The 45,622-nt window shown below is 55.6% G+C and carries 31 protein-coding genes; 16 read left to right on the top strand and 15 right to left on the bottom strand.

The window, feature by feature from the left end; all coding sequences use genetic code 11:
- From ABJK56_RS08495 to ABJK56_RS08470, 6 genes are all read left to right on the top strand, one after another.
- On the top strand, positions 1-2,010 hold a 2,010-nt coding region (locus ABJK56_RS08495; RefSeq protein WP_347244236.1), incomplete at its 5' end, for a PAS domain S-box protein.
- A gap of 76 nt (positions 2,011-2,086) precedes the next feature.
- Positions 2,087-3,316, top strand: a complete 1,230-nt coding sequence (locus ABJK56_RS08490; protein WP_347244235.1) for an HD domain-containing phosphohydrolase — start codon at positions 2,087-2,089, stop codon at positions 3,314-3,316.
- Between the two features lie 3 nt (positions 3,317-3,319).
- Complete coding sequence (locus ABJK56_RS08485; RefSeq protein WP_347244234.1) at positions 3,320-4,573, top strand: HDOD domain-containing protein; 1,254 nt, start codon at positions 3,320-3,322, stop codon at positions 4,571-4,573.
- A gap of 16 nt (positions 4,574-4,589) precedes the next feature.
- On the top strand, positions 4,590-5,774 hold the full coding sequence (locus ABJK56_RS08480; RefSeq protein WP_347244233.1) for an HD domain-containing phosphohydrolase: 1,185 nt from the start codon (positions 4,590-4,592) through the stop codon (positions 5,772-5,774).
- 223 nt (positions 5,775-5,997) lie between these two features.
- The gene (locus ABJK56_RS08475) at positions 5,998-6,993 is read left to right on the top strand and encodes a protein kinase (RefSeq protein WP_347244232.1); all 996 of its coding nucleotides are present in this window, start codon (positions 5,998-6,000) and stop codon (positions 6,991-6,993) included.
- An 18-nt stretch (positions 6,994-7,011) separates the two neighbouring features.
- Complete coding sequence (locus tag ABJK56_RS08470) at positions 7,012-8,106, top strand: SUMF1/EgtB/PvdO family nonheme iron enzyme (RefSeq protein ID WP_347244231.1); 1,095 nt, start codon at positions 7,012-7,014, stop codon at positions 8,104-8,106.
- 84 nt (positions 8,107-8,190) lie between these two features.
- On the opposite strand, the gene ABJK56_RS08465 is transcribed toward ABJK56_RS08470, so the two are convergent.
- Positions 8,191-8,445 carry a hypothetical protein gene (locus ABJK56_RS08465; RefSeq protein WP_347244230.1) on the bottom strand — a complete coding sequence of 85 codons (255 nt, stop codon included), beginning with the start codon at positions 8,443-8,445 and terminating at the stop codon, positions 8,191-8,193.
- Between the two features lie 592 nt (positions 8,446-9,037).
- Here ABJK56_RS08465 and ABJK56_RS08460 point away from each other — a divergent pair.
- Positions 9,038-9,193, top strand: a complete 156-nt coding sequence (locus tag ABJK56_RS08460) for a hypothetical protein (protein ID WP_347244229.1) — start codon at positions 9,038-9,040, stop codon at positions 9,191-9,193.
- Between the two features lie 63 nt (positions 9,194-9,256).
- Here the strand turns inward: ABJK56_RS08460 and ilvB are convergent, their stop codons facing one another.
- Positions 9,257-11,050: a biosynthetic-type acetolactate synthase large subunit gene (gene ilvB / locus ABJK56_RS08455; protein ID WP_347244228.1), complete on the bottom strand. Its 1,794-nt coding sequence runs from the start codon at positions 11,048-11,050 to the stop codon at positions 9,257-9,259.
- A gap of 303 nt (positions 11,051-11,353) precedes the next feature.
- Positions 11,354-12,061, bottom strand: coding sequence for a PTS sugar transporter subunit IIA (locus ABJK56_RS08450; RefSeq protein WP_347244227.1), 708 nt, complete (start codon positions 12,059-12,061; stop codon positions 11,354-11,356).
- A 401-nt stretch (positions 12,062-12,462) separates the two neighbouring features.
- Here ABJK56_RS08450 and ABJK56_RS08445 point away from each other — a divergent pair, with 401 nt between their 5' ends.
- Positions 12,463-13,650 (top strand): Gfo/Idh/MocA family oxidoreductase, encoded by a 1,188-nt coding sequence (locus ABJK56_RS08445; RefSeq protein WP_347244226.1) that lies wholly within the window; start codon positions 12,463-12,465, stop codon positions 13,648-13,650.
- Positions 13,651-13,833: 183 nt separating this feature from the next.
- Here ABJK56_RS08445 and ABJK56_RS08440 read toward each other — a convergent pair whose 3' ends face one another.
- Positions 13,834-14,520 (bottom strand): zinc metallopeptidase, encoded by a 687-nt coding sequence (locus ABJK56_RS08440; RefSeq protein WP_347244237.1) that lies wholly within the window; start codon positions 14,518-14,520, stop codon positions 13,834-13,836.
- Positions 14,521-14,929: 409 nt separating this feature from the next.
- On the opposite strand from ABJK56_RS08440, the gene ABJK56_RS08435 reads away from it, so the two are divergent.
- Positions 14,930-16,195, top strand: coding sequence for a Gfo/Idh/MocA family oxidoreductase (locus tag ABJK56_RS08435; protein WP_347244225.1), 1,266 nt, complete (start codon positions 14,930-14,932; stop codon positions 16,193-16,195).
- Positions 16,196-16,412: 217 nt separating this feature from the next.
- Here the strand turns inward: ABJK56_RS08435 and ABJK56_RS08430 are convergent, their stop codons facing one another.
- Positions 16,413-20,339 carry a hypothetical protein gene (locus ABJK56_RS08430; protein ID WP_347244224.1) on the bottom strand — a complete coding sequence of 1,309 codons (3,927 nt, stop codon included), beginning with the start codon at positions 20,337-20,339 and terminating at the stop codon, positions 16,413-16,415.
- Between the two features lie 226 nt (positions 20,340-20,565).
- Here ABJK56_RS08430 and ABJK56_RS08425 point away from each other — a divergent pair, with 226 nt between their 5' ends.
- Positions 20,566-22,266, top strand: coding sequence for a hypothetical protein (locus ABJK56_RS08425; RefSeq protein ID WP_347244223.1), 1,701 nt, complete (start codon positions 20,566-20,568; stop codon positions 22,264-22,266).
- Positions 22,267-22,526: 260 nt separating this feature from the next.
- Here ABJK56_RS08425 and ABJK56_RS08420 read toward each other — a convergent pair whose 3' ends face one another.
- Together ABJK56_RS08420 and ABJK56_RS08415 are read right to left on the bottom strand one after the other, a co-directional pair.
- Positions 22,527-23,111 carry a thioredoxin family protein gene (locus tag ABJK56_RS08420; RefSeq protein WP_347244222.1) on the bottom strand — a complete coding sequence of 195 codons (585 nt, stop codon included), beginning with the start codon at positions 23,109-23,111 and terminating at the stop codon, positions 22,527-22,529.
- A gap of 202 nt (positions 23,112-23,313) precedes the next feature.
- On the bottom strand, positions 23,314-23,856 hold the full coding sequence (locus ABJK56_RS08415) for a hypothetical protein (RefSeq protein WP_347244221.1): 543 nt from the start codon (positions 23,854-23,856) through the stop codon (positions 23,314-23,316).
- Between the two features lie 218 nt (positions 23,857-24,074).
- Here ABJK56_RS08415 and ABJK56_RS08410 point away from each other — a divergent pair, with 218 nt between their 5' ends.
- Entirely contained in the window at positions 24,075-25,049 is a 975-nt protein-coding gene (locus ABJK56_RS08410) for a hypothetical protein (RefSeq protein WP_347244220.1), read from the top strand.
- An 80-nt stretch (positions 25,050-25,129) separates the two neighbouring features.
- Here the strand turns inward: ABJK56_RS08410 and hpnH are convergent, their stop codons facing one another.
- The 3 genes from hpnH to ABJK56_RS08395 all read right to left on the bottom strand — a co-directional run bounded on the left by hpnH (position 25,130) and on the right by ABJK56_RS08395 (position 30,084).
- Complete coding sequence (gene hpnH, locus ABJK56_RS08405) at positions 25,130-26,269, bottom strand: adenosyl-hopene transferase HpnH (protein ID WP_347244219.1); 1,140 nt, start codon at positions 26,267-26,269, stop codon at positions 25,130-25,132.
- A gap of 27 nt (positions 26,270-26,296) precedes the next feature.
- Positions 26,297-28,495: a terpene cyclase/mutase family protein gene (locus ABJK56_RS08400; RefSeq protein WP_347244218.1), complete on the bottom strand. Its 2,199-nt coding sequence runs from the start codon at positions 28,493-28,495 to the stop codon at positions 26,297-26,299.
- Positions 28,496-28,776: 281 nt separating this feature from the next.
- On the bottom strand, positions 28,777-30,084 hold the full coding sequence (locus tag ABJK56_RS08395) for a Gfo/Idh/MocA family oxidoreductase (RefSeq protein ID WP_347244217.1): 1,308 nt from the start codon (positions 30,082-30,084) through the stop codon (positions 28,777-28,779).
- A gap of 388 nt (positions 30,085-30,472) precedes the next feature.
- Between ABJK56_RS08395 and ABJK56_RS08390 the strand changes: the two genes are divergently transcribed.
- A complete protein-coding gene (locus tag ABJK56_RS08390; protein ID WP_347244216.1) occupies positions 30,473-31,498 on the top strand; it encodes an HDOD domain-containing protein in 1,026 nt (341 codons plus the stop codon).
- Positions 31,499-32,240: 742 nt separating this feature from the next.
- On the opposite strand, the gene ABJK56_RS08385 is transcribed toward ABJK56_RS08390, so the two are convergent.
- On the bottom strand, positions 32,241-32,414 hold the full coding sequence (locus ABJK56_RS08385) for a hypothetical protein (RefSeq protein WP_347244215.1): 174 nt from the start codon (positions 32,412-32,414) through the stop codon (positions 32,241-32,243).
- Positions 32,415-32,633: 219 nt separating this feature from the next.
- On the opposite strand from ABJK56_RS08385, the gene ABJK56_RS08380 reads away from it, so the two are divergent.
- On the top strand, positions 32,634-34,082 hold the full coding sequence (locus tag ABJK56_RS08380; RefSeq protein WP_347244214.1) for a tetratricopeptide repeat protein: 1,449 nt from the start codon (positions 32,634-32,636) through the stop codon (positions 34,080-34,082).
- Complete coding sequence (locus ABJK56_RS08375) at positions 34,036-35,805, top strand: CRTAC1 family protein (protein ID WP_347244213.1); 1,770 nt, start codon at positions 34,036-34,038, stop codon at positions 35,803-35,805. The genes ABJK56_RS08380 and ABJK56_RS08375 overlap by 47 nt, the downstream gene beginning before the upstream one ends.
- Positions 35,806-35,938: 133 nt before the next feature.
- Here ABJK56_RS08375 and ABJK56_RS08370 read toward each other — a convergent pair whose 3' ends face one another.
- The 3 genes from ABJK56_RS08370 to ABJK56_RS08360 form a co-directional block, all read right to left on the bottom strand.
- A complete protein-coding gene (locus tag ABJK56_RS08370) occupies positions 35,939-37,960 on the bottom strand; it encodes a DUF4340 domain-containing protein (protein ID WP_347244212.1) in 2,022 nt (673 codons plus the stop codon).
- A gap of 146 nt (positions 37,961-38,106) precedes the next feature.
- Entirely contained in the window at positions 38,107-41,448 is a 3,342-nt protein-coding gene (locus tag ABJK56_RS08365; RefSeq protein WP_347244211.1) for a Gldg family protein, read from the bottom strand.
- Between the two features lie 172 nt (positions 41,449-41,620).
- Positions 41,621-42,370: an ABC transporter ATP-binding protein gene (locus ABJK56_RS08360; RefSeq protein ID WP_347244210.1), complete on the bottom strand. Its 750-nt coding sequence runs from the start codon at positions 42,368-42,370 to the stop codon at positions 41,621-41,623.
- Positions 42,371-43,069: 699 nt separating this feature from the next.
- Here ABJK56_RS08360 and ABJK56_RS08355 point away from each other — a divergent pair.
- On the top strand, positions 43,070-44,188 hold the full coding sequence (locus ABJK56_RS08355) for an isocitrate/isopropylmalate dehydrogenase family protein (protein WP_347244209.1): 1,119 nt from the start codon (positions 43,070-43,072) through the stop codon (positions 44,186-44,188).
- A gap of 372 nt (positions 44,189-44,560) precedes the next feature.
- A complete protein-coding gene (locus ABJK56_RS08350) occupies positions 44,561-44,905 on the top strand; it encodes a hypothetical protein (RefSeq protein ID WP_347244208.1) in 345 nt (114 codons plus the stop codon).
- A 97-nt stretch (positions 44,906-45,002) separates the two neighbouring features.
- On the opposite strand, the gene ABJK56_RS08345 is transcribed toward ABJK56_RS08350, so the two are convergent.
- The gene (locus tag ABJK56_RS08345; RefSeq protein WP_347244207.1) at positions 45,003-45,419 is read right to left on the bottom strand and encodes a hypothetical protein; all 417 of its coding nucleotides are present in this window, start codon (positions 45,417-45,419) and stop codon (positions 45,003-45,005) included.
- Positions 45,420-45,622 lie beyond the last annotated feature (203 nt).

The raw sequence follows: 45,622 nt of genomic DNA, 5'->3' as shown, positions 1-45,622 counted from the left end.
GTGACTCCCATAGTCGGTGCGCATCGTCTGGCAGTTTCCAACGAGCCATCATGGTTCCTTCTCGTCTGGCCGCTCCGAGGGACCTTGCCCCCTCAAATTCTGGCTGCGGTAATCGAGAACCATTGGTTGGACGGGAACAGGCAAGATAGCTGGCGGAGTCTGTACGACGACGAATCGGCTGTACCACCTGCAGAGCTTTTTGCCATGCTGCTTTTGGAGTTGGAATGGCAGCAGAAGGAGAAACTTCTCCAGGCCGAGAGGCATGTGGAGCAGCTCCTTAACGAACGGATCTCATTGAAGACGTCCCACGCCGAGGCTGTGGCGAGTGTGGTGGCTGAACGTGAGCAACGGCTCCGGGAGCAGGAGGAGCACTATCATCAAATTCAAACCATCATGCGTAAGGCGGCTGACGCCATCGTGACGCTTAACGATACGGGAACGATTCAGTCGGTCAACGAAGCCGCGGAAGAAATCTTCGGTTTTTGTGAAAGTGAGCTTATCGGTCGACCAATGGATGTACTGTTGGGACCGGACCGGGGTGCGGCGTCCTCTTTAGAGGTTTTGTGCCAGGCCCTGAAGAATGAACGCCAGGTGCGCGAGGTTCAGGGACAGCGGAAGGATGGGACGACTATCGATCTCGAGCTTTCGGTCAGCGAGGTGTGCCTCGGGCAGGAACGTCGCTACATCGTGATTTTCCGTGACGTCACGATTCGCAAGCGACTGGAGGAGCAACAGCGTCGACTCCATCTGATGAATCAGATGATTCTCAACGCGGCGGGAGACGGCATCGTGGGGGTCGATCAGGAGGGACGCATCACGTTTGTCAATCCGGCTGCGTCCCGCATGCTTGGTTGGCAATCCGAGGAGCTTCTGGGGCGTTCATTTGGCGAAACCGTGCATCAGCCTGTTGCGCAAGGTGGAAACCACGGGAGGAGAGAATTCTCCCCGATCAAGGGCTCAGCTTACTCGGCGACGCCCGCCCTCATGCAAACCGTATTCCGACGGAAAGATGGAAGCACATTCCCCGTGGAGTGCAGCAGCCAGCCCATCCGGGAAGGAGAGCGGATTACCGGCCAGGTCATCACGTTTCGCGATATTTCCGAACGGCAGATGCTGGAGGCCAAGCTGCGCCAGGCTCAAAAAATGGAGTCGATCGGCCAGTTGGCAGCCGGTATTGCACACGAGATCAATACCCCTACCCAATACATTGGGGACAATATTTGTTTTGTCCTCGAAGCATACAAGGAGCTGAGCCCCTTGTTTCAGGCCTGTCTCGAAATTCGCAGGCAGTTGCTCAGTGAAGAGGCGATCCAGGACGAACACTTGGCGGCCCTCTACGACGCGCTCCGCGAAGTTGACCTGGATTATCTGTATGAGGATGTTCCGCGCGCTCTCAATGAAGCAATGGAAGGCGTGCGGGGTGTGGCCAAAATCGTGCGATCAATGAAAGAGTTTTCGCATCCCGCGGCAGAGGCCAAGCAGGTGGTGGATTTTAACCGATGTGTCGAGAGTACGGTTACTGTGTGTCGAAACGAATGGAAGTATGTGGCCGACGTCGAACTCGATTTGGACCCGCAACTTCCACCTGTGTATTGTTCGCCGGGCGAAATGAATCAGGTGTTACTCAATTTGATTGTGAATGCAGCCCATGCTATCGGAGAGAAATTGGGCGGAGCTACAAATGAACGGGGAAAAATTACGATTTCGACGCGCTGCCATGGGGATTGGCTGGAAATCCGCGTCAGTGATACGGGCACCGGTATTCCAGAGGCCATTCGCGATCGGATCTTCGATCCGTTTTTTACGACCAAACCAGTGGGTAAGGGAACGGGACAGGGCCTTGCCATCACGCACTCGATTGTAGTGGAAAAGCACCACGGAACAATCGATGTTGAAACCACCCCCGGGGAAGGAACGACCTTTATCGTACGCATTCCCATTCACGATCAGGAGGATAAAAAGCCAGGCTCCAATTCACCAGGCGCGTTTCTCGATTTGGTGACCAGGTGATAAAGGCTGGAAACCGGTGGGCATGCCTGCCTGGGATTGTCCGTAGGTGATTCTCGCGAACCGGAGTGAACAGGCCATGAATTTTTTGAGATCCGTGCTTCTGGAAAACAGAAAGAGACGGATTCTCCTGCTGGATGACGAGCCGGCCGTGGTCCGTTCCCTCGCCCGGGTGATCACCCAGTTTCGCAGTGACTGGGAAGTCGAGGCTGCCACCGATCCGGAAGAGGCATGGCGCCGCTTGCAGCGGGAGCGGTTTGACGTGCTGGTGACAGATGTGCGAATGCCCAAAGTGACAGGTTTGACGCTTCTGGAACGGATGCAGATGGATCCGCGCACGGCATGTATTCCGGTGGTGGTCGTAACAGGGTGGGGGGACCATGAGATCAAACTGCGTGCCCTCGAATTGGGCGCTATTGACCTGCTGGAAAAACCTGTGGAACCGCGCTATCTGGTTGCCCGATTGCAGCAGGTCCTGCGGTGGAAGGAGGGACAGGACATTCTTGCCGCGCTTAACGTGCGTTTGCGTCGCATTCTGGACCGGCACCTGCGCGAGCTGACTTCTGCACGGATGGAAACCATCTTCCGGCTGTTGATGGTCATTCAGCACCGCAATGTGGATTTGGCTCAGCACAGCGTACGAGTGGCTGTCTATTCCAAAGTGCTCGCACAATTGCTGAAGCTGGAGGAAGGTGAGTGTCATGAGATCTTCTGGGCGGGAATGCTTCACGACGTGGGGAAGGTGGCTCTGCCCGACGCTTTACTGGTGCGCGCGGGTATGTTCAGCCCTGGGGAGACGATTCTTTGGCAAAAGCACTGCCAGTATGGAGAACAGATTCTGCGCGGGCGGGCACCCTGGTCGAGCATGCTACCGACCAGAGAAGACGGCGATGCGGGAATATCATCGATTGTCAAGACAGCTGCCCAGGTTGCCATTAGTCACCATGAGCGATGGGACGGCACGGGGTACCCATATGGGCTGGAAGGCGAGGCCATACCGTTGCCAGGCCGCATCGTGGCCATTGCCGATGCCTTCGACCATGCAACTCACCCGCTGGCCTGGGCGCAGCCGTCTCCTCTTATCGTACTGCCAACGTCCGAAGTGGCCGACCGGACGTTTGATCCGCGAGTGCTTGAGGTGTTCCGTTCCCACGAGGATGTCTTTCGGAAGCTCACTGATCAATTGCGGAGGATGCTCCCCAGCGATGAAAGGTGGCCGGTGAATCCGGATGGTCAGTTATTCGGGGAATGGGAGAGCGCTGCCGGACTCAATTCGGACAAGTCGGGTGCGGAGTGTTTGTTGGAGTAAGCGATGAAGCGGATCATTTTCGTGGACGACGACACGAGAGTGCTGGAAGGTCTCCGGCGGCTGATGCGGGGATTTCGTTCTCAGTGGCAGATGGAATTTTATGACAATCCCCTCACGGCTCTTGAGCAGATCGAAAAGCAGCCACCAGACGTCGTTGTCAGCGACATTCGGATGCCTGTTATGGACGGTGCCGAGCTTTTGACACAGGTTCAGCAGCGGGCGCCGGCCACCATCCGAATAGCCCTGAGTGGCCAATGCGATCGGGCAGCGGTGATGCGGGCCATTAAACCTACTCATCAGTTCCTAGCCAAACCATGCGAGCCGGAGATACTACGTAAAACTCTCACCCGGCTGAGCGAACTACGTGATCGTGTCATCAACGAGGAGGTTCGCGCAGAGATTTCGCGAATAGCAGCACTTCCGGTGATACCGGAAACGCTGGACCATTTGCGGCGTGTTCTCACGCAGGACGATGTGGGTATCGGGGCCGTGGCCAGGCTGATGGCAACAGACGTCGGTATGTGCGCCAAGGTGATGCAGCTCGTCAGTTCCAACTTTTTCGGGACGCAGCGCAGCGCGTGTTTGCCGGAGGAATCAATACGAGCACTCGGGATGGATGTTATCCGGCCGCTGGTCTTATCACAGGACGTGTTCACGCCCATCCCGCTCGAAGAGGACCTCAGTCATTTAGGTAGGTTTTACAATCGGCTCTGCCGCACCGTGGCCCGGGCGGCACAGCGAATTGCCGAGATAGAAAATGCAGGCGAACCCTTTTGCACGTACAGTTATCTCGGGGGGCTTTTTGTCAAAGTCGGTGTGATCATCTATGCCGCGCTGGATATCACAAAATATCAGCAAATCTTCAGACTGGCTGTGGAGGGGCACGGATCGCTCAGGCAACTGGAAACTCAGGTATATGGAGTCGCTCGGACCCAGGCGGGCGCGTATCTTTTCGCTCTCTGGGGACTCCCAGAAGTCGTTGTGGACGCGGTGATGTATGCGGATCGGCCCTCTGCATCGCCGGTGGTGGGATTTACCCCCACTACAGCAGTTCATGTAGCCGAGTCAACGGTTCAACGCCTGGTGGGACTCATTGGCGGAGGTGAACCGTTCCTGGATCGAGAATATCTTCGCACAATCGGCCTGGAGGACCGTTTGAATAAGTGGGAAAAAGAAGTGGAGCGGGTAGTGCATGAAACATTACGGCAAGAGGACCGCGAGGCAAGTGTGAAAGAACCGGTTTTTCGGGTGACATAAACAGAGCGAAAAACATATGAGTGATAAAATCCTGTTTGTCGATGACGACGCTCATATCCTTCAGGCGTTCCAGAGAACGCTTCGCCGGAAATTCAATTTGGAGACGGCCCTGGGGCCCGAGGAGGGACTCCGCTGTGTCAAGGAAAAGGGGCCGTTTGCCGTGGTCGTGTCGGATATGCGGATGCCCAACATGAACGGGGTGGAGTTTCTGCGACAAGTCCGCGAGATCAATCCCGATACGGTGAGGATGATTCTGACGGGCAACGCCGATCAACAGACGGCCATCGACGCAGTAAACGAGGGATACATTTTCCGGTTTCTGACCAAACCGTGTCCACCGGAAGTCTTGGGTCGTGCTCTGGAAGCGGGACTGGAACAGTATCGTCTCATCACGGCCGAGCGCGAGCTTCTTTCGAAGACCCTGGCTGGCTGTATCCGCGTGCTCACGGACATTCTGAGCCTAGTAGCCCCCGAAGCCTTCGGGCGGGCCCTCCGCGTGCGCGAGATTGTGGCGCGTCTGTGCCGGGAGCTTAATGTCCGCGATTCCTGGCAGGTCGAGATTGCGGCAATGCTCGCACCGATCGGATGTATTGCTATGCCGGACGAGATTGTGCAGAAAGTTTTTCGGGGCGAGGCCCTCAAAGAGCACGAACAGTTGACCTATCAGACGCATCCCAGGATTGCTTATGACTTGCTGAGCAAGATCCCCCGGCTTGAACAGGTGGCTCTCATCGTCGCTTATCAGGAAAAGCTTTTCGACGGCCGTGGATTTCCAGCCGATCTCGTCTCTGAGGATGCGATCCCACTGGGATCCCGGATACTGAAACTGGCCATGGATTGGGACGACCTCCTTCAGGCGGGGATTTCTCCCGAGATGGCGCTGGCCGAAATCATGGATCGTCACGGCTGGTACGATCCCGCAGTTGTGGCGGCGCTGCGGCGCACGCTCAACCTCAATCGCGTGTGTGTGGTGCGAGAGATGAAAGTTTCCGATTTGGTGGATGGCCTAATCCTGGCTGATAATGTGTACTCCGTCAATGGAACGCTACTTTGTAGCAAAGGCCAGGAAATCACCCCGGCGATTCGCTTCCGCCTGCGCAATTACGCGGTGAATGTGGGTATTGCCCGCCCGATTCGCGTCTTCGTTCCTGCGGTTAACGGGCCGGAAAGTCTTGAGAGCCAGTTGACGTCCAACGGGTGACCTCCGCTTTTGGTTTCGCTTTGTCATTCGTTGTCTCGTCATCAGTTCCGCAAAAAGCAGATCAGTTGACGATTAACCTCTGTACGGGCAGTTCGCAGTTTGATTCCGCCGCCATTTGAGCAGTTTTCCCGATGCTCCTTTAAACCAGTTCTGGAGTGTATCATTGACGGTGGTCTATCCCTCGCACTGAAGACTGAATTAACACGGTTGGCGGGGCGCCATCATGATCATTCGCTGTCCGTATTGTTCGGGCACGCTGGAAGTGGGCGATGACAAACTACCCGACAACTTGGTTTGTCCCCATTGCGGTCGACACAATCCTTTTGAATCACCTACTCTATCCGTTCACCCGAAAGATCTCATCGCTCTTGGTCATTTTCAGCTCCTAGAGCATATTGGGACTGGAAGGTTTGGGGAAGTCTTCAAAGCGCGGGATATCAGGTTGAATCGCATCGTGGCCCTCAAAATCCCCCGCACAGAGATGATGGACGAGGGTACGAAGCGATGGTTTTTACGAGAAGCCCGGGCGGCAGCGAAACTTCGCCATCCCAACATCGTGACTATTCACGAAGTGGGACTCGCTGATGGTCGAATCTATATTGCAAGCGATTTTATTGAAGGGTGCACGCTAGCGAACTATTTAGCAACAACTCGCCCCGCCCTGTGTGAAATTGTAGATATTTGCATCCAGGTGGGTGAGGCCCTGGTTTATGTCCATCAGGCGGGCGTGATCCATCGCGACTTGAAACCAGGAAATATTCTCCTCGATGCCGGGAAGCGGGCCTATGTGACCGATTTCGGCTTGGCGAAAGAACTGGCCACTGAGTCGACCCTAACTGCCGAAGGGCTTGTCCTGGGTACACCATCTTACATGTCACCCGAACAGGCCAAAGGAGGAGCATGCCACGCCGACGCCCGGAGTGACGTCTTTTCGCTGGGTGTGATTCTCTACGAGATGTTGGTGGGCAAGTTACCGTTTGCTGCGGGCAGCGTCCATGGCTTGTTGGACCAAATCCGGTATGTAGATCCTACTCCACCCCGCCGACTTAACAAGCGAATCCCCAGAGATTTGGAGACAATCTGCATGAAGGCTCTGGCTAAAGAGCCAGTGGCCCGCTACCAAAGTGCGACGGAGTTTGTAGAGGATCTTCGACGGTTTCGCGCGGGATTGCCCATTCGTGCAAGACGGGTGGGCTGGATGGGGCGGACGGCACGTTGAGTTGAAAGAAATCGCGCTTTGGCAATCACACTGTGCGGGATTGTTTTTTTGACGCTGCTTGTGGCCACACTTCTAGGAGTGCAACTGTATCGGAACTGGTCGCAATTCCGCCAGGTTGTTCTCGATACCGTTCCCTCGGGGGCGAATGTCGTTTTTATTCCCGTTGATCAGGACATAGGCGAACCGGTTCCCGAGAAGGCCACGGCCCCGAAGAAAAGCCCAGTCCAGCAACGTCTTCTCTTTGGAGACTACCGTGTGGTGGGCTATCTGCCTGATGGTCGATTTCACGAGGTTTATCGCCACGTGCCGCGTGACCAGAAAGAACTCCCCTCCATTTATCCTCATCGTTCCTGGCAATGGAATGGAAATCAAGTGACCTTGGCCCCAGTCAGAATCCCAAATCACTTCGTCGCGCGTGATATGGCACTCGTTCCTGGTGGCGAGGTGACCATCGTTCCACTGAAGGTGCCCTCAACTTCGGAGAATATTTTCCCCACGCCAGATCGCGAATTTGTACCCAGTTTTTTCTTGGATACGAACGAAGTTTCGTGTAAAGCATTTCGCGGTGACAAAGGTGAGTTGCCTGATTTTAAGGGCTGCCTCTCGGAAGAGCCCAATGACGATAATCCAGTTACGTGCATATCTCTCGATCAAGCGGTGGCATATGCCGAGGCTCGTGGCAAGCGATTACCCACGGAAGCGGAGTTTCAGCTTGCTGCCGCCTATTTGGAACGTGAACGACCCAGGAGTACTGCAAAGAAAGTGAATGTCACGTTCAGTTCGCTCACAGAAGATTCTGGTGAGGTTGTCCTTGTGGACCCCCAGCACCCGATCAAGGGCCTCCTGTCGAACGTGGCGGAATGGACGGTTACGACAGCCTTCTTGCCCGATTTGAGAGAGTCGCCAGGAAGAACCATGCGCGGCCGGGTGGTTTGGGGAGCGACCCTTTCGATCCTCGAACGCAGGCCGGATACAAGCGAGACCGGCAGTTGGGGTATCACTCGGCTGGTTCTTCACGAGGGGAGCAAGAAACCCGGCCTCGGATTCCGGTGTGCGCGAAGCGTTAAACCTAGGATCGCCCCGGAAGATTTTGTACGTTCTGTCAAACCGTAAGATCCTTGGGCGGTCGCTCGACTTCACCAGTAAAAGGTGCTTTTCCCCTGTTTTTCCGGATTGGTCCTTGGATCCGGCTGTGTTTCACAAATCGTCGGCTTTTGCAGGTGTGCACTCGATGGGATCTGCAAGAAGCACGATGTAACATGTATCGTCGTAGTTTACGATCACCACGGACGTGGAGGCGGTTTCGGGATCCGGGCTGACGCACTGAATTTTATCGGGGGGAATATCTTGGATGGGCCCCTCTGGTTTCGCAGTAACCTGGGCACCGTGTCCGATCATGGTTTCGCCCTTCAGGTTTTCCGGCAGTCCGTTGGCTGCAGCGACAATGCGCACTTTCTGCAATTTCGCGATGATAGTCTTTCCTTTGGGGAGATGAAGCCGGGCGAACCACGGTTACCCACCAAGTCAGCAGTGAATCCCGGAGGCGAACACGGTGTAAGGATAATCGGCGGACATTGAGGTGGAATCTTGGGATGGACTTTCTTGCTAACGGCTGGGGGCACGACCACATGTGACGGACGGCGAGCCACCTCGTAGTTTAGTTGAATAATTCGTCCATCTGGCTTGAAGCAATTGCCCTCAGAGCAGGTCGGAGGATCAGGACAGGCGGAGGCACTGCTGCACTGGCACGAACCCACGGTACGGCGAATGGCATCGGAATACAGGACCGTCCCGGGAGGCCAGTCAACCGGGCAAGCCATGCCGTAGTAATAGTACCGGGACTTGATGGCGGAGGCGGTACATAAACGCAGTATTCGTAAAACACGCAAACGCAGGTTCCTCGCGTTTCCGCGGCTGTACTGGTCCTCCCACATTGACAGCCGTCATCGCTTTGCGCCACACTTCCGAAACACACCATCACAGAACACAGCGCTACGATTCCCAGCGCTCCCGCTGGGGCCCACTTGGGAGTCAGAGAAATGACATGGACCTCCTGATTGAAAAGACACTGGTTATTACACCCCACGCCTACTGCGTGTTTACGATCGTGCGGATTAGCTCAGGAATTAAAGGCGATGTTGACTTCGCCGCCCCGATGTGTCAAGCCCCTCATATGTACTATAACTGCCGATATATCTGAGGGGGTAGTCGCCCGCCTGAGAACCAGCGCCGAAGTTCACGCCCCACGCACTCTGCCGTGCTCTCACTCCCGGATAAGCTCACGGATGGTCATTCCCGAAGGAATCATGGGCAACACGTGTTCCTGATAAGGCACCAGCACATCGAGGAGGAATGGCTCCTCGCTCTCGATGAGTTCTTTCAGGCCGTCCAGAAGTTCGGACTTGTACCGGATATGGCGGGCCTTCCAATTGAAGCCTTTGGCGATGGTCACAAAATCCGGATAGTGGTAGCGGGGGGCAAGCCCCTGGCCTTGTCCGACCGCCTCCGGCTCGTCAATCGGACCGAGATAGGTATGTGCCCGATTACGGGCATGGAACCGGTCTTCCCACTGGACCACCATCCCAAGATGCTGATTGTTGAGGAGCAATACTTTGACGGGGATTTTTTCACAATAACAGGTGGCCATCTCCTGAATGTTCATGAGGAAACTGCCGTCCCCGTCGATGTCAATGACCAATTTATCTGGATGTGCTATTTTTGCGCCCATGGCTGCGGGCAGGCCAAATCCCATCGTTCCCAGACCGAGGCTAGACAGCCACGTCCGCGGTTTCCGGAACTTGTAAAACTGGGCCGCCCACATTTGATGCTGACCCACACCGGTGGTGATGATTGTGTCACGATCTTTGGTGAGCTTCCAAAGCTCGTAAATGGCCTGCTGTGGAAGAATGGCCTCGGGATGTTCCCGATATCGGAAGGGCTCTGTCTCCTTCCAGTGTTTGATCTTTGCAAGCCAGTCGGAAATGTCCTCCGGTGGCTCGATGATCTTGTTGAGTTCTTCCAAAGCGTATTTGAGGTCGCTCACAATGCCGATGTGAGCGTGCTTCACCTTGTTTAGTTCCGAAGGATCGATATCGATATGGACGATTGTGGCGTACTTGGCGAATTCGCTTACTTTGCCCGTCACTCTATCATCAAACCGCGCTCCAAAAGCCAGGAGCAGGTCGCACTCCGCCACCGCGTAATTGGCGTAGATGCTGCCATGCATGCCCAGCATGTCAAGCGACAATGGGTGATCGCCCGGGAATCCGCCCAGGCCCATGGCCGTCATCGCCACCGGGATGGACGTCTTTTCGACAAACTCACGAAGCGCATCGGCCGCACCGGATGTGATGACACCACCCCCCGCATAAATAACGGGTCGCCGTGACTTTTTCACCACTCGGGCCACTTCGCGCAGTTCTTCCAGCCGTGCCAGCCGGGGAATCGGCTTGTAGCCGGGTAGATCCATCGGGACATCGTAATCGGGCACGGTCTGGGCAATCTGCACATTTTTGGGAATGTCGATCAAAACCGGTCCGGGACGCCCTGTGCTGGCGATGTAAAAGGCCTCCTTGAACACGCGGGCAAGGTCATTAACGTCCGTCACGAGATAGTGGTGTTTTGTAATGCTCCGGCTCACCTCAACGGTGGGAGTTTCCTGGAAAGCGTCGGTCCCGATAACAGATGTCCCCACCTGGCCGGTGATCGCAATGATCGGCACGCTGTCCAGCTTGGCGTCGGCGAGGGGGGTGATGGCGTTCGTCGCCCCCGGACCGCTGGTGGTCATGAACACGCCAACTTTCCCGGTGGACCGGGCGTATCCCTGAGCCGCAAACCCGCCGCCCTGCTCATGCCGCGGAAGTACGACGCGAATCTTATCCCGGTACCGAGTGAGGGCCTGATGAATGGGCATACTAGCCCCCCCGGGATAAGCAAAAACCACTTCAACGCCGTGATTCACAAGCGACTGCACGACGATCTCAGCGCCGCTGATGGGTTCGCGTTTGACTTCGATTTGAGGACTATAAGTTTGTGGCGCTTTCGTTGCCGTGCTCACGGGTCTCGACTCCTTTTTCAGTTCTGACTCAAGCGGTCCGGGAATCGACTCCACTCCACCTGTACGCTCCGACGTTTAACCGCGAAAAAATTACTACTATTGCGCGAAATTCAGTGAAGAACGCTGCGGCTTGCGGTACCTTCACTTTGATCAAAGATACGGGCTAGCCGAACTCTTTTCAATGATTACTCACCCAGGAAATTATCGGCTTCCTCGCCATAAGGGTTCTTCCGACTGCCAGAACCGGGACTGTCGTCTGCCCAAATAAGACAGGTGCTCGTGACTCATCGGTTCGCGCGACTTTTATAGCGCAGACTCCGTTTCCGCGATGAGATTCCGGATCGCCTCCGGGTCGTCAAGCTCCCTCAGTTGGGGGAGAAAGCCAGGTTGCGCGAGGATCCGGCTAAGCCGGGCGAGCGTTCGGAGGTGGCCCCGGTCATCCACGGAACAAATTAAAAAGAAACAGTCTGTCAGGGTTCCAGACTCACTTCCGAACGGGATACCGCTTGCTGTTCTTCCGAATGCAAGAAACGGTTGGCCGAGAATACGGCTCAAAGGACGTCGCGGGTGCAACAGCGCGACGCCATTTTCCAGCGCCGTGGGGTGCATTTCTTCCCGGGCGAGCACCGCCTCGGCCATCGCTTCGGGGTCCCAGAGCCATCCTGTGCGGGCAGCAACTTCCGTCATCCTTCGAATAACCGCGATGCGAGTTTTTGCCGCCAATGGCACTTCGATCGCCTCGGGGGGTAACATCTCGGCAATGGAAATGTCGCTTCCTGGACTCGCCTTGCTTCGAAGTTGGTGTTCCATTTCCGCCAGATCTTCATCCTCCGTTGCCAGCCCGATACGTCGCTCGAGCCAGTGGTGGATTTCGGCTCGCGAGAATCGCCACTGACCGGCGACTTTACGTCCGGGGATTTTGCCGCGTTCGGCCAGCCGCTGGACCTGCTGCGGTGTGAGGTGCAGGTAAGAGGCCAGTGACGCAAGATCAAAATCTTCAGTTTCCGACATCTGATCTATGCCCAGTATTTGTCCCGGTTTCCGCGATCCACCATAGGGGGCTGCCTCGTTCAGACTGTGAGGGGCTGAGAGCACAATCTCGGCAGAGCGGTCGCGATGCCCTCTGTCCGCAACACCCTGATAGCGATAACCTTAATTGTCCGCTACGACGGGGTGATGGTCTATCCAGGGGAGCAGCCAAAGGTTTTTCATCGAACGAATTGCATGGGCGTCGAATACCAATCCAGATAAAGTTGGCAAACCGGGCTGAGCTTGCGGAAGTAAGCGATTGTTGCTCGGCGGAAACGGTGTTTGGGGCTCTTGCAAAGTTGTCAGAATGAGTTATAACGGCCAACCAAAGGACTAGTCGTATTTCGCAACACGGTGACTGTCGGCATATGGAGGAACAGCTCATGGACACCATCAATGTCGCGTTGATCGGTCAGGGGTTTATGGGACGGTCCCATTCCAATGCGTGGGGGCAGGTGGCCAAGTTCTTCAAGCCGCCTATTAAGCCGATCATGCACACCTCTTTTGGGCAACCGGGTGTGGATCCTGATCCGGCGGGTTTCGCGGCAAATTGGGGCTGGAAGAACGTTTCCACTGACTGGGAATCAGTGGTGAAAAACCCCGAAATCGGTCTCGTGGACATTGTGACGCCCAACTACATGCATGCGCCGGTGGCCAAGGCGGCCATTGCTGCAGGTAAACACGTTGCTTGTGAAAAGCCAATCGCGGGGACGCTTGCCGACGCGCGCGAAATGGTAGAGGCGGCCAAGAAAGCGAATGTGAAGACGTTCGTGTGGTTCAACTACCGCCGGTGCCCTGCCGTGGCACTTGCGCATCTGTTGGTCAAGCAGGGAAAACTCGGCGAGATTCGACATGTTCGCGCTGCTTATCTTCAGGACTGGGCCGACGAGAACGTGCCACTCGTTTGGCGGTTTGATAAGAATCTCGCTGGGTCTGGCGCTCACGGGGACTTGAATGCCCACATCGTCGATATGACGCGGTTCGTGACCGGCCTGGAGATCACGGAGATTGCCGGTGCAATCGCGGAAACATTTATCAAGAAACGGAAACTCCCCAGCGCGGGCTCCACCGGTGCGATCGTCTCTGGTGGCGCTGGCAAAGAGGAATGGGGCGACGTCACAGTGGACGACACCGTCCTCTTTTTGGCGCGATTCTCCAATGGTGCCGTTGCCAGTTTCGAGGCAGCACGTCAGGCTACCGGTAATCAGAACCGCAACATGTTCGAAATCAACGGAACAAAAGGATCACTTAAGTTCGATTTCGAGCGGATGAACGAGTTGCTTTTCTATGATGCCACACTGCCCCGCGCGGTCCAGGGTTGGACGAACATCATGGTCACACATGCTCCGGACCACCCGTATATCGCCAATTGGTGGCCGGATGCCCACATCATCGGCTACGAACACGGCTTTGTGAACCAGGCGTACGATATTCTGCGGGTGATCGCTGGTCAGGAACCTGTGGTGCCAATCCCCGACTTCGAGGACGCATATCAAACGCAACGGGTTCTGGAAGCCGCTTTGATTTCCGCGCGGGAGCGGCGTCCGGTGAAGCTTGACGAGGTGTACTGATCATTGAGGCAGGTTGGGCAGATTGCGAGGGTTTGTGGGCCCTCTAAAAACGCGGCGAAATTTCTCGACAGGAGGTCATGCTCGGGCGCTTTGGACCGAGGAGCGGCAAGTCCAAAGCGCCCTTTTCTCTTTTTAGGGTTGAGCGTTGGGTTGTTTACCCTGCACGCTGTTCAGCGAGCAGTTCTATCGATCGCGATCCCGAGCGGAAACCAGCAGCAGGTAATAGAGCAGCGTGAGGATGGCCTGGAGCGTGGCCGCCACGTACGTCCAGGCCGCCGCGTTGAGCACGCGACTGACGTAGGTCAGCTCCTCGGGAGAAACGATCCCACGTTCCACGAGGAGCTGCTTGGCCCGGCGGCTGGCGTTAAACTCAACTGGCAAGTTGATGACTTGAAAGATCACTACCGCGGAGAAGAGGTAAACCCCTACCCAGGCGAGCCACGTGAGCCCTGCCCCCAGCCCAATGAGAAGCGCGAGAATTCCCAAGCTGCTGCCGAAATTGGCCGCTGGATAAGCGATTTGTGTGATCATGAGTGGTGCATAACCGTGGGCATGTTGGAGGGCATGCCCTGCTTCGTGAGCGGCGATCCCCACTGAAGCGAGACTTCGTCCTCGGTAAACCTCTGGACTGAGACGGATAACGCGCTCGGCCGGGGAGTAATGGTCAGTTAGCTCGCCGGGGACCATATCCACATCCACATCAGTGAGGCCGGCCGAGTTGAGAATCAACCGGGCGGCCTCCGCCCCACTCAGCCGCGCTGGAATCTGCCTCGCCTGCGCATACGTGCTGCGCACCCGGAATTGAGCCCATAGCGCCAAAATGATCGCCGGACTGATGAAAATCAGGTAAAACGGATCAAAGAAAAACATCGGCACGACGTCTTCACCTCCTCAAAAATTTATCGATCCCAGTTTTGACACCATCCCCGGTGTGCTGACCGGGCAAACCCTTTGAATGTGGCAAAGGCCCATCGTGACGACAGGCTTCACCCCAATTGTACGTTGAGTTTTCGGATTGTGTAGATCGGTTGCCTGTTGCAGGATCGGGCTTGCCGATCTAACATGATAGCGGCGCAGTAAAAAAGCCACGCCTCGAGGAAGCCGCCTTGAGCCGGACCACGTGACGCCACCCCTTTGAGCACAGTTGCACGTGTCAAGCAACCTTCCCCGTTTCCTGCAGTCCAAGCTGAATGCCCGGACAGTTAGTTCGGAATCAAAAAATCAAATGCCGTGATTCGGGTGAGGTATTCCTTTAAACGCATTTCGGGAGGACCACGTTATGCCGCAGCTACGCATCTCGCGAAGACAGGCAGTGCAGTCCCTTCTAGCCACGCCATTGGCAGTTCCGTCACTTGTTAAGGCGACGGCTTTAGGACTCGAAGGGGCCACGCCAGCCAGCGAACGGGTGACAGTCGGGCACATCGGAGTGGGAGGACGCGGACGGGACCTGCTTCGCGGGTTTATGACCTGTCCCGGGGCGCAATCCGTCGCAGTCGCCGACGCCTATCGCGACCGTCGGGAAGCGATGGCGGAAATGATCAAGGGCAAGGCCTATGCAGACTTTCGCGAACTGCTGGCTCGCGAGGATATCGATGCTGTGGTGATTGCCACCCCCGATCACTGGCACGTGCCCATTGCTATCATGGCGGCCAAGGCCGGTAAACATGCCTACGTCGAGAAACCACTCGGACTTACAGTCGAGCAGGACCTATTGTGCCGCAAGGTTTTTCAGGAGACCGGTCGCGTCTTCCAGTATGGAACGCAGCAGCGCAGCATGGCTCACTGTCGATTTGGATGTGAGCTGGTCCGCAGCGGAAAGATCGGCGAACTGAAAAGAATTGAAGTGATCGCCCCTGACGGCGGAGCAGGTGGCTCTACTGAGCCGGCACCTGTTCCGCCCGAGCTGGATTATGAAATGTGGATCGGTCCAGCACCCATGAAGCCCTACACGGTGAGCCGGTGCAATCCTCCGGGAACCTACTGGATTTATGACTACTCTATTGGCTTCCTGGCCGGGTGGGGGGCCCATCCTCTGGACATCATGATCTGGGGATGCGACGCAGATTTGGCGGGGCCGATGACGTTTGAGGGAACCGGTGAGATTCCCAAGGAAGGACTGTACGATACCGTGATCCACTGGGACGTGACCGTCCAAATGGGCAATGGAGTCGTGATGACGTTCAAACCAGGGAGCGATTCAACAAAGTTTATCGGTACGGAGGGCTGGGTGGATGTGCGTCGTTCAGGGATTGATGCGGAACCGAAGTCGCTCCTCAAGCTGGAATTGGGGCCCAACGACGTTCATTTGACCCGCAGTCCACGGCACGACCAGAACTTCGTTGAAGCCATCAAATCCGGTGGAAAGGCCATCGCGCCCATCGACGAGGCTGTCAGGTCGGACATCATCAGCCATATGTGTGATATCGCCATCCGCACTGGCCGGAAGATCACGTGGGATCCAAAGAAAGAGGAGATCGTTGGCGACCCAGAAGCCGCCAAGATGTTGTCGCGACCCATGAGGCCACCGTGGAAGCTGGAGGTCTGACTGGCGGCAAACCAGCATAAGGGCGGTTGTGGGTTCAACAAACTGTCCCAGGGACCGGCGCCCGCACGAGTTTCAGGGGGTCATCGGTGACACCGTGTGCGGACAGCGCGCGGCGACGGCTGCGGTGCATCCAGACCGCAACGAAGGAGGGATTTGCCTCAGCCCGAGGTGGGCAGAAAGGGAAAGTCAAACGTCTGCACCAACCGGATAAGCCTCGTTAACGCACGTTGGCGGTCGGAGAAGATTGCGGCGGCTTCGAAACCGTGTACACCCACCGGGGCTCGCGGCTCTCGATGCGCAGGTCGGCCCAGCATCCCCAGTCGCCGACGGAGTTGCCTGCCGATCCGACGTCGGCCACGAGTTTGAGCCTAACGGTTTGTCCCGCCCAGGGACTCAGGTCAATCTCCCAGGGACGCCATGCGTGTTCGCGTTGAGTGATTTCTCCCAGAAGCGTTGGCCTGCCGGCAGTGTCAACCAGGTAAACCTGGTAGAGGATGCCGTCTCCGGGATCGCTTCCGTCGCCCTTCCCCACGCTACACCGTAAACAGGCGGGGATATTCTGCGGGAGATGAACTGGTTCTAGAATGGCTGCCACATAACCTATGCCGCCGCGATACGGCGGATGCATAAAGAGAGACGATTTTTCCACGCCTCCGCAAGAGGTTTTCCTTTTATCCGCGATGGCACCTGTCGCAGGGTCAACGGGGACTTCGTTCTCACCTCGCACGCATTGTGCGGTAGATTCAATCTCAGGAAACGGCGCAACTTCCACAAGCTGGCGTCTTGCCGCCAGTTGCCACATCTGGCAGAGGGTGAAACCGTAAGCGGTAAGTTCCACCGGTACCGTTACGACGCCCTCTTTTTCCGGAGGGTCGAAAGGAAGGGAAAGCACCGTCCAACTTTGCGGGGATAGTTTAACCTGGCGACTGATTTCTCCCAGTTTTACTTGGAAAAGTTTTTCGTCCGGCAAATTTGTACGCAGTGACAGCAACCATTTCTGCTCGACGGCGTCCACCTGGAGATCGACCTCTGCCAGTGGAACGACATGAAAGTCCAACCAGTGTCCATCGTGCGAATACCACAGGAGACTTCCCGTTTGGGCATCGAGGGGAAGAGTCCAGGATTCAGGATGTTGCCCTTCGATCTTGACGGTCTCCCCAGGTACGACCATTTCCCGATCGCAGGTCAGGCCCGTAGCCGGTGGTGGTTCAGGGATGAGCCGGTAACTGAAGGCTGGACTCCTGGGAACAACGTGGACAAATCCACGGGAGAACCTCACCTCAACCGGTTGGCCCTCCCTACCCTCTTCATCAAGGCTGATTCCCCGAGCTGATTGGCCGTTCAGTTTGACGGCCATGACGGTGCAGTCGAGGGGAATCAACTCGAAACTTCCGTCAGGTTTCGGCAGCAGAACCAGTTGGCCATCACAGAGGGCGCGGGGAAAACGGGTGATTGTTCCGCGACCGTTGGCATAGATGTAGGTCGGAGATTCCACGTAGTCGCCACGGTGCCCGTCTATAAGTGCCGAATACGCGAGCAGGCGACCATCGGGAAATTCTCCCCGCGCAGACCAACCGTTTGGGGGCAAAGTCAAGTTCATTTCCGCAATGTGCCATGAATCGCGGGGATGACCATTCACCCACAGTTCGAGGCCGTTCGAGTACTTCACATACACCTGGGACCTGCGGTATGCTCCTGTGAGCAGGGCTCGGCTGGTCGGTTCCAAGTCTCCGTGCTCATTGCAGTAACGAATATCCGTGACTGTTTCCTGGGCATAACGGGCGTGAATCTGTTGAACTGAGTAATAGCTTCGAATGGCGTTGGCCATGCCGCCTTCCATGACGAGAAAACCTGTGTGACCGAAAGCAAGTGTGGCAGCCAGAAAGCGATCCAAGGCTTCTTCTTCGTTCAAATGAGGATGACCCTGTGGATAGAACATCCCCAGGTTACCCATACCGAAATTGCAACACAGCGGGTGTAGCTTCCGTAGATCGAAGTCGACCAGCCAGGGATTGACGTCGAGTCGCGCGAGTTGGTCCTGACCATAGTTGCCGTCCGTCAGACCGCAGTAATACCAGTGGTTGTTCCCTTCGCTGTAAACCGGTCCGTTCCAGGTGGTCTTTTGGTGGAGCATGATCTCACCGTAGGCATAAAACGTGGCGGCAAATGTTCCTGCTCCCGGTACTCGGGCGTCGAAGTCACAGTAATCCCACGGACGCACGGCCGTATGGACGTCACAGTATGCGGTGCTGAGATGGAATTTTTCTTGAATGATGGGGGCCAGTTTGGCCTCGAATTCCACCGCTCGGGCTGGCTTGAGGTTGTAACAACGTGGCCACGCCCGTCGCCAATTACCATCTGATAGCCGCGTGACGCAGTCCTCATTCCAAAACTCATTGACCGGAGCGTAGTCTGTATAGTTGTTGTAAATGCCGTAGAGAAGTCCCAGCTCGTGCATTTTTTGGGCGTACCAACGCTGCCCTTCGTCACCTCCCTTTCCCGGTGCAGCACGGGTGCGCAGGGTAAAACTCTCGCCACCATCTCGCCAGCCTGTTTCGTGATCAGTAACGACGATTTTCGTCATCCCGTAGCGAGCGACGCGCTTCCACAGCTCGTAATCACGCTGGCGGTTCGATGCCCCATGCGCTCGCCAGACTCGCTCCCCGGCCACATGCATCCAGGGGGACTTGGGATTTGGAACATTCGGCAAGACCTCCTCAAATCGGGGCGAGACTGTTAGGAAGATCCGTTCAAAGCAGTCATTGAGTTGGCCGTCTGTCCTGGGTAGATAACGGGCACCTCCGTTGTACACGAGATGGTGTGGGGAGGGATCATTAAGAGCGAAGAGCGCCGAGGCGTTTGAACGGTAGTAGTCCACAAGCCCCATCATGAACAGAGGCGTGCGTTCATCACCCGCCACAACAACAGCCGGCCGTTGGGCATCACAAGTGAGGTACGGCAGGGTGACCAGTCTTGGAGAAGGAATCCCTTCCGCATATCCAAACTGTACCTCTCCCACCTTGCCACCGCGACACGCGATATCGATGACGAGGCTTTTCTGCCACAGCCGAAATGTGTACGTTACCTCTGTGCTGAGACCTTCGGCCTCCGCCAGCCACTGCGTCACGACCTGCTGGTCTTCTCTATGGCAGTCGAGCAGCCTGTATTTGGGTTCTCCCATTCGTCCATCTGGTAACCGAAGCCGAATCCCTCCATTGACCATCGGTCGGAACGTCAACCCGTTTGACCAAACCACGGTTATGTCGCCCCAATGTCCTTCCCGAGGTTGGTAGCGATACGCAAAACGGCAGTCTGCTCCTTCGTAGCGGAATTCAAACGCATCGCCCGTTTCGACAACTTCGCTGCGGTACGGCTGCGTGAGCTGGTCGGGAAGGATCGTCTCTTCACGCGTGGGGAAAGGAAGGACACCGGGACCGGTGTTTGTGCCGGTGGTCTGACCTTCCGGCAGGGTGAGGGGACGACGGGGCCGCGGCACGAAAACCAGGGGCGGCAGCGGCTCCAGGTATGGTGTGAGATTGTCGAAATACAGAACTCGATCTTCGACATTCGTACCCCCGCTGATTTCGATCCCCTCCACGACCCCCCCGTGGTTCAGGCTCTTGGCATCTTCCGAACGAAGGCGGGTGTGGACGAGAAACCATTCCCGCCAGTACACACGCCCCATGTCGGCTCGGATAGATTGACCGTCCGGGGACTTCAAGAGGACGGTGATCTGCACTTGGGGCGTGCTCGGATCTGGCTCCCATGCCCAGTTGTTGCCGTAAATCCACACGTTGATGGAATCCACAGGACCTGAAAACGGGACAGGTTGTGGCGGCCTGACAATGACTGTGGGATTCGGACCAGTTCCCCGATAGATGAGCTTGCCGACGTACTTTCCCCAAATCTGTTGCTCCCGCGAGCGTCTGAACTCGGCCACCGCGTTTCGCGTTTCCACAGTCCATCCTTCGAGGTTTTCAAAGTCGATCAGTGGTGGCCGCGTGTCTTCGGTACGCCCCGCCCAATCCATTTCGTACGGGCGCTTTCCCACAACATCCTCCCCCTCACAAGAGAAAGAGTAGGACTGTGTCCCAAGCAGAATTCCCAAAAGGATCAAGTATTTCCAGCAGGTTGTGGGATCCATGGACGTCTCCCTGGAGAACCACGGTTTGATCGTCGGCCTTAGCCCACCCTTTGGGGGAAAACGTGGCGAGGACGGTGAACGAATTGAGTTGGAAGCCGACGTGTTCAGCTCGGGGCCACTTGTGCCCAGCGGGCAAAGGAAAGACAATTCCTCCGGGTCGTGGCCTATTATGTTCCGCCTTCTCCGAAAAAGCGAGAGGGCGCGGCTCTGTGAGGAGGAATCTGCCATGCGCTCTGTGTCACACCGCAATCTTGTTCTGCCGTTTTTGGTGATGCTGGGGAGCATTACCGGCGTTTGGGTTAACCAAAAACTGATTGCCGGGGAGGATGCCCCCTACCCTGACCGCTGGGTCTGGGTGTTCGGCTTCGGCTTGGGACGAGACAGTGATGTCGCCGCGGTGATTCAATTGCTAGATCGGGCGGGCAAAAGCGGCTACACTGGTGCAGCCGTTTCTTTTGGGCTGGACAGCCTCTGCAAGCGAGATGAGACCTTCTTCAAAAGACTTGAGGAGGTTAAAGCGGCCTGTGCTCGGAATCACCTGGACCTGATTCCGTCCATTTTCTCGGTAGGCTACGGGGGCGGTATTTTGGCACACAACAAGTACCTGGCGGAAGGCCTACCCGTTAAAGACGCCCTGTTCGAAGTCCGCGGAAACGAGGCACGGCTAATCCCCGATCCACCGGTAGAGATTCAGAATGGGGGCTTTGAAGAATATTCAGGAAATCGCTTCAAGAGTTGGCGCTTTCATGATCAGCCGGGGGAAGTGAGTTTCGTGGATACCGCGGTAAAGCACAATGGCCAGGCGTCACTGCGAATGGAGAACTTTCGGGCGAATCCTTACGGCCACGGCCGCGTCATGCAGGAAGTTCGTGTGCACCCCTATCGGTGCTACAGGATGAGCCTGTGGGTCAAGACGGAAGAATTGCAGCCTACCAGCGCGTTCATGGTCCAGGTGCTGGCAGACAACCGGACACTGGCTCCGATTGAATTCAATTTGCCTCCGACGACTGACTGGACGAAACTCGTACTTGTTTTCAACAGTCATAAATTTGATGTGGTCCGCGTCTACGCTGGCGTGTGGGGTGGTCGCAGCGGACGGTTCTGGATCGACGACTGGAGCATCGAGGAAATGGGGCCGATTAATGTCCTGCGTCGCCCGGGAACGCCCGTCACGGTCAAGAGCGAGGATGGCTCAATCGTTTACGAAGAAGGTCGCGATTATCAACGGCTGGAGGATCCGAATTACAGTCCCTATCGGGTGGACCGCCCTGCCCTGCCGCTGCGGCTGATGCCGGGAAGCCGGATCAAAGATGGACAGCGACTCCGAGTGAGCTGGTATCACTCCCAGAAAATCCACGATTCGCAGGTGACGGTTTGCATGGCCGAGCCGGAGCTTTACGAAATTTTTGATCACGAGGCGGCCCTCCTGGCAAAGTATGTCCATCCTAAAAAAGTGATCCTCAGTATGGATGAGATCCGGATGGGCGGTACCTGCGAAGCCTGCCATGGTCGTGACATGGGGGAACTGCTGGGCGAGTGTATCACACGGCAGGTGCAGATTCTCCGAAAATACATGCCCGATGTGCAGGTGTATATCTGGTCGGACATGCTCGACCCCAATCACAATGCGCACGGGGATTATTACCTTGTAGAGGGCGATTTTACTGGAAGCTGGAAGCATGTTCCTAAGGATCTTGTCATCGCCGTGTGGGGCGGGGCTCCGCGTCCCAAGAGCGTGCAATTCTTTGCTGAGCAGGGGTTCCCCATGCTCATCGCCTGTTACTACGACGCTCCCAACCTCGAAGACGTGAAGAAATGGGCAAACACTGTGCAAGGTATCCCGGGCGTGCGTGGCTTCATGTACACGCCATGGACCCGAAAATACGATCTCTTAGAGGAGTTCGCAGAGCTTCTGTGGGGCCGCTAAGCCCGCACGGGAGACTTAACCTCCAATATCCCGATGACGTGAACGACGGTCCACCGGGTCACTGGAAAAGGTTGATCGCGTGCCAGCGACCGGTTGCCGTACTGAGAACGGAGAGGCTGTCACCTTGCCGTGCCAGCACATAGGACGAGGGAGTGCCAGGCCTGAGCGAGGCTTTAGGGGACCAATTCTTTCCCGAAGTCTGAGCACGTCCCCCCGCGCAGCAAAGCGGAGGCCAATGGTGGAGGCCAAAAAGTCCCAAACTACGCAGAGAAATAGTCCGGCTCATTGCCGGGTTTCCATTTGATGTTACAACCCAGGCTGGGCTTTTGATCGGCTGGCACCGGCTGACCGGCAAGAACAGCCTCTATGGCGGCTCGCAGATCTTTTCCGGTGACGGGGATTCCGTTTCCCGGACGACTGTCGTCATATTGTCCCCGGTACACCAAGCGACGCTCCTTATCGAACAGGAAAAAGTCGGGGGTGCAGGCCGCTCGGTAAGCCTTGGCCACCTCCTGTGTCTCGTCGTACAGATATGGGAAAGTGTAGCCGCGAAGTTTCACCTCTTCCCGCATCTTTTCTGGCGAGTCGTCCGGATAACTCGTGGCATCGTTGGAGTTGATCCCGACAATGGCCACCCCTTTGGCCTGGTATTCTTTTGCAAACTCCGCCAGGTGATCGGCGATGTGTTTGACGTAAGGACAGTGATTGCACAGGAAGATGACCAGCAGCGCGGGGGCACCGTCGAAATCAGAAAGTCGCACGATTCGCCCCTCGGTATCCGGCAAAGCGAAGTCCGGTGCCTTGGCCCCAAGCGGGAGCATCATGGTGCTGGCTGTGCGAACCATCGAATCATCCTCCTTTTTTTCGCTTTCGAATACGACGGGCGAAACGTTCACCCATCAACTGACTTCTTTTCATCGTGTAAGCTACCTTTGCATATTCTACGCTGTCGGAAAAGAAGTCCAGGCCACAGGCCCGATGAAATGAGGGGCGAATCGCCGGCCAGTGGTAGCGAGAGCAGGTGTAGCTGGTGTCCGGCGAGGATTTTCAGAGTCCGCGCGAGCCGCTATCAACCCCGTCCTCCAGCAACTGCCGGATCTCGCCGCTTTCCAGGGCCATCTTGAATGCATCAAGGTCTGGATAGATGCGGTGGCTAAGAAACTTGACAACCCAGTTGTGCCGCATAGGGCTGATGGTGACCACCACCGCTCCATGGCGATAGGCCTCCCACATTTCGATGGCCGTTCCCATTGAGGCCTGAGGTAGATAAGCGATCAGGAGGTCCACTGTGCGACACATCTCGTTATGGAAGAAAAAGACTTCCCGACCAGTTCGTCGGTCATATTCCAAAGAATTTTTGTGATCGGCGAGGGGATCGTAAACATCAGCCTCGGGAAAGTGTTGCCGCAGCAGCTGTTTAAGCTCCCCCCGATAATCTTGCGGCACCAGCCCCTTGTCAATCATGGATCCCTGCATGACCCCTGCGAGAAAAACTTTCCACCGGGTGGGAATCGACGCTGCTGGTTGCTGTGGTGGTCCGATTGTTTCTTTCCGGGACAATTGCTCGAGCGGTGCGTTCTCGTGCGTCATCGTGGGTGCTCCTTTATGCTTCTCATTCGCCACAAGGCGGGCGACTGCCGCAAACTTTTCCTAGCTGTTATTAAGCGTTTGTCTTCTCGTTTCTGGGAACTCAAAACAGAAGCGAACGGGCGTCGCAAAGGTCAATTAGCGGCTATGGTTGAATAGCCCCCCAAACCCCGCGAATTCCCTCCTTGAGCATACCCCTTCGTCAGTAGGAGTCGAGACACGTGATGCCGAAATTCTGGCTCCAAATCGCTCCGCTGGTCACGCTTGGCCTATTTGTCGGGCTGGCTATTTACCGCTATCCCAACGTCAACGACCGCATTTGGCAAATGGTACAGGCGAAGGACCGCCTGGTCAAAGAGGGGACGGCCTCGCGGAGAGCGGCTTTTGCTTTATCAGAAAGTCAGGGCGAGTTCTCGGGCGGTGGCTCGAACACGATGACCATAACTGGCCCCCGGGAATCGCCTATGATCGCCAGTCGGGAAACCATTAGTCAACCCGATGTGACGAATGCGCGGATCTCTGCGACGGGCTGGAATAACTTGGAAATTTCTCCGATCGTGGCAGAAAATCGGGGCGATTCAGGCAGCAAACAGGGAAATGGTGGTTTGTCGCGCAACGCCGACCCCAATTTGGAGGCGGTGCATGCCTTGCAGATCACGACGGCAGTCCCCCCTCGGATGGCGATAGCGGTTCCCTCGTCATTGGTGGATCCGCTTCGCGACAGCGCGGGAACCCAACCAAATCGGGCGGAGCCGGTACCGGCAGAGAGCTTTGGCGTCGCACGCCCATCCGTAGCACAACGCGGTTCGACGGGGGGTGCTTCAGAGGTAGTGTCTGGCGAAGCGGAAACGTCGCGAAAGAGTCCCAGAGGGGTGGAGACACCCGAGGATGGCGGCGACGTGCCCCAGCTTGTGCCGATCGAAGGATTTCGACGACGATCAAAGGAGGACTCCGAGAGACCTCCGCGAGTGAAGTTTCAGATGCTCGATGCGCAGCCAAGCGTGGCACGCAAGATGGAGCAGCCGCCAGTTGTGGAAACCGACCTACCGCTCGTAACAATTGTCAAAAGTCCATGGTTCGCGTCGGAAAAACCGCAGCGTCTACCGCCTGTCGATCAATCTTTGCCTGCTCCTCAGGTACTTTCCCCTTCGGAATGGATCCCCACCGTGCCCCTGTATCCTTCCACAGGCCGATAGTTGCGACTGGCACCACTAAACACTAACTTCTATCCGACTTTCATCAATTCTTGTTTGCGACGGCGAACCTGGAAGAGGTGTCACCGGCCAAGCTGCCAGAGCGCCAGGCTGAGGCTATCGCGAAGGGATTTTTGAGCAGCAAAAACAGCCCCGGTTTCAAATCCATAATGGACGAGGCAATTCTCGCACCGGGGATCGCGACCGGGACCTAGGCTCTGCCATGGGGTCTTTTCCTGCCATTCTCGAAACGTACAAAAATGGCCATCGGTAATGAGATAACAGGGAGACTTCCAGCCGCACACATTCCGTGTGGGTGAGGCCCAGGCGGCACACGGCAAATCACGTAAGCCCATCAGAAAGTCGAGGTAAAGGGGAGAATTGATCAACCGGAACCGCCGTAGCTCGTTTTTGACCGACAGAAATTTCTTGGCCACTTCCGCCCGCGTCAAAAAAAGGGACCGTTCCTGCGACATTAAGTTTTCGGCGTTTTTCTGTTCCATGGGAGCTAATGCTATGCCGAACTCCTTTGGGGCGGAGAGACAACCTCCTGGGGCAAGCCGGGTCCTTTCTGCAATGGATGCGCTGGAAACCGGTGCCGATTGAAGACATTCGTAGGGATAGGCCGGGGAAAGCAACATGCCGTCTACACGGAGCTCGGTTAAATATTCCAGCAGCACGATCACTTCATGCATATCTGTGCAGGCGTAAATGGTGGTATTGGTGGTCACCCGCATTCCCGCTTCTTTGGCCAGACGGATAGCGCGGATTACCTCACGAAAAGTACCAGGCCGACCGGTGATGGTGTCGTGAGTGTTCTCCAGACCGTCGATATGGACGTTCCAGGTGAGGCCTTCTGTGCGTGGGAGGCGGTCCAGCCAGCGTGGAATAAGCAACCCGTTGGTACACAGGTAAATGAACCGCTTTTGGGACAGCAAGCCCAAGACAAGACGATCGAGATCCCGATATAGAAGTGGTTCTCCCCCGCACAAGCTAACCACGGGTGCATCACATTCCTGTGCCGCGTCCAGACATTCCTCCAGAGACATCTGGTGATGAGCCATCGCCGCGTATTCGCGAATTCGGCCACACCCTTCGCACGCCAGATTACAGGCAAACAGAGGTTCGAGCATGAGCACGAGGGGAGGTCGAGTGAGTCTGCGCATCCGCGAGCGGAGCAGATGCATACCCATTGTTTTTACGAGTGACCAGGGAAATCGCACGAGATAGAAGTCCTTTCTTGACAGTTTTTATGCACTTCGCAACTCTGAGGACGGGTTATCCTCATCGGGAACGAGCACACGCAGTTCAGGAAGGTCGAGTTCTTCAAGATAAGGTGCGTTGGTGGCTGCAAACCGTGCCAGTGCCATCAGCGGGAAGTAAACAGGATAATGATGATACCGCAGGTAAAAGACACGTGGGAATCCTGTTCCGGTGAAGGCTTCTTCTTGCCAAGTGCCGTCACTCTGTTGACGATCGAGCAGATAACGCACGCCTCGCAGAACAGCGGGGTGTTGTGACTTACCAGCGGCTAACAGACCCAGGATGGCCCACGCTGTTTGCGACGGAGTACTTGGGCCCGCTCCGCGCTTCGCGGGATTGTCGTACGTTTCGGGTGTTTCTCCCCAGCCGCCATCGGGAAGTTGATGTCCGATAAGCCACGTCGCGCCGGCGAGCACACAGGGATCATTCTCGGAGACACCCACGGCACATAAGCCTGCAAGGGCCAGCCAGGTGCCGTAAATGTAGCTGACTCCCCACCTTCCTAGCCAGCTTCCGTCTGGCTCCTGAACTGCTCTGAGATAATGCACGGCGCGATCGACCGCCGGATGCCCCAGGCGGTAACCAAGAGTCCCGAGAGCCTCGAGGACGCGCCCTGTCACGTCCGGCGTGCTCGGATCGATCATTGCGTTGTGATCGCCAAAGGGAACATGGGTAAGAACCTGACAGCAATTATTTCGATCAAAAGCCGCCCAGCCACCGTCATCGTTCTGCATGGCAAGCAGCCACTTAAGCCCGCGATCGATTGCACCCGTTGCTTCGGCAAGCACTTCCTCTCGGGATAGCATCTCCGCCCGGTCGGTGGATAAATTGCTGGAACGGTTAGTTTGGCCGTTACTTCGGACTGGTTGATGGATCAATTCCCATTGAGGAGGGAACAGATCCGCGTGAGGGATTTCGTTCTGGAAGAGGCTCGCCAGTGCCAGCAGGACGGCAGCGGTGTCATCGCAGTCCGGATAATGATCGTTGGCATATTCGAAACACCATCCGCCGGGTTCGGCCTGGGTTCGAACAGACCAGTCGCCGGGCTTGAGAATCTGGCGCCCCAGGAGCCACTGCACGCCTTGCCGCAAAGATGGATGGTCGATCCCCAGCCCCGCTTCCCTCAAACAGCGGATGGCCAATGCCGTGTCCCAAACGGGAGATAAACAGGGCTGCACGCGGGCCGTCTGATTGTCGTCGCCGTAGATGATCAGTTCTTCCACATGCCGCCATCCGGCCCTCATCAGCAGACTTTCCTCGTCATATCCGAGGGCCTTAAGAGCAATAAGGCTCCAGACCATGGCGGGATAGATTGCTCCCAGACCATGACTTCCCTCAAGGCGTTGCCGAATCCAGCACTCGGCGGTGCGGAGGGCCCTGTTACGCCATGGCACAATCTGGTGACGATCGAAAAGCTTGTAAAGGCGGTCAACAGCCGAAAAGAATCTGCTCCAGAACCACTCCAGAGGTCCCGACCGTGATCCCCTGGTCAGAGGCCAATTCTCCGGGCGGGTAAGAAATAGTTCGCGAATTCCCTTTTCGGGTGAAAGGTTTCGGACGGGTTTCAATGCCCAGATGATGGAAAGCGGCACAACCATGGTGCGCGACCATGCGCTCAGCGAATAAAGATTGATCGGAGACCAGCGGGGCAGGAGCACAAGCTCCGGCGGAACAGCAGGACAGGCCGAATAGGGGATTTGTCCAAGGAAAGCGAGATAAAACCGGGTGAAACTATTGACCGACTCAGCCCCACCCCGGGCAAGAATGGCATCCCGAGCCCGGCGCATGGGCTCGGCATTCAGGTCAAACCCCGCGATTTTGAGGGCGAAATAGGCTTTAACGGTGGCACTCAAGTCCAGAGGACCACCCGGATAAAGAGTCCACCCCCCTTCCGGTGTCTGTGTCTCGAGAAGCCGCGATGCCAAAAGCGAAACCAATTCGCTCGATTCTCGATGGAAAAAAGCTAGTACGAGAATGGTCTCGCTTTCGAGGATGCTGTCACCTTCCAGTTCGGCCCGCCAATGGCCATCCGGATACTGCCGATTGAGCAAAAACCACCGTCCCCGTGACACGCTCCGCCTCAGTTGGGATTCGAGCGCGGAACGACGGCGCGCCATGCAGACCAGTCGGAGCCGATTCCCTTCTCTCGGGCTGCCATTATCGCCTCCCTGCCAGGGCTCGTCCATGCGCACGTTCTCCTATTGTCATTCACTTCCATAAAAAGCAGTTCGCCCACCTAGCTTAACTAGCTTACGGCGGGAGCTCGGATTTCGCAACAGAAGATCGATGCGTCGCTCCAGTTTTTAGCGATAAACGCATACCGGAACGACTATTGAGCGTCGAGATTGCGAGGCCTTGGCCGCGCACACGAAACCCATGCAGGTGTCCACATACGAAAGCTCGCCCGCTACCAGTTGGGTAGGCAGCGACTTGTTCATTCGTTTTCTTAACATCTGAAGGCGAGGTTTCAGATGCTGGGCAACTGCCAGGGATCCCGGCGAGGTTCTCTGCGAATCCCGTCCAGCCAGTCATTGGCCTCGGCGGGTTCTACGAATTTCCAGTTTCGTGGATCCCATTTCAGACGCTTGCCCGTCCAGTAAGCGAGATTACCCAAATGACAAACCGTTACAGAGCGGGCCCCTACTTCTACCGGGCAAATGGGCTGACGGTTCTCCCGAATAGCATTCAGCCAGTCGCGGTGGTGACCGGGCGATTCATAGAGTCGGATTTTTTCACTGTCCTTGAGTGGTTCCTTGACGACGTCCTCGGGCCAGCTTTGAAGCTTTCCACGATCAACGTACACCACGCCGTCGGTTCCGACAAAATTGACTCCTCCACGACCTTCATATCCGCCATGAATGAGCTCGACGCCATTCGCGTAAATCCAGCGGACTCCCTGGCCTTTCTCGGGATCATCGGGAGGGATCACTTCCACCGGCCCTGAATCGTCCATGCCTAGGCCCCATTGAGCGATGTCAAAATGATGGGCACCCCAGTCCGTCATGCCACCGCCCGAATATTCCCGATATGCCCGCCAATTTGGAAAGTGATTATGAACTCCGCGTGGGCTGAGAACTGAGTTATATGGCCGCATCGGGGCCTGACCCAACCACATATCCCAATCGAGACCGGGTTCCATGGGTTCTTCGGGCAGGTCGCACCAGCGGCTCGGTCCACCCACCGCCGCGTAGACCTGTTTAATTTTTCCGATCCGGCCATTTCGCACAGCCTCGCACGCAATCCGAAATTCTCGGCTGGAACGCTGTTGGCTACCCGTCTGAAAGACAACCCCATACTTGTTGACCGCATCGATGCACAGTTTCGCCTCAGCGATGGTCAGAGTCAATGGTTTTTCGCAGTAGATGTGTTTCTTCGCCTTGCAGGCGTCCACGATGGGATGCGTGTGCCAGTGGTCGGGAGTGGCGATGACCACGGCGTCAATATCCTTTCGGGCGATCAACTCACGATAATCGTTGTAACCAGCGCAATCCTTGTTGCCATAAGCTTTATTGACTTTTTCGACGGAGAAGTTTCTTCTCGTCGTATCTACTTCGCAGACGGCCAGAACGTGAACGTCCTGCATGCGAAGAAACGAATCGAGATGATACTGATTCTGTTTTCCCATTCCAATGAAGCCGAGCGTGAGCCGTTCGCTGGGGGCTGGTTGCTCGGCTGAACCCAACGCAGAACGCGCAATAATCGTCGGCAAAGCAATCGCGGCTGCCGACGTTTTAAGCATATCCCGGCGGGAGAGTGAGGCATTCCGGCGACTCATAGCGAATTCCTCCATTACTTCGGTGGGCCTTATCGGTGAGATGGTAACGAACCGCACACGTCCTGCAAAAACTTCATCCGTAGGCACCCAGCAATTTTGGGAGGCCTGATGATCTTGTGACGGGGCAAAGCGTGCATATGTTTGAATCCTTCATCACGATAATTCGTCACCCGCGGTAAAACAAGAGTCCCGCTTTTTCCCTGAATCGAGATCGGTACGTCGAACCACTTCGTGCGCAGACGTACGGTGTTGGGGTGCGGGGTTTCAGCCCGACTGGCAAGAGCCGCACGGGATCCGCTGAGTAAGCTATACTTTCAACGAGTGATGTGCTACCTCGTCTGGGTGATGGCCTTTTTGCCGCATTGAGACGGCAAGTAGAGGTTGTGACATGCAAGAGCCGCAAATCTTTTCCCGGGGTGCGGATGAGCATCCCGTGGGGTCGGAACCCTGTGCAGCGGCACCATGTGGTCCAGCGCAGATTCTGGCCCGACTGGACGAACTTCATTCTTCACCCGGGGCTGCCTGGCGGGCAGTTCAGATCCTCAAAGATCCGGACTACGATGTTCATGAGGTGGAGTCCATCCTAGAATCAGATCCAGGTTTGAGCGCATCCATTTTGCGGCTGGTCAACTCATCCGCGTTTGGGCTGCCCCGCAATGTCACCAATATTCGGCAGGCGATCATGCTGCTTGGGGCACGATCACTGCGGTTGGCCGTATTGAGTTTTGGACTTGTCCACAGGCTGACACGGGGCACACCCATGGAAGTATTCGATGATTTTTGGAGGCGGGCACTGACGACCGCCGTGGTGGCGGGAAAACTTGCCCGACGAGAAAGCGCTACCAATCCCGAAGATGCTTACTGTGCGGGGCTTCTGGCCGAAATCGGCGTTCTGACGTTTTGCCAGGTGGACACCAGAAAATATCTGAACTTGTACCTCAAACACCGACATTGCCAAGATCTTCCAGTGGCGGAGGAAGAACACTACGGCTTCGATCACGCAACCTTGGGGGCATGCTTGCTCGACCGCTGGGGGTTACCCAATCCGTTGGCTTCAGCCGCATCTTGCCATCACCAACCAGATCGATGTAATACCCCGCTGTTGCAGGCAGTTCATGCGGGGACGCTGCTCGCTGACGTACTATGGATGCCCCGGTCACCACTTCTGCCAAGAGCCCGCCAATGGTTGGAAAAACACTTTGGGGTGGACCTGGATGGCTTTATTGGCCTGGCCAACGAGTGTAAAGAGGAAATCCTCGATAGTGCCGAGTTTTTCTCCGTGAAGTTGAAAGGCCGTATTGATGTCTCGGCGTTGAAAAAGGAGGCTTTTGAAATCTTCAAAAAGGCAGCTTTAGAAACAGCCTTAGAGTACGACTCGATCACCGCGGTTCTCGAGCAGCGTTACACGATGTGACACGGCACCGCCTGGTGAGCCACTTCAGCCACCTCTTTAGAGGCTGTAGATCTACGAGGCAGCGAAAACGAGTTATTATCGGGTGGCAGGTCGATCAGCCTAGCGAGGGCGCGAGCGACACGATTAAACTGAGGACCACGGCCGCTGCAAGAAAAAAGATCATCGCATAGTGAATCGCCAAAAGGCCGGCTCGCCGCCTTCGATCAAGCGCTCCTGCGAACCGCGTTCTGGATTTCCTTGTCATTCCGGGGTCTCCGTGGAACGGCAATTGCTCAAACAGATGCACTTTCTTTTCGGCTTATTTTGGGGGCTTCCAATGTCCCCTCGTTTCAGTAAACAAAGATGGTCTAATGCCTGTACAAATATAGCATTTGAAAATTCCCGCAATAATGGCAATAGACTGTCCCCAAATGAGGGGGCAACAGTCACCGAGCCACATCGCGCCAGCTTGCCACCGCAATCGGCATCCGGCTTGCCCGGAGATTGCTCGGGTATCTTCTTTGGAAAGCTTGAAGTGTCTTTAACAGGACGCCCGGGCTGCGGACCAGACCCGGGAGCGTCCGTGGCACCGGCGGACTAGGCGTGTAGTAAATGGGCAAAGTGCGGAGAATATGGTTAGTCACTCAAATGATGAAAAATTAGACCTTTTTCTCCTGAACCAACCGTGCGAAGTGCTCGAACGATCGGTCGTAAGTCGCTTCCGCCGCGGGCGGGAAACAGCAGCCGGGAAGCTGGCGTTTCTTCAGGTGGTACTGCAGGCACTCGCAACAAAGTCCTTTCCGCGGACAAGGATCGTAAGAACACGTGCACAACGATAGATTTCGCTCTTTTCGGCATTCCATAACTTTCCTCCCGGAGTTTGAAAACAGATGTCGTCCACCGGTTGCTCGTACAAATAAAGACAGACAATCAACATGGGACTTCGCCCTATGTCGAGAACTTGCTTACGAAAACCGCGACGAAATCCGTTAAAGTACATTATCTTTTCTGCGGAACTTCTGACCAGGCGATGGGGCCAGCGGATTTCGATAGTGCCTTCTTCAGGATAAAATGACCACAAAGCGCACATTGGATAGCTGGGGCACAGAGGTGTCGGCTTGGGTGTTTTATGCGCACAGGGAACGCGAAGATTGAGATGGGTACCTTTTGGCGACGGCCAGTTTTCCTCGCGATCGCCCCCATCCTCGTCCTGACGCTGTCTCCGGGTTGCGGCCAGCGTCAATCCGCCGATGGACGCGATTCCAGCTCTTCCGTGCGGACAGCTTCGGGAGAGTCGCAGGCGCAAGCACATTCCGCCTCTATGGCTGTGTGGGGACCAGCCCCATCTGATGAGTCGGGTAACTCCCAGGAGGCGGTTCACATCAAATGGCCTGAGCTCCCTTCACCGCTCACCGGTGACTGGATGAAGGCACAAGGACATCGTGTAGCAGATGAGCTTGCACGGAGATTTCCTGATGACGTGTACGCGCAACACGTTCACGCCCAGGTGTACCGTCTTTCTGGCGACACGGATGAGGCGTTGAAGATATGGCATCACTGTTTGGAGTTGAAGAAAGATTTCTTGCCGGCGTACGAGGAGATTGTGGAGGTCCTCGTGCGACGCGGGGAGCACGCTGAAGCAGAGAAGATGGCACGGCAGGGGCTAACCGTCCATCCCCGTGCTGTCTCGCTGCGGAATTTTTTGGCCAGTATCCTTCTGGAACAGGGCCGTCTGGAAGAGGTCATCACGACTGTGCTGGCCGGACGAGCTCTTGGAGTCGAAGCACCGGAGGGGCTCTTTTTACTCGCCCAGGCGTACCAGCGGAAGCAGCAGCACGACCGTGCACGGGATGTTCTGAAAGACGTCGTACGACTGCGTCCAGAGTTCACTCAGGCCCATTATGCACTATCTGTGAGTTTGGCAAGGCTTGGGGATGCGGCTGGGGCTCGTCGGCATCGCGAGACTTTTCAGAAACTGAAGGAGCGCGATCAACAAGCGAACGCCGCTATCTTGCGGATAGAAAGTGACCAGTTCGTGCGTCAGACAGTGGCAAGTATCCTTCATCAGGCCGGAGTTATTTTTTCTAATCACGGTGTCTCCGACCGGGCCGAAGAATGCTGGCTGCTGGCCGCAGCTCTTTCGCCGAAGGATGTCGCATCTCGGCAAGCACTGGTGGTTCTATATCAGCAGCAGCGGCGGGCCGCTGAAGCGCTTGCCATCCTGCGGGAACTCGCGGAGCTGGAACCTCGTAACCCTGCTCATCAGGTTGCGCAGGGTATGTTCTATCTGCAGATGCGAAGCTTCGAAAAAGCCGTTGCTTCGTTCGAACGGGCAATCGCGTTGGACCCCAAAGTGGATGCAGCCTATGCTGGATTGGCGCAGGCCTACTTGCAAAAAAGAGAAAACCTTGAAGAGGCCCGACGGCTGGCCGAAACAGCGGTGCGATTATCTCCGCGGCCCGATTATTTCATCGTGCTGGCTGTCTCCTGTGCAGAAGTTGGTGACTTGGAGGAGGCCAGACGAAATGTCGAAAAAGCGCTAGCGATGGACCCTTCTCATGACCTCGCCCAAAAATTGGCTCGGTTCTTGCAACATGGAATATAACCGTCTATCCTTGGCCTTAATTTATTTCCGTAAAATCGCGCGATCCCTGGGAATTATTGGTTTGGGTGCTCTCTTCCAATTGTTCGTCCCTACGGGGCTTTGGGCCGAGGAGCCCGTCCCGCTAGTTTTCCAGGACGTCACTCAACGAAGTGGGATCCACTTTCGACATACGCACGGTGGCTGTGGCAAATATTACATTGTGGAAACAGTAACGGCAGGGCTGTGTCTTTTCGACTACGACGGTGACGGAGATGACGATATCTACTTCCTCAACGGCGCTCCGCTTGCTGGTTGCCCAACACAGGAAAAACCCACGAATAAATTATTCCGGAATAATGGTGGATTGCATTTTACGGATGTGACTGCCCAGGCAGGGGTGGGTGATACGGGTTACGGGTTGGGGGTGGTAGCAGGGGACTACAATAATGACGGGTTTCTCGACTTGTTTGTGAATAATTACGGCAGGAATGTACTCTATCGAAACAATAAAGATGGAACCTTTTCTGACGTAACTAGCGAAGCCGGCGTGGACAATGGGTTGCGGGTAGGAGCGGGTGCCCTTTTTCTTGACATTGACGCTGATGGGTGGCTCGACCTCTATGTAGGTAATTATATTGTGTTCGATGAAAGCAAGCACGTTTTTCATCAATTGACAGGTGTTCCGGTATACGGAAGTCCTGAGGAATATCCTCCTGATAAAGATACTCTTTATAGAAACAATGGCGATGGGACGTTCTGCGATGTGACGGAGGTTTCAGGGATCGGAAAGGTGGCGGGGACAAGCATGGGTATGGTGGCAGGCGATTTCGATAATGACGGCGATACCGATATTTTTGTGGGAAACGATGTTCGGGCGAATTTTCTTTTTATTAACGATGGCAAGGGCCGTTTCACAGAATCCGCTTTGGAAAGGGGTGTTGCGTACAACGGTTACGGCGATGAGAACGCAAGTATGGGAGTTGATTGCGGAGACTACAATAATGATGGGTGGTTGGACCTGTTTATGTCGGATTATCAAAACGAATGGCCGGTTCTCTATAGAAACGAGGGCAAGGGATTCTTCGAGGACGCAACCTTCAGTTCTGGTGCAGGTGGAAGGGTATATCCCTACGTCAATTGGGGCGTTGGGCTGGTGGATTTTGACAATGATGGGGATAAAGACATCTTTATCGGGAACGGCCATATTAATGACAGGATCGGGGAGATAGACGATACCACAGCGTATCGGGTGGCAAACTCCGTTCTCAGGAATGACGGTGGTAAATTTGTGGACGTGAGTGCGACCGCTGGCGATCTGCCGAAGCTGGTAAAATCAACGCGTGGCGTAGCGTTCGCAGACCTTGATCTGGACGGTCGCGTAGATGTTGTCATTCTGAATTCCCAGGATTCCGCTGACATTCTGCGAAATGTAACACAAACAGATAATCACTGGATTCAGATTGACCTCCGGCGGCCGGAAAAGAATTGTTTCGGAGTGGGCAGCCGGGTGAAGGTTGTGGCGGGTGACCTTGTTCAGTATGACGAGGTCCATGCGGGGCGGGGATATCAAAGTCATTGGGGTTTACGGCTGCACTTCGGATTGGGCAGCCACGAACGTGTGGATCGCCTTGAGGTCTTCTGGCACGGCGGCGGCCATGACATCATCGAAAACATACCCGCTGACCAGATTATCACGGTTAATCCGGGTGGCAAGTGGTTCCCTTCCAGCACCGCGGGGAAATGATTAGCCGCTACATCATACCCGGGAGAATTCGCCATTCGTGGCGACAATAAAGAGGGAGACTCTGGCGGTCCGGTTAGCGCTCCAACTCGTGGCACCAAAGGCCAAGGCAAGCGGTCACAGAGGGAAAGGGACCTCACTTCTGTTCCGCGGGCGGAGACGCTGCTGGCGGCAGGCCGCTTTGTTGGGATGTATCGGATGGGGCCTGCTGTTGCTCGGGTTGGGATGGAGCGCCGCTGTCATTCGCTTTTGCCGACGTCTCTGAAGCCTGTGGCTGAGCAGGTTGTTGGCCCGCGGGCTTCTGATTTTCAGCGCTCTCAGACTTGGTCTCGGACGGAGTTGCCGGTGTTTGGGCAGAGGGTTGCTTTTCGCCTGTTTCACTCGCGCCCGGTTGTGTTTGACTGGTCTGATCGGACTTTTGTTCCGTCTGCTGTTCTTTCTTCTTGATGATGTCGCTAAGACCGAGATGGATCTTGCGATACACCTCGTCAGAAATGATATAGTACCAATCTGCAAAGCGGGAATTTAGTTCTTTAACCCTTTCCTGGCCTTTTTTAATTTTTTCGTGATATTCGTCCTGCTTGCGTTTATTTTCTTTTTCAATCCGCTCTCGTTCTGCTTTGATGTTCTCCGGTTTTTTCTGCGCTTGATCACTCTGCTGCCCACTCTGCGGTGAGGTGTCAGACTTTGCTTGACCGCTTGCAGAACCTGCAACCTGTCCTTTCGCTTCCTGGGCTGTTTGTTGAGCATTTGCGGGCGACGATTGAGCGTTGCCCGCCGGTGCGTTTTGTTCGCCGGTCGATTTGGTCACCGTGGTCTGTTGGCTTGTTTCCTCTGCCGCAACGGTGCTTTTTTGCTCGCTGCTGGACGCGGATTGCTGTCCCGAAGGCTGCGAGGGGGCGCCGGTGTTATTTGCCGGCAGTTCTGGGAGGGGCTCAAGCTCGGGTTTGGGGATCAGTTCAGGGTCGAATTCTGCCACCACAAACAGATAACGATTGACTCCCGACGATCCCGTGTTTCCACTCTGTCCCTCAACGACTCGGCCAAATCGGAGAAGGTACCGCACACCATCCTTCATTCCCACGCGAACTTCTCCCTCGCTGGAAATCACTTCCACATCACCGGGTTTAATCTGTCGCTGTCCGATCATTGGGAAGATTTGGTAAAATTGCTGGGCCGACGCGAGGAAAAACCCTGCTTCACCCAAAGAAGCAGCCGTTTCTTTATTGGCCTTGACGGATCCGTCAGCACTCAGACTCGCGCTGATGCCTTGCGGTTTACGCCGTACGTCTACGATCTTCAAATCGTCCAGCGCTGTTCGCAATCCGTCCAGCTTGGCTGTGTCGAGTTCTTCGTCCTGGGCCAGTTCACGAGGTGTCCACGTGCCTTTGTCGAGGTCAAAGATCAGGCTGCGGACGAGTTTCCAGCGGGGATTGCCCAAGTCATCATAGGAAAGCACAACCTGCGATCGGGGAGTAATGCCGGCTGTTACCGGGTCGAACGAGTAATCGTGCAATTGCACATCTCGAATATCCCAAGGATTAAGCTGGAGAAGATCTTTCTCTATCCAGTCACCAAATTCGCTGGAAAACTTATCATCAGACAATTTAACGATATACACTGGCTCCGCCCCCTTCACGCGCACATAGCGCAGTTCCTCGCGGTCGGGTACCTTGTTACCGATAATCACATCGGCAAGGACCTTATCGCTTCCGTCTCGGAATACAACCCGTTTCCCCACTCCCCGAGTAACGGTTTTAATGGCATCGTTCGTCGGTTCGACGACGCCATACATAACAAGCTCGTCCTGGGTGGGTGACTCGCTCGCCACATCCAGGATCTTAACACCGATGAGCGCAGTGGCGGCCTGAGCTAGATGCTCTTTCGCATCCGCGGGGTAGTTTTCATGACTGGGGATGCACCAGCGGTTGTTGATCTGGGCAACCTTGAAATTCTTAATCCGCACTGCGTTGGGATCGTATTCGAAGATTTCCAAGCTGGTAGCTGCAAGGGCGTCGGTGAGATTCGGACAGAGTAGTTGGCCCCTTAACTCGGTTTTGATATTCGTAGTTGGAGTATAATGGTTCCACCACGCAATAATGAGGATGACCGACGTTGCACCGATGAAGACCAGCGTTTTTTTGAGTTCGTTATTCATCGCTGCTTATCTCCTCAACTCCCTCGCAGGATGTCGCTGTCACGAATAAGTCGGCTTGTTTCAGGATAATTGGTGTGAAATCGAGCTTTCGATTTGTTCCATTACTCAGTTGTGACGGTGCCAGAGGTTGATCCCTGAAGTAGCCATCAGGTCTTTTCCGAACTCGTTACCGCAGCTTTGCTGGGTGTCTGCGCGGTCGAAGATCGTCGCACCCGCCGAGAGCTTGGGATTCCCTCCATGTCTTTGGCCCGTCTCCACACGAAGACGACCACGGCGAGCCCTAGCGGGAAAAGCGGTGGGATGATCACGGACACCATCTTGTAGAAATTCTGCAAACGCCGCACGTAAAGGCTGAGTTCGGTTTCGATCCGTTCCAGGGCCCGGTCCCGTTTTTGCCGTTCTTCTTCCATGCGGGCATTGAGGCGGCGCTCACCCTGCTCCTGAGCAATCGCGACCCGTCGGAGAATCTCGTCCAGGCTGATGTTTTGCTTTTTCATGTCCTCTTCGAGTTTCTTGACACTTTGTTCGAGCTTTTCCCTTTCTTCGCGCTCGATCTTGTTGTATGCCTCCTGAAGTTTCTGGCGTTCCTCAGCCGCGCGAGCGCGAGCCGCCTCCGTTGCCCGCTCAATGGTGGTCAAGGTGCGATGTTTGGGCCGGCGATTGCGGATGTCAATGAATCGGTCGTCCCCCGCCACCCAGTCAATGAGGTTCAGGACCATGGTGACGTTGTCGAAACTCAGTTTAATGTCGAGACCGGGGAGGTCCTGACGTTGACGGAGACGGAAAAAGGTCTCATGAAGCATATCGATATCCGAGACCAGCACCACTTTCACGTCATGTTGTTTATTGGGAACTTCTTCAACTTTCTCAGAATTCTGGTCGCCGTTGGAACTGTTTTCAGCCTTGGTAATTTTGATTTCTGGAAGTTTGCCTTCGATAGCGGCGGCCAGGATGTATTCCGTGCGGGTGGGACGAAATTCGCGATTTCGATTGAGCTCCCGCGTGCCGGTGAGGAAGTCCATTCGGAAAATGTCGTCGTAGTTAATTAAACCCGTTACGCGGCCCGTTCGCACCAGAGGTGTGAATTTCATCGTGGAGCTGTTGAGTTTAGTGATCGCACCGGGGAATGGGAACAGAACCTGTTGCAGCCCACCAACCGCCGCAATTTGTCGGTTGAACGGTTCCTCAGCGCCGCAGCTCCAGTTGACGAAGACAAATTCAGGGTTCTCTTCAAAAAGCTGGAATTTCGGATATGGATTGTACCTCTGCCAGACAATCTCATTGGCCGTGAAATCGATTCCCAGCTTCCGCCACAGTTTGGCAATGTCGCCTTTTGGCAAGGGACGCATGCCAAACATCATCATTTGCTGCGGTGGCCTTCGTTCCTGACCCGTGCCAGCCACGTTGGATGCGAATAACGGCATCGGATCTTCGAAGATGACGGTGGGCTGGCCATAACTGATGGCTGCGACGAATCGGTCCAGATCCTCCGGCGCGAGAGTACTGGGCTGAACAGCCAGGAGGACGTCCCACCGTCCCAGTTTCATCGCTTCCTCTTTGACCTTCGCCTTGCACTGCTCCTTTTGCTGGTCTGTCAGTTTGTCTTTCGGGACATTCAGACCAAGCAGTTCTCGGCCACGTTCGATGATTTTCTCCTCACTGGCATCTGTGAGGCCCAGCGCTTTCATGCCTGCCTTTTCGCACTCTTCGTCGTTGGTGACAAGGTCCGCGGGTTCGACGCGTACGACCTCGTACTGCTTCTGGAGCTCGTCCACAATGGGCCAACGCTCTTCTCCCCCCTGGAAACTGAACTGTCCGAATAACTGCGCATCGGTGGTGAGAATGCCCACTCGTTTTCGCTTTTGCTGTGTGACGGTGGCGATGGACCGGATCAACTCATATTCCACAGGAATGTCCCGATCCACAAACGGGACCACGACTCTCTCCAGCCCACAGATGAAGGCCAAGCCCATGAAAATCCTGTGTTCCGTCCATCGACCCTGCTGAAGCGCGAAGACGCGCTGAGGCGTAATGTTGAATCGGTCCGCCGCCCGTTGGGCTTCCGCCGTGAACAGTTCCGTGTTGTTGATGCGGACCCGGACGTTCTTGGCCCTGGCTTCGAATTCTTTCAGTAAATTGATGAGGTTCGCACGCGTCTGAATGTAGGATTCGGGAACCTCCGGACTGATAAAGGCCTCAATCTGGACGACATGCTTGGGGTCCAGCGAGCGCAGAATCTGGAGAGTATGGGGCGACAGCGAACTGATTTTTTCGCTGGTGATATCGAGACGCACGTCGGCCGCTTGAAGAACGGCCACAAGACCCAAGCTCGCCGCGCCCAATGCCACGGTTCGCAACGTAAAATGGGCCGGCATCAGCGAGACGGCGCGAGGAAAAGTGGCCCAACCTACGAAGAAGAGCACATGGAGGGCAATGAGAATCGCCATGAGCGTCCAAAAGACCCATCCTGTGTTGAGTTTCTCTCCCCACAGGATGGCGACAACCGCGGCTGCGATAACCGTTATCACTTGGGCTATGGGTGCCACGAAGTGAATCGGTGTGATCATTTCTTTCCGCGGGAATTGTTGCCAAATGTACAGGAAAGCGGCATGGAGGATCAAATAGCCGATCACGAGACCAATGATCCAGAATGTGGAACCGCCCAATTTGCTGGCAAAGATACTCCCCAGCAGTGCGAAGCTTCCCAGCCAGGCAAGATGGAGCACCGCGAAGAACAATCCGGAAGGGAGTCGGGATTCGCCTGTTGGCCAATGTCGCCGGCCGATCAACACCATGGCAACATACAGTGTCACTGCCGCGATAAACACGAAATACGCCAGGCCGGAAAGCGTGATCAGACCCCGTCCGAAATTGGCGAACTGTTCGGCGATGCTCCACGCTTTAGCACGGATGGCAAGGTCCTGGCGCAGGATGACATCTGCTGAGGACAAAAAGACGGCAGGCGCATTGAGCAGCACGCCAAGGATGTAAGCTACTGTGAGATTCGCTGTAAAAAAGGAGGCGACCATGCCAATTCCCAGCATGGCCAGGCCCATCAACCAGTAGCCCAGGTAGGTTGCCACGAACAGGCCGAAGTCCGGGTTGCCCAAACTCCGTAACACAGCGTAATTGCAAATGAAAGAAAAGCCCAGCGACACAGTCAAGATCGCCACTGCGGCAAAAAACTTGCCAAGGACAACTTCCCAATCTGTTGCCGGCATAGTCAGGAGAAGCTCATCTGTTCCCTGGCGCCGCTCATCGGCCCAGATGCCCATCGTGATGGCCGGAATGAAAACGAGCATCACATAGGGAAACCATTTGTTGAGTTGATCCAGATTGGCCAGATTGGCATCGAAAAACTCATTGGGCCAAAATGCGGCCATGGTGCTCAGAGCGACGAACACGCAGATAAACAGGTAAGCAGTCGGACTGGCAAAATAGCTGACGAAATTCCGTTTAACAACGGCCAGCAAGACTTTCGTATTCATACGCTCGACACCTCAACGTCCGGACAGTGTCTATTCAATCTTGGTAAATTGCTTTGTTGGACTTTCGTTCTGTGTTGATCAGGACTCAGTACCTTCTGTAGACAATCTGCGTTTGTAGGCGGGTCGCATTCCATTGAGATAGCCCGTCTGAATTCGCGCCGCCTCAGACCCATCAGGCCGCCACTTGTTCGCTCAATGACAGTTCCCTGAACCATTCGTCCAGCCGCTTCCCGGTACGGATGACCTCCTCGACTGGCCCATCGTAAACCAGCCGGCCTTCATTGATAAAAAGGATTCTCGTGGCCATGGCTTCCACCTCTTGAAGAATGTGGGTGGAAAGGAGGATTGTCTTCCGCTCCGCCATCAAACGGCGAATTGTCTCTCGGACTTCATGAATCTGGTTGGGATCAAGTCCGGCGGTTGGTTCGTCTAGGATGAGGACATCCGGCTGATGAAGGAGCACCTGGGCCATCCCCACCCGCTGCCGATATCCGCGGGATAACTTCGCGATCGGTTTACCCAACACTTCCTCTAGGCCGCACAACTCCACCACGTCTGTGATTCGCTGCCGCCGCTGTGCGGGTGGGATTCCCCGGGCATCGGCAAAGAACTGCAGCAGCCCGATGGGTGTCATGTCCGCGTAAAGTGGGCCGTTTTCAGGCAGATAACCGAGGTGGCGAGCGCCCTCCAATCGCTCCTCGGTCGTCATGTCGTAGCCGGCGATCCGAGCAGTCCCAGCACTGGGAGCCAGATAGCCGGTTAACAGTTTCATGGTGGTGCTCTTCCCTGCACCGTTTGGCCCAAGGAAGGCCACCACTTCCCCCTCTCGAATCTGGAACGTTACATTCTCGATGGCGGCAAAGTCTCCGTAATACTTACAGAGGCCGTCCGCCTCAATCATCAACCGACCATCTTTTTTCATGACCTTTCGGCTCCACGGCGATAATTGTGTTCTCCCAAACTACATCTCCGCGTCCGATCAATCAATCATCCGATTGGGAATGCACGAGTCGGCCCCGCTTCGCCACTGCAGTAGTCGTTTTACGGAAGCTACGGCCTTTCCGTGTCCGCGGTTCATCCCAGCCCTGGCTGGAGACAAATTTTTGATTTCGCGGGGAATCTTGAGGGCGTTTCTTCGTCCCCGCGTAGGGAGGGATACTATGGACCAAACGCGCCGTCCGATTTTGGAGCGGCAAGAGCGTTATTATAATCCGCCCAGTTTTTCTCCTCCAGAACCTCGGCGGCATGTTCGACTTTCGGCACAGTTTCGCCACAATAGGCTGATTATCCGGGATGATTCGTTGCCGCTGGTCGAAAAATTGTTGCAGCGGTCCCGGCGGGATACGCAGTCCTGCAAAAAACAGACATCGGTAGCGTCGGTAGCATGTGGTCGTCAAAGGCACCGCATGGGGCGGCTCCCACGGCCGGCGAAAAATCGTTACCATTTAAATTTCGCCATGTGTCATTGTGCTAATTGCCCGGGAAAGGCTCCGGTTCGAATCGGCCAGGAGCGGCCTGCTGGCGCGATCCCTATTTGCGCGAGTGTGAATCTCGTTCGGGTAAATGGGTGCCGATTCTGACCGTCTCATAAACACGTTGGCCTGATGAGAAAGGAAAAAGCATGGCTCACGAGGTGACTCTCATTACCGGCGATGGAACCGGGCCGGAATTGGCCGCTGCGGCTCGACGTTGTGTGGATGCCACCGGTGTCGAAATTCGCTGGGATGTTCAGGAAGCCGGGGTGGATGTCATGGAAAGGACCGGGACGCCACTCCCAGAGGCGACGATGGAAAGCATCCGGCGGACTCGCTGTGCTTTAAAGGCCCCGATCACCACGCCGGTCGGAACCGGCTTCCGCAGCATTAACGTGTATCTTCGCCAGGAACTAGGTCTGTATGCATGCGTGCGTCCGTGCAAATACTATCCCGGAGTGCGGACATTTTTCGAACGCGTGCCGGTGGACCTGGTAATCATTCGCGAAAATACGGAAGATCTCTACGCGGGTGTCGAATTTGAGCGTGGCCAGCCCAATACTGCTGAACTGATCAGCACCATCAACCGCTTGTCTACCGACCGAAAAGTAAAGACGGGAGCCGAAGAAACGGGCATCTCTATCAAACCCATCAGCATTTCGGGGACCGAGCGTATCGTGCGATTCGCTTTCCGGTATGCTCGGGAAAACAATCGCAAGAAAGTCACGGCCGTGCACAAGGCCAATATCATGAAATTCACTGACGGATTGTTCCTCGATGTGGCACGGCGAGTCGCTCAGGAGTTTCCGGATATCGAATTCGAAGACCGCATTGTGGACAACATGTGCATGCAGCTCGTACAAAAGCCCGAACTCTACGATGTGCTTGTCCTCCCAAATCTTTACGGGGACATCATCAGTGACCTGGCAGCCGGACTAGTGGGCGGACTCGGCGTGGCACCGGGGGCCAACATCGGGGAAAACGGCGCAGTCTTTGAGGCTACACATGGGAGCGCCCCGAAATACAAAGGACTTAACAAGGTTAATCCCACCGCGCTCATTTTGTCCGCAGTTCTCATGCTCCGCTATTTAAACGAGAAAGAAGCGGCCGACTTGCTCGAACGGGCTGTGGCCGAGGTGATCCGCGAAGGGAAATACGTGACCTACGATCTCAAGCCGGATCGTAATGACCCGACAGCAGTTGGCACGCAGGAAATGGCCGACGCGATCTGCCGGAAGATCGAGGAGCTTCGAGCCGCCGCAACATAGTGACCCCTGAAAGTAGTGAATCGATTGCCCCGCGGCCAAACAATTGTTTCCCACTTCTATCGTGCTCACTCGGAATTATTGGTACATTCCGGATTTTGAGACGATCTCATAATGGGAAGCGCCACGCGATTGCGACCGACTGAGATTGCTCCGCTCGATAGCGCTGCGCTGAAGATGCGCATGCGCAGTCATTAATGCTGCGCCGGGGTTGGCTCGTCCGGCACGGTGAATTCGTGCACTCATCGTTATCTCTTTTTCTTTTCATCACTTACGGATCAGCGACCAATCTTGGCACGGGATATGCAATACAGCAGGATGTCGGTTGGTTGCGTGGCCCAGATCAAGAGAGCTCTGTCGGAAAAGGAGGGTGTCATGTGTGGAAAATGGCTACTGGCTGCAGTTTGTTTGGTGGGCCTGGCTGGCGCTCAAAGTGCGCTCGGGCACGACGACTGGGGACGAGGTGACCGTCGAGGCCCAACCTTCGGAGTCGGCGTCTACTCGTTTATTCATGAATATGACGATTACTGGTATGGCTACCATCATCCCCGCCATATCCAGCCACCTCTGATCGTAAAGCCCCATCCTTACCATCCGCCCGTGATCATAGTGCCTCCCCGGTACGATGACTGCCACAGGCCTCGATACTATGGTTACTCGCACAGCCACGGCGGGATCGGAATCTACGGACCGAGATTTGGGTTTAGCCTTCGTTGGTAGTAAATCAGAACGTTGCGCTCCGACCCCGAGCCCATAGCCCGGGCAAGTTGGTGGCCTGGCGAGGTGTTGCCCAAACCGGGTAACGCCTTTCCTGCTTTTAGAAGACGACCTCGCGGAGTTCGGGATGGTCGCCCGGGTGAAGGATCTGCAGGAACTCCAGCCCGAGTTGGAAGAAGCCGCCACCCATGGGCGTCAGATGTACGGCCCGGGCAAGAATGAATCGCATTTCCCCCTGGTATTTCAGAGCAACCACCACCCGGTCGTACCCGCGGGGTTCGGACAGAATCACGGACATCCCGGTGGAAGAGAATTCCTTCGTAATCACTGGCAATTTTTCATGAATCGGGATCGTCTTGGCGTCATACGGTATCAGCAGCGCCACGACGCACAATCGGGCACGAGACTCCCGTCGCTTTCCAAGCTCGATCGACTCGGCCACTTCCGAATGACTGTTGATAAACTTGAGAACAAAACTTTGAACTTCGTGCACTTTTTTCTGGGTAAAGAACGGCATTTTCTCAGCCTCACTCACCAGCCTTAGCGCGGGATTTGGTCCCTGACATGATTTCTCGTCGTGTACCGAGCTACCCGTTACGAATACCGGTCTTCGGTTCGCCGGGGAAAGGGAGCTCGGCCAACTCATCCAATTTTCCCTGTCTTGGAAAACTTAGCTTGTAAAATCTCCAGGCGTGAAATGGCTGAGGATTAGGTGCGCGA

It is taken from the genome of Thermogutta sp. (assembly GCF_039793925.1).
GTDB lineage: Bacteria > Planctomycetota > Planctomycetia > Pirellulales > Thermoguttaceae > Thermogutta.
The sequence above is the reverse complement of the archived record's forward strand: the minus strand, read 5'-3'. Positions and strand labels throughout refer to the sequence as shown.

Coding starts and splice junctions, on each gene's coding strand:
- ABJK56_RS08490 (WP_347244235.1), top strand. CDS start 2,087: ATGAATTTTTTGAGATCCGTGCTTCTGGAAAACAGAAAGAGACGGATT.
- ABJK56_RS08485 (WP_347244234.1), top strand. CDS start 3,320: ATGAAGCGGATCATTTTCGTGGACGACGACACGAGAGTGCTGGAAGGT.
- ABJK56_RS08480 (WP_347244233.1), top strand. CDS start 4,590: ATGAGTGATAAAATCCTGTTTGTCGATGACGACGCTCATATCCTTCAG.
- ABJK56_RS08475 (WP_347244232.1), top strand. CDS start 5,998: ATGATCATTCGCTGTCCGTATTGTTCGGGCACGCTGGAAGTGGGCGAT.
- ABJK56_RS08460 (WP_347244229.1), top strand. CDS start 9,038: ATGGACCTCCTGATTGAAAAGACACTGGTTATTACACCCCACGCCTAC.
- ABJK56_RS08450 (WP_347244227.1), bottom strand. CDS start 12,061: ATGTCGGAAACTGAAGATTTTGATCTTGCGTCACTGGCCTCTTACCTG.
- ABJK56_RS08445 (WP_347244226.1), top strand. CDS start 12,463: ATGGACACCATCAATGTCGCGTTGATCGGTCAGGGGTTTATGGGACGG.
- ABJK56_RS08440 (WP_347244237.1), bottom strand. CDS start 14,520: ATGTTTTTCTTTGATCCGTTTTACCTGATTTTCATCAGTCCGGCGATC.
- ABJK56_RS08435 (WP_347244225.1), top strand. CDS start 14,930: ATGCCGCAGCTACGCATCTCGCGAAGACAGGCAGTGCAGTCCCTTCTA.
- ABJK56_RS08430 (WP_347244224.1), bottom strand. CDS start 20,339: ATGGATCCCACAACCTGCTGGAAATACTTGATCCTTTTGGGAATTCTG.
- ABJK56_RS08425 (WP_347244223.1), top strand. CDS start 20,566: ATGCGCTCTGTGTCACACCGCAATCTTGTTCTGCCGTTTTTGGTGATG.
- ABJK56_RS08420 (WP_347244222.1), bottom strand. CDS start 23,111: ATGGTTCGCACAGCCAGCACCATGATGCTCCCGCTTGGGGCCAAGGCA.
- ABJK56_RS08415 (WP_347244221.1), bottom strand. CDS start 23,856: ATGACGCACGAGAACGCACCGCTCGAGCAATTGTCCCGGAAAGAAACA.
- ABJK56_RS08400 (WP_347244218.1), bottom strand. CDS start 28,495: ATGGACGAGCCCTGGCAGGGAGGCGATAATGGCAGCCCGAGAGAAGGG.
- ABJK56_RS08395 (WP_347244217.1), bottom strand. CDS start 30,084: ATGAGTCGCCGGAATGCCTCACTCTCCCGCCGGGATATGCTTAAAACG.
- ABJK56_RS08390 (WP_347244216.1), top strand. CDS start 30,473: ATGCAAGAGCCGCAAATCTTTTCCCGGGGTGCGGATGAGCATCCCGTG.
- ABJK56_RS08385 (WP_347244215.1), bottom strand. CDS start 32,414: ATGTTGATTGTCTGTCTTTATTTGTACGAGCAACCGGTGGACGACATC.
- ABJK56_RS08380 (WP_347244214.1), top strand. CDS start 32,634: ATGGGTACCTTTTGGCGACGGCCAGTTTTCCTCGCGATCGCCCCCATC.
- ABJK56_RS08375 (WP_347244213.1), top strand. CDS start 34,036: ATGACCTCGCCCAAAAATTGGCTCGGTTCTTGCAACATGGAATATAAC.
- ABJK56_RS08370 (WP_347244212.1), bottom strand. CDS start 37,960: ATGAATAACGAACTCAAAAAAACGCTGGTCTTCATCGGTGCAACGTCG.
- ABJK56_RS08365 (WP_347244211.1), bottom strand. CDS start 41,448: ATGAATACGAAAGTCTTGCTGGCCGTTGTTAAACGGAATTTCGTCAGC.
- ABJK56_RS08360 (WP_347244210.1), bottom strand. CDS start 42,370: ATGAAAAAAGATGGTCGGTTGATGATTGAGGCGGACGGCCTCTGTAAG.
- ABJK56_RS08355 (WP_347244209.1), top strand. CDS start 43,070: ATGGCTCACGAGGTGACTCTCATTACCGGCGATGGAACCGGGCCGGAA.
- ABJK56_RS08350 (WP_347244208.1), top strand. CDS start 44,561: ATGTGTGGAAAATGGCTACTGGCTGCAGTTTGTTTGGTGGGCCTGGCT.
- ABJK56_RS08345 (WP_347244207.1), bottom strand. CDS start 45,419: ATGCCGTTCTTTACCCAGAAAAAAGTGCACGAAGTTCAAAGTTTTGTT.